This is a genomic window from Mangrovibacterium sp. (genome assembly GCF_041596335.1).
Classification (GTDB): Bacteria; Bacteroidota; Bacteroidia; order Bacteroidales; family Prolixibacteraceae; genus Mangrovibacterium.
In genome coordinates this window covers 1-57,671 of the sequence record NZ_JBFHIT010000010.1, presented here as the reverse complement: position 1 = coordinate 57,671, position 57,671 = coordinate 1, and the positions used below count along the sequence as shown (strand labels likewise).

Sequence of the window (57,671 nt, the reverse complement as noted above, 5' to 3'; positions counted from 1 at the left end):
ACTCTTTAATCTGGCCATTAAGCTGGCTATTTATTTCAAAGCCTTTTTATCTGTCTTCAACAATCTTTCCCGAGTGCTACTCTACCCACTTATTGACGCGCTGCTCATTATGTTGGGATTCTCCGTCCTGATTCCTTTTTGGGAGCACATTCAATTTGAGCCGGGCCATTTCCCGCCTCTATTCACGCAATATATTGTACCCGGATATGTTTTGATTTGGCTTATTTGCATCGGCCTATCCAAAGGGTACACCAATCCTGTCTCTCTTAAAAGGCTCATACGTGGAATTTTGGCTGGCACAATCGTCATTAGCTTAGTTTATTCATTTCTCGACGAAAGCTGGCGTTTTTCACGCGCACTCATTTTCCTCACATTTGGATGGACCCTGCTTACATTGACCATTACCCGAATACTTCTGAGCAAAACCGGGCGTGCCAACTTCCGCCTGCAGGAAACTCAGGCCAAACGAATTATCCTGATGGCAGGCACCGTAGAAGCCGACCGAATCCGGAAACTGCTTCAACTAAGCCAGTCGCACATCGAACTGATCGGATTGATTTCGCCCAATGATCAACTACCCGATGGCCAATATCTGGGGCGAAACAATCAAATTCGTGAAGTCATCGACATTCACAAGCCTGACGAACTGATTTTCAGCGGAAAAGATGTACCCTCTGGTCAAATTATTGATTACATGCTCGATTTAAATGGTCGAAATCTTGCATTTAAGATCGCACCCCAAGAAAGTTTCACCATCATTGGCAGCAACTCTCCGAACTCAAACAGTGAACTTTATCAACTGAAAGCCAGCCCGCTATCGACCAGAATGAACCGGATATTGAAGCGATGGCTCGATGTAAAAGTCGCATGCGTATTGCTTTTTCTTTACCCGCTTCTATTTTCAACGTTTAAAAACAGACGCGGATTGAGGCAAAACTGTGTGGATATAATTCGGGGCCATAAAACATGGGTCGGCTATGGCTGTCCTGCGGAATCAGATCCTCACCTGCCGACCTTAAAACCAGGTGTTCTATCACCGTCGTCCCCTTTTGAACCGAGCTTCGACGAAGCAAAAAAGCTGGAAAATGATCGCCTGTATGCGAAAAATTACCGACTTTTGAACGACCTGGAACTGATAGTTCGCAACTGGAAAAACTTAGGACGATGAACATTGCCGCACTTACCTTTGGAAAAATAAATCTTCGCCCGTTGGAGCCGGAAGATCTGGATTTGCTTTATAAATGGGAAAACGACAGCACCGTTTGGCAAATCAGCAACACGCTGACGCCGTTCTCTCGCTTCATCCTGAAACAATACATTGCCGAATCGCATCGCGACATTTACGAAAGCAAGCAACTGCGATTGATCATTCAAAATGAAAAATCGGAAGCAGTAGGTGCCATCGATTTGTTCGATTTCGACCCTTTTCATCAACGGGCCGGGATTGGCATTTTAATTCATGCCAATGAAAACCGCCAACAAGGATACGCCTCCGATGCAATCATGCTGCTGTGCCGATACGCTAAAGATACGCTGGGACTGCACCAACTATTTGCGAACATTGGCGCCAACAACCCAGCCAGCGTTGGCCTTTTCGAGAAATGCGGCTTTCAGCTTTCCGGCACTAAAAAAGATTGGTTGAAATTGCCTTCAGGAAGAATTGACGAATACCTTTACCAGCGAATTTTATAGATTCTCAACGCTGCAAAGCTCCATGAACGTTGGAATTTCCTGCAAGAAGCGATAATTCCGCTTTTCAAAATCGACCTGGCAACAGTAGTGATTCATTCCATTGGATACAATCAAATACGGAACTTCGAAGGTCAGATTATACCGCGCGATCTGGTCGAACGTTTTCTGCGTAATTTTAATTTCAGGTGCTTTAAACTCAACAATCATCAGCGGGCTCCGGCTTTTGTTGTACACCACCAAATCGGCTCGAAACTGGTTTTGATTTAATTTCAAACCTGCTTCTACAACCATCAACGAAGCCGGAAATCCCTTCTCATCAATCAGATAACGGATGAAATTTTGACGGACCCACTCCTCGGGGGTCAGCACCAAATATTTCTTCCTGATCTGATCAAAGATCTGGATTTTGCCTTCAACTTGCTTGGTACGGAATGAATATGTTGGTAAATTTAGCTGCGTGAACATTTAAGACAGTGCAAAGTTGTATTTTTGTAATTCTGAATACAAAAAAACGATTTATTTAGCTCCCCTACAATAAAGCAAAAAATTGATTGCGCATGAAGACAAAAAGAGAAATTGTTGACAACTGGCTCCCCAGATACACCGGACGAATGCTAGAAGAATTTGGCGAATACATTCTGCTGACTAATTTTCAGCTTTATGTGGATCTGTTTGCCGAACAGTTCGATGTGCCGGTTTTTGGCGAAGACAAAAATATGCCCAGCGCTACTGCTGAGGACATGACGATCATCAACTTTGGGATGGGTAGCCCAAATGCCGCTACAGTGATGGATTTGCTCAGCGCGATTATGCCAAAAGCGGTTTTGTTTTTAGGGAAATGCGGTGGATTGAAGAAGAAAAACAAACTGGGCGATCTGATTCTTCCGATTGCCGCGATACGTAGCGAGGGAACATCAAACGACTATCTTCCGGCAGAGGTTCCTGCGCTTCCGGCCTTTAACCTGCAACGAGCCGTATCAACCGCTGTCCGTGAAAACAAAATGGATTACTGGACTGGTGTTGTTTTCACGACAAACCGCAGGGTTTGGGAATTTGATGAACGTTTTAAAAAATACCTCAAGAAAACAAGAGCAATGGCCATCGACATGGAAACGGCAACAATATTCACGGTTGGTTTTGCCAACAAAATCCCGACCGGTGCACTCCTATTGGTCTCCGATCAACCCATGATTTCAACCGGAATTAAAACCGATGCGAGCGACAAACGAGTTACCACCGATTTTGTAGAAAAACACATTAAAATCGGCATTGAAGCACTCATCGAAATCAAAACAAACGGACGCTCGGTAAAACACCTTAAATTTTAAATATCCTACCACAAATATGACCTTCGACGACATTTTAGTAAACCTTAAAAAAAAGATATACCACCCCATTTATTTCCTGATGGGTGAAGAAAGTTACTTTATCGACCAAATCTCGGACTACATCAGCCAGCACGTGCTAACGGATGCCGAAAAAGGATTCAATCAACATATCCTGTACGGTAAAGACACTGACATCGACACGATTATTACTTATGCCCGGCGATTTCCAATGATGGCCAACCATCAGGTAATTATTGTGCGGGAAGCTCAGAATATTAAGAAAATAGAAGAACTGGAGGCCTATGTCAAGAACCCCCTCAACTCAACCATTCTGGTTTTGAACTATAAATACAAGAGCCTCGATAAACGAAAAACATTCAGCAAACTGGTCGCCCAGAAAGGAGTTTTATTCGAATCGAAAAAGATATACGACAACAAACTTCCGGATTGGATCAAATCGTACTTGGCAACCCGGAATTATTCCATTGTCCCGCAAGCTTCAGCGCTGCTCGCAGAATATCTGGGTACTGACCTGAGCAAGGTTTCAAACGAGCTGGACAAGCTGATCATTAGTTTGCCTGAGAATACAAAAATAACCCCCGACCACATTGAACAAAACATTGGAATTAGCAAGGATTATAATATTTTTGAATTGCAAAACGCTTTGGGAACCAGAAATGTATTAAAGAGCAACCAAATTATTAACTACTTTTCGGCCAACCCAAATGCCAATCCGTTTCCACGAACCATTTCCAGCTTGTTCCAGTTTTTCATGAAAATACTAACCTACCATTTTCTGGAAGACAAATCGCAAAATGCTGTTACATCGGCGTTAGGGGTTCATCCTTTTTTCACTAAAGATTACATTGCTGCAGCTAAGCAATTCCCGATTAAAAAGGTTGTTGAAATCATTTCAACCCTGCGTGAATTCGACATGAAATCGAAAGGACTTGGCAATGTTTCGTCCACCCCCGGAGATCTTCAAAAGGAAATGATTTACCGAATTTTACACTAAAAACAGACTATGACACTAATAATTATTGCCATCACCTGCCTGGTATCGATCATGGCTTTTAGCCGCCCCGATCTGGTTGACAAATTGCAGTTCAACGCCAGCAAAACGGTCCATAAAAACGAATACTACCGTCTGATTTCGCATGGTTTTGTGCATGCCAACTGGGAACATCTGCTCGTGAATATGATTGTACTCTATTCATTTGGCTCGGCCATTGAAATGATTTTTGACGTGCGACATGGACGCATGGCCAATGCCTATTTTCTGATTCTTTATTTTGGGGGCATGCTGTTTTCAAACCTCTACGCATTAATCAAGCAACGAAACAACTACTATTATAATGCCGTAGGGGCATCGGGCGCTGTATCAGCAATCTTGTTTGCCGCGATCTTTTTCGCGCCATGGAGTAAAATTTACTTTTTTGGCATTATCCCCATCCCCGGAATTGTGTTTGCCATTGTGTACCTGATTTACTCGTACTACATGAGCCGTAAGCAAAACGACAATATCGCCCATGACGCCCACTTTCTGGGCGCTTTGTTTGGGTTCATCTACCCAATCCTACTTAGTCAGGATAATTATCAACTGTTCATCGATAAATTATTCCGGATCATATAAACCAAGCAGAACCGCAACCAATACGATTCATGTCCTATATCCTATTCAACGGAACTTTTCACCCGCCGGAGGGAAAATTATTTTCGCCGCAAACATTAAACGAGCTACTGTTTCGCGACAAATTGAAGATGATTAAAAGCAAACTGTTGTTTTGGGACGAACACCTGAACTTGTGGCAACTCCATTTTCAGCTTTTTAGAATCGCTCTACCTGACTTCATAGCGAACAATGGGAAAGAGCTGAGGCGGCAGATCGAACGCTGCCTTGTTAAAAACAAATGCTACAAAAGCGCACAAATTCAGCTGACTTTTTTCAATACGGGAAAAACAATCAGCTACTTAATCGAACTGGAACCGGAAGCTGATTCCGCCTACCCTTTCGATGCTGATGGCTATTCTGTTCAATTATTTCACCAGATTTACAAATCAGACTCTCCGCTTTCCTCCCTTTCCACCGGATCTGAAACACTATGGGAAATAGCTAGAACAGCCATCCCTGGCCGAAAAGAAATCCCCATTATCATGGACAGGAATCAAAATTTGCTTGAAGTTCCGGGAGCCAATCTCTTTTTGGTTCGGGAAAATCAACTGCTGACTCCCAATCGTGATGAAGGAACATACATCAATCCGGCCAAAAGAGTAGTCGGACAGATTGCGCAAAAAATACAAATGGATTTTGATGAAACAAACACAATTCGGGAAGATGATTTACGACAGGCTGATGAAGTTTTCGTTGCCGATGATATCCGGGGAATCCGCTTTATTCGGGCATTCGGAATGAAACGCTATTATAAAAAAACAACCAGCTCAATTGCTGAGGAATTCAACCGTCTGTTAGTTCAATGAGGGATTTTCCGGGAAATTCTCCCAAATAAGGTATTTACCGCCAATTGCACGGACGTTGTCGAGCCAAAATTGTTTCCGCTGCTCGACTCCCATCACATTTTCTTCTTCAATCTCGGATACCAACCAACTGTTTTCCTGAAGTTCTTCTTCCAACTGACCACTATCCCAGCCGGAATACCCCATGAAAAAGCGAACATCACCGGGTTGTACAGTGCCTAGTCTGATTTTACTTTTAAGCTGTTCGAAGTCGCCTCCCCAATAAAGATTTTCTTTGATTGGGATACTACCTGAAATCTCATTCCCGAGTGAGTGGATAAAATAAATGGAATCTGTACTTACCGGTCCACCAATATAAACCTCGGCATCAAACTCCGGAAAGTCCGGCACAATTTCCTGAATCTGATATTCAACTTTCTTATTCAATATAAATCCAATCGCTCCTTTGTCGCTATAGGCAACCAACAAGATGACCGACCGGTTAAAATAGCTACCCGACAGGAAAGGTTCAGCAACCAATATTCGGCCCTTTTGTGGCTTTACGTGATTGGTTTCAATTTTAAATATGTTGATATTCAGCTTCATAATTTGAATCAATTTAAAGAAAAAACTTTGATATATCAAACTAAATAAAGCCTGTTCTGAAACAAATCAGCATTGGTTCACAATTTCATAACTCTCTGGTTATAAATTTTTAGCATTGATGGTCTGATTCGGGAGGGTATTTATTCAACCACTACGAAAACATCTTCGTTTTCTTTTCGCATCAGGAATTGTTCACGGGCGAACTTTTCCAGGTTCTTTTGATTTGTCTGAAGTTCCTGAATTTTCAACTGATCGGCTTCAATTTTCTCATTCAGAATTGCTTTCTGTTCAACCAATTGCTTCAACTTCGCTTTACTACGCATATGTTGAACGAGGTTGTGCTCGTTGATTAGAAGAATGTAAACCAAAAAGATCACCACGGTGATGCCCCATTTTGTCAATAATCTTTCCCGAACCCATTTTGGTGTTTTCAACATCGCTTTTAATTGATTTAGCACAAAAATAGCGACTCTGACGGCAATAAAAAAGGAGATGCTTAAAATCATCTCCTTTCATTATCAACTATTTTTGGTTTTTATTCCCGATCGGGTAAAAAATTTGGATACATATAGTCTTTCGGCGATACAAAAGTTTCTTTCACTGTGCGAATTGAAGTCCACCGAAGCATATTGAAGACTGAACCAGCCTTGTCGTTTGTACCCGATCCCCGGGCTCCGCCAAAAGGTTGCTGGCCAACAACAGCGCCGGTGGGTTTATCGTTGATGTAGAAGTTTCCGGCAGCATTTTCCAACCATTTGGTAATCTTCTCAATATTATACCTATCCTGCGAAAATACCGCTCCGGTGAGCGCATAGATAGATGTCCTGTCCAGAATCGCCAGCGTTTCATCCATCCTTTCATCCTCATAAACAAAGACTGTAAGCACCGGGCCAAAAAGCTCTTCAACCATTGTAATGTAGTCTGGTTTTTTAGCCAAAATCACTGTTGGTTCAATAAAATAACCGACAGATTTATCATAGCCCCCACCGAATATTACTTCCGCATCCGGACTTTTTTTGGCAGCGTCAATATATGAAGCCAGCTTGTCGAACGATTTTTCGTCGATCACTGCATTTACAAAATTCGTAAAATCTTCAACCGGCCCCATTTTTACTGTTGCCAGTTCTTTCCCAAATCGCTCGCGCACCTCGTCCCAAATACTTTCCGGAACATACACCCGTGAAGCTGCCGAACATTTTTGACCTTGATATTCGAATGCCCCGCGCAACATGCCAATTGCCAGGCTTTGCGGATCGGCAGTGGGGTCGGCAAAAATAAAGTCTTTCCCGCCGGTTTCGCCAACAATGCGCGGATAGGATTTGTATTTGAAAATATTCTCGCCAATTGTTTTCCATATATTTTGAAAAACAGCGGTTGATCCGGTAAAGTGTATCCCGGCAAAATCAGAGTGATTGAAAATAACATTTCCGGCTACGGGTCCTGAAACATAGACCAGATTAATAACACCAGCCGGCAACCCAGCTTCCTGCAATACCTCCATAATTACGGCTGCCGAATAAACGGCTGTATTCGATGGTTTCCAAACAACCGTGTTCCCCATCATAGCCGGAGCAGAGGGCAGGTTGCCTGCAATTGCCGTAAAGTTGAATGGTGTCAGCGCAAATACAAAGCCTTCGAGCGGACGGTATTGGTTGTAGTTCCAAATTCCGGCAGCAGACTCTGGTTGCATCTGATAAATATCCATCATACACTTCACGCCGAACCTCAGAAAATCGATAATTTCACAAGCCGAATCAATCTCAGCCTGGAAGACATTTTTTCCTTGCCCCAACATAGTCGCTGCATTTAGCTTATCGCGATATGGACCGGCGATCAGATCTGCAGCCTTGAGGAAAATCGAAGCACGATGCTCCCAACTTAGATCGGCCCACTGTTTTTTGGCCTCCAAAGCTGCATCAATCGCCATTTGCACATGCGACGAATCCCCTTGATAAAAATAAGCCAAAGTATGCTTGTGGTCGTGTGGCGGCGAAACACGCATCCGACGGTCAGTCGTCACTTCCCGACCACCGATAATCATCGGCAGTTCGGCTTCGATCGAACGCATTTCTTCCAATTTTGCCTTTAAACTCTTTCGCTCGGGCGAACCGGGAGCATACGTTTTTACCGGCTCATTTTTTGCAATCGGTAAGTTGAAAATTCCTTTTGCCATAATTTTAAAAATCTGATTATTAAAGTATTCCTATCGATTTAATCCTCTGAATTACAAATCTAATGAATACACTTGCCCTATTCCCTAATAAAAATCAGCTTTCAAAATTTGTCGGGATTAAAAGTGAATCGGAATTTTCCAGAAATTAAAAATCATTATATTTAGGCGCATCTTTTAAGATCACTCATGCGCGCACACATAAATCAGCTGATTTCAAAACTGTATTCTTTAAACTTAAGCGAAAGAAAACGCAAAATAATTGGGTTGTACATTACGTATACAGCCATGTTTATTTATAGTTCTTTCAGCTTATTTCAAAGTCTGACCGGCATTTCAACCGACCCTTGCATTCCTGGGGATGCATCGTTGATGGCTTTGTCGATAATCGGGCTATATAGTTTGCTCAACAACCACCTGAACGTTTCAATCAACTGTATTTATTTCATCGTTTTTCCGGTTTATTTTTACTTCATATCGGAATCCTACGCCGTAATGCCGATCCATTTAACCATTCAATTTACACTTTGGTCGACGATTGCCGGCTTAATGGCTTTGTTGTTTTTCAGCAACAAGCGGCAAAAAATTAGCTTGTTTTTTGCCCTCGCCGTCGCTACACTCGTCCTGCACATCGTTGAATCAGATCGTCTGAATCTGATAAATTCAATCTACTGGGATCCCATCGACTACACACTAAACCCATTACTGGTTCTGACAACTGTCTTTCTAATTTGCTTTATCACAGCATACTTCTTCGAGCAGAACATGAAAGAATTAAAAGACAAGATGGGCGAAAGTGAAGAGCAAATCAACCAAACCCTACGCCAGCTTCAACAGGGTTTTATGATGTTGAAAATGAATCGCGACGAAATGGGGAGCATCGTAAACCTCGAAGTACTGAAAGTTAATCAGGCATTTGAAACACTCTTTAAAATTAATGCCCGCGAAGTCAGGAATGTTGATGTATCTATAATTTTCCCTAAAATTTTTCGCGATTCGTTTGATTGGGCCAACTTTTTCCTCTTTCCCAAAAAGAAGAAAACGGAACTTCATATTGAGCATTTGAACAAATGGGTTGAGCTGACAACGTTTTCGCCCGCTAAAGATCACATTGCATGTCTGTTTCACGATGTGACGGCAAAACAAAACGCAATCGCAAGTCTGAAAGAAAGTCGGAAGCGCTACAAAGTATTGCTGGAAGCCATCCCCGACCTTTTCTTTATTATTGATAAAGATGGAATCTATGTTGATTTTGTCGTCAAAGACTCGGAATTGATTCAGATTAATCCGGACGATATTATTGGGAACTCGATATTTGAAGTTGGTTTTTCGGAGAAGATGTCGCGGAAGATCTTTCAATTCATTCAGGATGCAATTCGTTTTGACTCGATTGAAACGATTGAGTATGCGCTGGAAGTAGAAAAAGGGACCGCGATGTTTGAAATGCGAATCGCAAAACTGGATGACAATTCAGTTATAACAATCGCAAGAGATATTACCAAACGCAAAATGGCCGAAATAAGGCTGGAAGAAGCCAAGATTAAAGCCGAGGAAGCAGACCTGCTTAAATCGGCATTCCTGGCTAATATTTCGCACGAAATAAGGACCCCTATGAACGCGATTATTGGTTTTTCGCGTATGATTGGGTCGCCCGATTTCGACTCAGAGGAAAAAGATCGCTTTATCGAGATTATTGTCAGCAACGGACGTCTGCTGATGGAAATGATCGATGACATGATCAGTATTTCAAAAATAGAAAGCAATCAGGTTGTCGTGCGCAAAGATTTCTGTAAGATTAACGACATCATGATTGATTTGTATCGTGAATACAGCATTGAAGTTCGAAACAAGCCGATCAAACTAAAACTAAACAACGAAAACGCAAACCCAAAATTTGGGGTTGTTACGGATCGTCATCTGCTTAGTGAAATCCTGAAAAAACTGATTGATAACGCCATCAAATTTACCTACGAAGGAGAAGTTGAGTTTGGCTATGAAATGCTTGGTAAAGACCGGTTGAAATTCTTCATTCGTGACACGGGAATCGGCATTAACAAAAACCATGTCGACCGGATTTTTGAGCGTTTCCACCAAATTGACAACAAAACCACCCGAAAACATGAAGGAACGGGTCTTGGTCTGGCCATTGCACAGCATTATTCGGTTGTATTGGGAGGCAAAATCGAAGTTGAGTCAGAAATTGACAAAGGCTCCGTTTTTTCTTTCAGTATTCCGTTTGAAAGTGGCGATGGAATGTTGACGATCGTTCGTTAATACTTGGAGTTTATCTGATGAAATCCAACCAGCTCGTCAAACCGGCCTGAAAATCCACGATAGTAAACAAAAATCTGATAGTCATTTTCTGTTTCAACGTGACTTCCCTCCAACACGGTTTCATCAGCCTGCTTTCCGCCCTGTGGGACATACACATATTGAAAATTGTAATACCCCTGCTTCAGCAATAAAGTCAATTCATATTGCTTTCGTTCGGCAATCCAACTCATCTCGTTTTTCTCGCTGGCACTCCATTCGGTTAAAGCACCGAACACATTCACCGAACCTCCGACCAACGGCACCGGCACGGCTAACGTAAAATGAACAAATCCGTAATCGCATTCTGTATCCGGATCGTTTATCCGATCCTGACTTTCGATGGTGTAATTTCCATTGAGCTCGCGATAGTTGAAATATTTTTTATTTGAACGAATCTCGTCGGTCGACAAAGTAACATGATTGTACCCTTGAAACTGTTCAATCTTAGCCACATTTTCGCCATTATACGTCCACGAGCGAATGTCAAAATAGCGGAACTCGTTACCTCCGGCAAACACATTCTCTTTATCGTAATTATAAACCAGCTGATTTTCACGGACGAACAAGGGCTTCAAATCACGAATTGACGAATCCCAGCGGCGATTTTTCATGACCACCACCTTTATCTCCTGAAAAGGATCAACAATGCGCAAACGCGGGTGAGAAATGGCAAAGTCGACCTCCTGATTGTCTCCGTTGTAGGGATCGAAAGTTGCCCGTTTGACCTCTGCCGCAATCTCCACTTTGGGATTCAGCACATAAAACCGCCGGCTAAGGACGAGCTTTTCCCGATCACCATCTTCATAAACCAACAAAATATAATTTCCCGAGTAATTTATTTGAACCCGATCATTGGGAATGCTTAACTGGTAATTGGTGTAGTTAACAGTCGTATTGAAACTTAGCGCATAATCCTCCAATGGATTTTCAACAAAACCGTTCAGATATTCACTCTGTATAACATATGATTCGTTCCATTCGGCATCGCAATGCAAAATGGTGTAACTATAGTTCCGGCTTTCTCCCGACAGATCGTCAAATTTCAAGAGCAAGCGTTCATCAGTACCTAAAGTCAGAACAGGGATCGACAATACGCTGCCTTCAGAAAATAACTGCACCGACTTAATATCCGGATTAAAAACTGCGTCGCTGTATTCTAAATTACCGGCCGTTTGTGCCAAAGAACTTAATGAAAAGATAACGCATCCGCAGAACTGCAAAAAAGAGACTAAATACTTCATTTTAGATCGAAATCAGTGATTTTTCGGATTGATAAGTGCTTTAATTGCCAATGCCACAACTAACAATTCCCGTTATGGAGAAATCGTGTTAATCAATTGATTAATCACACCCTTGATTCAGAACAAAGATTGTGAAAAGTTTTTAATAATAATTACTTTTGCTACCCATTAAAACTAAAACAACAAGGGATTACAATGTCAAAGCATTTTAAATTAAAACGCGGATTGGATATCCGGTTGAAAGGTGCTGCCGAAGCCATTCTAGAGAATGCTCCTGCCCCTGCAACCGTTGCCCTTAAGCCAATTGATTTTCCAGGCTTAACTCCAAAATTAAGTGTGAAGGCTGATGCCCAGGTAAAAGCTGGCGATGCGCTGTTTTTCGACAAATACAACCCCGAGATTTTATTTACCTCTCCTGTTAGCGGAACTGTGAAAGCAGTCGTTCGCGGAGAGCGTCGTAAAATCCTGGAAGTTGTGGTTGAAGCAGACGCTAAAAACGAATTCGCCACTTTCACCAAAGCTGACCCGCTGAAACTTAGTCGCGAAGAAATTACCGGGCAATTATTAAACAGTGGACTTTGGCCATTCTTCAAACAACGTCCTTACGGGATCCTGGCCAAACCGAGTGATCAACCAAAAAATATCTTCATCTCAGGATTCGACTCAAGTCCGTTGGCTCCCGACTATGAATTTATTTTCAAAAATGACCTTTCATCAATTCAAACCGGAATTAATGCATTGAGCAAGCTAACAGAAGGAAAGGTTCAACTTGGACTTTCTTCGAAAACAGCCAACAGCATTTTCGGCGGTTTGAAAAACGTGGAGGTAAACACCTTTGCCGGCCCGCATCCAGCAGGAAATGTGGGAATCCAAATTCACAAAGTTGCACCCATTAACAAGGGCGATGTGGTTTGGACCATTTCAATGCAAGCTGTGGCGTACATTGGTCGTTTGTTTGAAAACGGCATTGTTGATCTCAGCAAAATCATTGCTTTAACCGGCTCTGAAGTTAAAGCACCTAAATACGTCAAAACCATCCATGGCGCCGAAATAGGCACATTGGTAAAAGGTAAAACCAAAAACGAAAATTCAGAACGCCTTATCAGTGGCAACGCGCTTACAGGAAGGCAAGTTGACACCGATGATTATTTGGGCTATTTCGCACAACAAATCACCGTTATTCCAGAGGGCGACCATTACGAATTTATGGGATGGGCTGCTCCGGGTGTCGGGAAATTCTCTGCATCAAAGACATTCTTTTCCAGCTTATTGCCGAAAAAAGCATACACGCTCGATGCAAACCTGAATGGTTCGGAACGGGCATTTGTTGTTTCCGGTCAATATGAAAAATTCCTTCCGATGGATATTTTACCAGTCTTTCTGCTTAAAGCAATTCTGGCGAACGACATCGACAAGATGGAACAACTAGGTATTTACGAAGTGGTTGAAGAAGACCTTGCGCTATGCGAATATGCTTGTACTTCAAAAATTAAAGTGCAGCAAATATTACGCGAAGGATTGGCAACTATGGTAAAAGAAGTGGGATAAACGATTGCTTTAAAAAAAGAAATTCAATGAAAGCGATAAGAAATTTTTTCGAAACGACACAGCCTCATGTACAAAAGGGCGCCAAATTCCATTGGCTGCACTCCACGCATGACGCTCTATTTACGCTATTCTTTGTACCAAAGAATACATCAAAATCGGGAACACACATTCACGATTTTATCGATCTGAAACGAACCATGGGACTTGTTGTTCTAGCGTTGGTTCCAGCCTTACTTTTTGGCATGTACAATGTTGGCTACCAACACTTCGGTGCTCTTGGCCAATTAAGCACAGCTGGATTCATGGACATGTTCCTGTTTGGTTTGCTGAAAGTTTTACCCATCATTATTGTTTCGTACGGTGTTGGTTTGGGTATTGAATTTATTTTCGCGCAATTCCGCGGCCACGAAGTAAACGAAGGTTTTCTGGTATCGGGACTATTGATTCCGATGGTTATGCCCGTAAACACACCGCTGTGGATGGTTGCCATTGCTGTGGCATTTGCAGTCATTTTCGGTAAAGAAGTGTTTGGCGGAACCGGAATGAATATCTGGAACCCGGCACTAGTGGCACGTGCATTCCTGTTTTTTGCCTATCCCGGACAAATGTCCGGCGACTCAGTTTGGATCTCTGCCTCAGGTGTTGAAAAGATGGTTGATGGTTTTACAGGAGCAACTCCAATGGCATTAGCAGCCGCCGGAAATGCTAACCCTGTTAATACCTGGGATGCCTTTATTGGTTTAATTCCCGGATCAATTGGAGAGACCTCAACTCTCGCGATATTGATTGGCGCGGCAATCCTAATTATTACAGGTATCGGAAACTGGAAAATCATGGTATCAACCATTCTTGGAGGTATCACCATGGGAGTCCTTCTGAATGTTTTCGCGGGCGACAATATCTATATGTCACTTCCTTTCTACGATCACCTTATTATTGGAGGATTCGCATTCGGTGCGATTTTCATGGCTACCGACCCTGTTTCTGCGGCCCAAACCGATAAAGGAAAATGGATCTATGGATTCCTGATCGGAATTCTGGCAATCCTGATCCGAGTGGTGAACCCAGCGTATCCGGAAGGTATGATGTTAGCCATTTTATTAATGAACACCTTTGCTCCATTAATTGACCACTACGTTGTTGAAGGCAACATTAAACGGCGGTTGAAACGGGTAAAAGCAACTATTTAACCTACAAAGACGACAAAAATGGACAGGAATAGTAATGTTTATACATTTATTTATGCCTCGGTAATGGTGATTCTGGTTGCTGCCATCCTTTCGGTTGCTGCATTCAACTTAAAACCATTTCAGGCTAAAAATATTGAAATTGAGAAAAAGCAAAACATTCTTGCGTCGGTAAATATTGCAGCAACAGCTGTTGATGCCGAACAAATTTACAGCGAGAAGATTGTGAACTCATACATTGTTAACTCAAAAGGCGATCTAGTAGACGGTGATGCCTTTACCGTTGACATGAAAAAAGAACGGGCCAAAAAAGTTGAAGACCGCGCATTGCCGGTTTTCGAATGCCAAATAGACGGAAGCGTGAAGTACATTTTGCCGCTATACGGAGCTGGACTTTGGGGACCGATCTGGGGATACATTTCACTGCAGGACGACATGAACACCATTTATGGTGCAACATTCGACCACCAAGGTGAAACGCCCGGACTAGGTGCCGAAATTTCAACAACAATTTTTCAAGACCAGTTCAAAGGCAAATCCATCTTCGATCAGGACGGTACGCTGTATTCAATCATTGTTGCCAAATCAAACGAAACGGCTCCAGCTGAGCATAAAGTTGATGCCATTTCTGGTGGCACCATCACTTCGAAAGGGCTACAAACTATGATTGAAGATGATTTAGCTGCTTATAAAGCGTTTTTCAACCAGAAAAAATAGAAGAAAATGAGCGATAAAGAAAAATTATTTTCGAAAAAAAATCTGGGTCTCTTAAGCAATCCGCTTAATAGCGACAACCCCATTACAGTGCAAGTACTGGGTATTTGTTCTGCCCTTGCGGTTACAGCCCAGTTAAAACCGGCTATTGTTATGGCCATTTCGGTAACTGCAGTACTTGCTTTTGCCAACGTAATTATTTCACTTTTGCGCAACACGATTCCAAACCGGATTCGCATCATCGTTCAGCTGGTTGTTATTGCTGCTTTGGTAATTCTGGTCGACCAGGTGCTCAAAGCATTCGTGTACGATGTAAGCAAGCAATTATCAGTATTCGTTGGGTTAATTATTACCAACTGTATCCTGATGGGTCGCCTGGAAGCATTTGCGCTGGGCAACAAACCGTGGCCATCATTACTCGACGGTATTGGGAACGGTGCCGGCTATGGTGCAATTCTGGTTATCGTTGGTTTCTTCCGCGAATTATTAGGATCAGGAAGTTTGTTTGGTTACAAACTAATTCCTGAAAGCTGGTACATCGCTAACGGAGGATTCTATTCAAACAACGGGATGATGATTTTGCCACCAATGGCTCTGATTACTGTTGGAGTTATTATCTGGGTGCAACGTAGCAAAAACCGGAAACTAATTGAAGACTAATAAAGAAATCAAAGATACGATATGGAAAATCTGATTAATATATTCGTCAAATCGATCTTTATTGATAACATGGTATTTGCATATTTCCTCGGAATGTGCTCCTATCTGGCTGTATCAAAATCAGTAAAGACCGCAACCGGTTTGGGTGCTGCTGTAATTTTCGTTTTGGCAATTACACTCCCGGTTGACTACCTGCTTGAGAACTATGTACTAAAAGAAGGTGCTATGATTTGGCTGGGGCCTCAATTTGCAGACGTAGACCTGAGCTTCTTATCCTTTATCATGTTCATCGCTGTTATCGCGTCAATGGTACAGTTGGTTGAAATGATCGTTGAGAAATTCGCTCCGGTTCTATACACTCAGTTGGGTATCTTCCTTCCATTGATTGCCGTAAACTGTGCGATCCTCGGTGGATCACTCTTCATGCAGCAAAAAGCGTTCAACAATATCGCCGAAGCAACAACCTACGGATTGGGATCCGGAATTGGCTGGTTTCTGGCAATTGTAGGTATCGCTGCTATTCGCGAAAAAATTAAGTATTCTCAAATTCCAGCTCCCTTGCGCGGATTAGGTATCACGTTTATCGTGACCGGTTTGATGGGCTTGGCGTTCATGGGATTCATGGGAATTAAACTATAAACTGACTTAAAATTGAGTACTATGATATTGTTAGCCTCTCAATCAACAGTTGTTTTAACCAGCGTTATCATCTTCCTTTTGGTGATTATCCTGTTGGTGGGCATCCTGTTGTTTGTCAAAAAGAAATTAACTCCATCCGGATCGGTGAAGATTGACATCAACGATGGATATATGGAGATGGAAACAGAACCGGGCAGCACGTTGCTGTCTACTCTGAGCAACAACAAAGTTATTCTTCCATCAGCCTGTGGTGGTGGTGGTACTTGCGGTATGTGCCGTTGCCAGGTTACCGAAGGTGGAGGTTCAATTCTGCCGACAGAAACCGGCTTCTTTACCCGTAAAGAACAAGCCGATAATTGGCGTTTGGGTTGCCAGGTGAAGGTGAAAGAAAACATGAATGTGCATATTCACCAGGAAGTTTTAGGTGTGAAGAAATGGGAATGCGAAGTGGTTTCGAACCGCAACGTGGCTACCTATATTAAAGAGTTCGTAGTGAAACTGCCTGCGGGCGAAACACTCGACTTCAAATCAGGTGGTTATATCCAAATTGATGTGCCTAAAATTGATGTGGATTTCAAAGATATGGACATCGACGAACAGTTCCGTCCGGAATGGGAACAGTTCAACATGTTCGACCTGAAGATGAAAAATCCGGAGCCAACGTTCCGCGCTTATTCTATGGCCAACCACCCTGCCGAAGGAAACATCATCATGTTGAACATCCGTATTGCAACACCTCCGTTCGACCGAGTAAATGGTGGATTCAAGAAACTAAATCCAGGTGTTTGTTCTTCTTTTATCTTCTCGCGCAAGCCAGGTGATAAAGTAACCATCTCAGGTCCTTTCGGTGAATTCTTCCTGAAAAATAACGAAAGTGAAATGATGTTTATTGGTGGTGGAGCCGGTATGGCACCAATGCGTTCTCACTTGTTCCACCTGTTCCACACGGTGAAAGAAACAAAGAAAAATGTTACTTTCTGGTATGGTGCCCGTTCATGGAAAGAAGTGTTCTATTATGAGCAATTTAAAGAAATTGAGAAAAACTTCCCTAATTTCAAATTCCATCTGGCACTTGACCGTGAAGATCCGGAAGCCGACAAATTGGATATTCAATATAAGACAGGTTTTGTCCACAATGTGATTTACGACAACTACCTGAGGCAACATGAAGAACCTGAAGAAATCGACTTCTACATGTGTGGTCCACCAATGATGAACTCGGCGGTGCAAAAAATGCTTTACGATTTAGGCGTTCCCGATGAAAACGTTCTGTTCGACGACTTCGGAAGCTAAATTTCAGTATTGAAACATATATCAAAGAGCCGTTCCATAATAGGGAATGGCTCTTTTTTTTGCGTGCATGGCACCGAACATGCCTTCGAGTACGATTAAAAACTCAGCGGCTGACGTTACGTCTTCAAAACGGCATATAAACTGAAAACATCAGTATGTAGACTCCATCGTTTAACCTTGATATTTGTAAGCAATAACCTGGGAGTGGGCTCACCCTTGGTTGGCTCTTTGGCAGCCATCAATTAACGGGGAGCTAAAATTTCGGGATTCAGGAATGAGATGAGAAACCGAGCCCTAATTTCAATAGAATACTTCAGTGGAAAGTGTGTCAATCCAAAAATCGCAGATGCCAATAAGCTGGCATATTCTCACATCAATCGGAGCATTAGCTTTAGCCCCTTTAAACGAATGCCGGATCCCCTCCGATTTGTAAGTCCGATTCGGTGCAAATAAGTTAAACGCTCGATTATACAGCCCGAACTGAGGCCTTTCGAATGCAAGACGACTCCCCTTACTGCCCGGTTTTCTCGAAATACTTTTGGATCACCATCAACGAGATCAGCTCTTCCTGCTTTTTATTTTGAAACTGCTTGACGTAATTATTCGCGTTTCGGACAATCTGCAAGGCTTCATCAGGATGTTCTATAAAATACTGTAACCGTTCTTCCAAATCACTATAATCAGCCTTAATCTCAACATAGTGAACGTTTGGCTTCAAAGTTCCTTCCATAAACCATGTTTCGTAAACCGGCTTAGGCATTACCGCCAGCGAATTCGACGACATCACCCATTTTAGATTGGTTGCAACATCAAAACCCTCAAGGCATAAAATGAATTTATAGTTCAGATGCTCCCGCAAGGTCATTTTCCCAACTTGCCACTTGTGACTATTCTCATTGGTATTAATCTGCCCAAGATTACAAAGCGGGTGCCCGAAGTACATTTCCAAAAATCGTTTCCGGTGAGGCTGCTTAGCATTTGACCGCCCGACAAGCATATCTTTTTTTCTGACAAACGAAACCGGATCCTTAATGAACAAAAAATGCCTCACTTTATCTAAATTGAGAAGCACCGAATTTCGATTATCTCCCTCTATTGGCCGGCTTTTGGTGAATGCGGGATAATCTGGCACATGGATGATATCCCCAAATAGAAAATCAGCACTTTTCCTAAAGCTGAAAAAACGCATAAACTCATAGCTGTCGAAAAAGTACACCCGTTGTTTTTCGGGCAACCTGAAATCCGCCAACTTCGTTAATTGATCTTTAACGTCCGAAACCTCAGTTAGTTTATTGTAATAACTCACCCGAGTTTCAAGGTAATCCTGATCAAACTTCCGAACCTGACCTAGCCTTCGTTCCAAAATATTTTGCAGTACTGCACGTGGCATCAGAAAGCGGGCAAACGCTTTGAGGTAATAATAGGGCTTCACGTTCCTTTGCATGAGATCCCAATAACCGCAGTAAAGCTTATATAGTTTATCGTCTGGCTGTGCAGGGTCAACTGACATTCCCATGTAATTAAGTGATTTCAGGTTAGTGAAAAACGCTACAAACTCCGCCCCCAAAAAATGGATGCGGAGTTTGCACGGTATTTATTAGGCAATATTGGTAAACACATGCTGAACATCGTCATCCTCTTCGATTTTGTCCAACAGTTTTTCGATATCTTCCAATTGTTCGTCAGAAAACTCAACCGGTGTGGTCGGGATTCGTTTCAACACAGCTTTGCTTAGTTCGATCCCTTTATCTTCCAGTGCTTTCGAGAGACTTCCAAACGCGGTATAATCGCCGGTTACATACACAATCCCTTCTTCTGCCTCTATCTCCTCCAACCCGGCATCAATCAACTCGAATTCGAGCTCTTCAATGTCAATGGAATCGGTTTTTGCGAACTCGAACACCGCTTTACGAGCAAACATAAATTCTAGAGATCCGGTAGGAACAAGCCCTCCTCCCGATTTATTGAAATACGATTTTACGTTTGCAACGGTGCGGGTTGTATTGTCGGTGGCACATTCAACAAATACCAGCACCCCATGCGGGCCTTTTCCCTCATAGTTTACTTCAGTAAAGTCTGATGCATCTTTCCCGGCTGCCCGTTTAATAGCTGAATCAATGTTATCCTTCGGCATATTCTGCGCTTTCGCGTTTTGGATAGCGGTACGCAATTTGGCATTCATATCCGGATCTTGTCCGCCTTCTTTTGCTGCCATTGTAATTGCTCTGGATAACTTCGGAAAAATCCGCGACATGTGGCCCCAACGCTTTTCTTTGGCTGCCCGGCGATATTCAAATGCTCTTCCCACGGGATATCTATTTTAATGAATAAGATTTTTAACGGCACAAAAATAAAAAATACTTCCTTGAATCAGCCATTATTTTAGCGAATTTCCTCCGTTTACGTTTTCCGCTTCGGAATTGAGAAATAAAACTCAGATCCAACCCGATATTGGGATTCAAACCAAATTTTGCCACTCATTTTTTCGACCAGACGTTTTGCCAGGTGAAGCCCAATGCCAACACCACCCTCCAGGGTATTGTCCCGGTTCTGTATCTTAATAAACGGATCGAAAATGGCGGAGTAATTTTCTGTTTTTATCCCACTCCCGCTATCCTTCACGTAGAATATCAAATGCTCATCATTTTCGTAGCATCCCACTAAAATTGTTCCATGCTCGGTAAATCGGTAGGCATTTGAAAGAAGCAAACGAACAACCTGTTTCACGCGAAAAGGGTCGATAAATTGCTGTTTTTTTTCAACCTCAACGCGACACTCAAGCTTGATATTCGATAGAGCGTCGGCATCCAAATACCGGCAAAATTCTTGTCTCTGATCTTCCAAAAGTTTCCGGAGATCCTGCATACTGTAGTGTAGCTCCAGCTCCTCCACTTCGAGTTTCGACAAATCAATAATATCTTCAATCAGGCTTAACAGCTTCATCCCATTTAAATCGATAATCCGGTTAATCGCCTTTAAATCGTCATCCGAGTAGTTCATCTCCGGAATCATCGAGGTAAAACCGGAAATAACATTAAGCGGAGTGCGAACTTCGTGTGATAAATTGGCTAGAAAAGCGGATTTAAGCTGATCTGATTTTTTCGCTCTTTCGTACTGACGGAGATAGTTTCGCTTCACAGAGATCGTCAGCCCCAAAACCAGGATAAGCGCGAAAAGACCGCCACTATATACATCCGCAATTCGTGTCGGCTCATCGGGGTAACGCCCAACAATGTCAGGGGAAAGAAGTTCGAGCAGGAAAAGCGCCAACACATTCACAAAGCAAATTACAACCAATACTATATAATGCTCCTCTTTAGCAATTAAGATGAAAAAAACATAAGCTCCAATAATGAGATACAGGGCAGATCCCTGCGAACCAAAACTGAAATACCACAACAGATTACAAAACACGATCGAAACAAAAAACACGCACGTTATGAGCCACTTACTCAAAAATCCAAAGCGAACCAACGAAAAACAAATCAAGGACAATAAACTGAAGATTGCTGCGACTAATCCGGAGCTAGTCAGGTTTAACGCAAAGTTTGCCATTGAACCCACGAGTGATACAATGGCTACAAAAAGGCTGCCCACCAGCACCAGCTTCTGTTCAAAAGTCCCTCCTTTATATCTCCCTAAAACAGCATCTCCGATTCTGTCAATCAGCAGTTCATGAAGATTGTTTTTCATATCCACACAAATAATTAGGTATAGTATAGCGTTTGAAAATACACAATTTTACTATCTATCAGAATATTTCGCGATGAAATTCATTTTCGATCTCCTGATTCCGCATCAGGAATATTTTCCTCTATCTTTGCGAATCAAAAAAATTACAAGGATGAAGTACCTTTTTATATTGTTGCTTTCAACAGCTCTGTTCTCCTTCAATTCGTGTAAGCCGAACCATAAGTACATCCGAAACGAAGGTCTTATTTTCGGAACGATTTATCATATCAGTTACGAGGAGCCGAACGGAAACGATCTTCACGAAGGAATTAAATCGTTATTGAACGAGTTTAACCAGTCGCTTTCTACCTACGATTCGAGCTCTGTGATCTCAAGAATAAATTCCAATCAGGATTTAAGCGCCGATCAATATTTTCTGACCGTATATAAGAAGGCTGAAAAAGTATCGTCGATTACCGATGGAGCTTTTGATATTACCGTTGCTCCGATGGTTAATGTGTGGGGATTTGGATTTAAGAATAAAGAGCAAGTAACACCTGAGCTAATTGATTCGCTAAAAGAATTGGTGGGCTACAAAAAGGTGAAGCTGATTAATGGCAAAATTGAGAAAGCACACGCTAACACCATGCTCGATTGCAGTGCTATCGCGAAAGGATTTGCAGTGGATGTTGTCGCCGGCTACATCCGGGATCAAGGATGCACCAACTATATGGTTGAAATTGGAGGAGAAGTGGTCGCTCGCGGAGTAAACCCCAAAGGGAAAGCGTGGAACATCGGAATTAGCAAACCCGACGATGACATTCTCGTTCAAGACCAACAGTTGCAAGCCATCGTCGAATTGAGCGACAAAGCGTTGGCGTCATCCGGAAACTATCGGAATTTTTATATTGAAGGAGGTAAAAAATACGCCCACACGATTGATCCCAAAACCGGATACCCTGTACAACACAGTTTGCTCAGTTCAACTGTTTTGGCTGACAGCTGCATGACTGCCGACGCTTTTGCGACAGCTTTTATGGTACTAGGGCTGGAAAAATCGATCGAGATTGCGAATGCTGTTCCCGAAATTGAGGTTTATTTTATTTATACTGACGAAAACGGAGACTATAAAAGCTATTTCTCCGATGGCTTCCGGTCGCTTATTCAAGAAGAGAATATGCAACCCTAAACCAAGGCCGGAAAACTAACAACTTCCGGGTTCATCCTTTATCAACGTCAATTCTTTAAACGTCAATTCCCGACGTGCTTTTGCCTGTTCTATCTTGTCGAATGTTTGGGCACAAGTAACTCCTCTCGCCTTCATGTGCTCATTGGCACCGATATGCAAATTCGGAAACTGACCTTTTTTTTCTACCAATAGTTTAATTGCCAACCCTGCAAACGCAAGGGCAACTAAAACAACTGCGATGGCTAAAACCAATAAAAAATTCATATTTAAACCCTTTCTTTTGAGGATGCGAAATTAATCAAAAAATACTGATTGAACTTCATGATCCTCTCCAATACTAAAACAGCGAAACGCCCGTCTTGTTTTATCGTTTAAAATGATGCACGTAAAATGGCTGCTAATTCAGAACATTCTTAGTATTTTTAAACTTCTTGTTTTCAAAAAACAAAAGTGAATCCCATTCAATATTCGAATCATGCATAAACATGTACAAATCATCGGTATACTTTATCTCATTCTAAGTTGCATCAGTTTGGGGCTGGCATTTTTCATTCATTATTTATTGAATCTGATCGGTGCAATTACCGGTGATCAGGATGCAAACTTTATTTTATCAATCGTAGCCAACGTTCTTTCTACTGTGCTTTTCGCGTCATCGATACCAGGAATCATTGGAGCTATTGGTCTGTTAAAATTTAAAGAATGGGGACGAATTCTAATCATTATCATCTCAGTAATCAACCTCCTTAATTTCCCCATTGGCACAGCCTTGGGTGGCTACTCGATCTGGGCTCTCGTTCAGCCTGAAACCTTAAGTCTTTTCAATAAGCAACAAACAGAAATAAGCTGATCGTGAATTCCAGAAAACAAATCCACCTGGTTGTTATTGGCCGTGTTCAGGGCGTTGGCTTTCGCTACTTTGTGACCCAAAAAGCCAATGAACTCAATCTGGTTGGTTGGGTGAAAAATAAAATGGATGGTAGTGTCGAAATTGAAATCGAGGGAAATTCGGATTCAATCAAAACATTTATCGATTTTCTGAAAATTGGAAACGGGTGCAGCCGTATCGACCGGATTTCAAAATCGGAACTTCCGGAATCGCAGCACTACCAATCGTTTTTTGTGAAATATTAGCCATGCGTTTAAACCAGAACCTAAATGAACTACCATATGACACCCGATCAGTTCCGAGAGGAAGGTAAAAAACTGATCGACTGGATTGCAGATTATTACGAACAAGTGGAAAACTATCCGGTGATGTCGCAAGTTAAACCGGGAGATATCAGCCGGCAATTACCGGATTCCGCACCCGAAAGTGGCGAAGATTTTTCGACCATGATGAAAGATATCGACCAGATAATTATGCCGGGAATTACACATTGGCAATCGCCCAACTTCTTCGCTTACTTTCAATCGAACAATTCGTTTCCATCCATTTTAGGCGATCTGCTTTCTTCCGGACTGGGCGTGCAGGGTATGCTATGGGCAACCAGCCCGGCCTGTACCGAACTGGAAACAAAGGTAATGGATTGGCTTGTTGATTTAATGGGGCTCCCCGCTCATTTTAAAAGCACCGCAAGCGGTGGTGGAGTCATTCAGGATACCGCGTCGAGCGCCGTTCTGGCAGCATTGCTGGCTGCCCGCGAACGAAAAACCAAGTTTAGCTGCAACAAAACCGGTGATAACTCCGGACTAACGGCATACATTTCAACACAAACCCACTCCTCGGTTGAAAAAGGAATTAAAGTAATTGGGCTGGGCACCGACCGACTGCGCCACATTCCGGTGGACGAATTGTTTGCACTGCGCCCCGAGTTGCTGGAACAACAGATCCAGCGCGATTTGACTGCCGGATTCAAGCCCTTTTTCGTTTGTGCAACAATTGGCACAACATCCTCAAATGCGATCGACCCAATTAAAACGATTGGCGAAATCTGCCGGAAATACGACATTTGGTTGCATGTTGATGCTGCCATGTCGGGAACAGCGGCGATTTTACCAAACTTCCGTTCACATTTCGAAGGGCTGGAATTAGCCGACAGTTACGCGTTTAACCCCCACAAATGGATGTTCACCAATTTTGATTGCGACTGCTTTTGGGTTGCCGACAAAGCTGTGCTAATAAAAACCCTCAGCATTTTACCTGAGTATTTAAAAAATGAAGCCACTGAAAAAGGTGCTGTCATCGATTATCGCGACTGGCATGTTCAACTGGGTCGTCGGTTTCGTTCGTTAAAATTGTGGTTCGTTTTACGGCATTACGGAGCGAATGGACTCCGCCATCACATTGCAAAGCATATTGATATGGCTCAGCAATTTGCCCATTGGGTGAAAACGAGTGATGAATTTGAATTATTGAATGAGCCTCCTTTCAATTTGGTTTGTTTTCGACATAAGTCAGGAAATGAATTCAACAAACGGTTGATGGATTCCCTCAACAACGAAGGCAAAATCTACCTGAGTCACGCGGTGCTAAACAAAACTCTATGGTTGCGTATGAGCATTGGCCAAACTCAAACCGAATTAAAACATGTACAGGAAGCCTGGCGCTTGATCCAGGAATCTGCCAATAAATCGGAATGTACACCCGAGTAAAAATCAATGGTTCAATTCGGTTCCGGGCAAGGGAATTTACAGCATTCGATCGACAGGCTTGTATTCTACACTAACACGTTCTCAAATCCGGAATCGGAGCAAAAAACCGCAGAGATTCGACTCTGATTCACAATGGTCACCATATCCGCCACGCTCATCCCAGGATCGATACTAAAAATATTGACGTCGGTGTTTCGTTCTTTGTTGACATTTTCGAGCAAATCGCCTTTCTTCACCGAGATTGAAGTCCTTTTCGGGAATCGGATCATGGTTTTCAAGTCTTCAACATCATCGGCCGAGAATTCCAATTGGGGGTCATTGTTCAATAAATGAACATCAATTGTTCCTTTCCAATTCCGGCAAATAAGCAATGCGAGCAAGGTTGAAAGATCGTTGTTACTAACATTGAACGTTTCTTTCCAGTTGACAGGTAGATTCGTCATCCACAAATTGATACTCTTTTCAATTGCCAGGCTCGCTGTCGAAAACGGAATGTAGATTATTAGCCCAAAGTTATTCTTCTTTGTGTCAAACAACAATTTGTCGTAATACGCCAGATTAGAGGTTGCCGGGTCGATGCTGGCGAAGATATTATTTGGTTTGAAAAAAGCCGCGTTCAACGACTGCATACTCACATTCACGGTCGTGTTAAAGTCGGTATTGTCGATGATGGTATACGAAACTGACAATTCACTTTCTTTGAACTTTTCAACAGCGTTTTTCAGAAAGTTTTCCAGGTTTTTTTGTTCAACTTCATTTTCGTGTCTCAACGCCAATATCTTGATCGATCCTTTGGGATAAATAATTGAGTGGATGAGCTTAAATGAGCTTCGAAGTTCCTTTGGCAAAGTTACCGGCATCAGCAAATCCGGTCTCCACGACCTAACTTCACGCTCCTGTCGTAAACTATTCGTTTTTTTAGTTGCCCATTCTGCAAGAGCGGTAAATAGCCCGCTTCGTGAGTCTCCGGCTGCCGACTTGATATTCATTTTCACTAAATAGAGATAGAAAACGATAATAAAGGACAACGAGAAAAGAGCGACAATTACGTTCATGACAAACATGATGGCGATTGATCCCAAGGTACCAACCGCTGGAATAATTGTCGGAACTTTCAGTGTTGGCCGGTAACTGGGCAGACCCAATGTTTGTTCAACCAGAGCGACAATATTCACCATGGCATAGGTAATCATGAAAAACATGGTGAGTATCGGAGCAATGGTGTTTAAATTGCGCAAAGAAATGCCAAAAAGTACAATTATCGACGTAATTAACATTGCATTTACCGGTTCACCTCTTTTAGACAGTTGAGCGAGCATCGGGCTTTTGGGGAGGATGTTTTTCTCCCCCAGAGCCAGCAAAATGCGGGGAGCGCCTACAAACGAACCAAGCGCCGACGAAAGTGTTGCCCCCAGCAAGCCAGCAAGTACAATTGGCCCGAATAACGACTTATCGATAAACACATTGTAGTTTTTCGCCAATTCGTCCGGACTGGCAATTAAAGCCGCGACGAAAACCAAACTAACATAAATTAGAGTTGTAATGATGACTGAGGAAAGAGTCCCCAACGGAATGCTCTTCCTCGGATTTGTAAGGTCTCCCGACATATTTGCTCCCGCCATTACTCCGGTCACGGCCGGAAAGAAAACAGCAAAGACAGACCAAAAAGAGGAACCACTGAAGTTATTCTCAACTGACCCCGGGAATTTCCCGAACCATTCGAAGTTAAAGTTTAAATCATTCGTGAATAAGGCGCCATAGATAGACCCCAGCGACAACAAAATTATGCCAAGAATAATGTATTGTATTTTAAACGCAAAGCTGGTACTAACAAAAGCAATTCCCATCACTAAAATGAAAATACCGATATCCAGGATAAACGGATCGACCCCCGGCATAATCGTCTGCCACCCTTCCCGAAAACCAAAAATATACATCGAAACGGCAATCGACTGCGCGAAATAAAACGGGATACCAATTGCCCCTCCAATTTCGAGACCAAGTGATTGTGAAATTAAACTGAAGGCTCCCCCACTGCCAATGCGAACGTTCGTTGTGATCGACGATAAGCTAAGTGCTGTTGTAAACGTAATGGCAACCGACAACAATACGATTCCCAAAGCACCCAACACTCCTGCATTTCCGACTACCCATGGTTGCCTGATGTACATTATGACCCCCAATATGGTTAGGGTGGTTGGCGTAAACACACCCGCAAAAGTCCCAAACGTTTTTTTTGTCATTGCTGCTGCGTTTTGTCGGTGGTTAATGTATCCGGCTGTTCTGCCGATTGCTTTTTACGACAATTTAAGAAATTCAATCCACATCAACCTCATCCAACAGTCTGACTTTCAAACGGTGAATAACAAAAACATGTGACGAAAGGTACACGACACAACCAAGGTTAGCCTAAACGAGATAATCATGCCTTTTTGAACATCAACGGTCAATATCGAATCCGCAATTCCGACCTCAAGTAACCACAACTCTCGTTTAAGTTCCATATTTCGCCCAGCCCTCGCGGCAGAAAAAAGGCAAAAAAAAATCCGGGAGACACCCGGATTTTCCAATTCGATCGAATAGTCGATTATTTTTTCACTGAAGCGATTCGTGAATTCATCGCTTGCAACACGTCTTTTGTAATATTATGAGCGTCGTCGCCAATTAAAATACCGCTCGAGTTAAAGATGTAAGCGTATTTCTTATCGGCATTGAAACTTTTCAAGTAGCTCATCAAGCTGTCTACCAATTGCTGATTGTTCGCGTTTTGCATCTCAGCCAACTTAGTCGATAATTCCTGATCCAGTTTCAAAATCTCTTGCTCTTCATTCACCAAACGATCACGTTCCTGAACGGCACGCTGCTCTGTTAAAAATCCTCCTCGTTGCACTTTTTCCTGAAAAGCAGCTGCCTGCTCTTCAAATTTCGAACGGCGTTTTGCATATTCTTTGGTGTAAGCTTCCTGGTTTTTAGTAAACTCATCGTGTAATTGTTGAGCCAAGTCGTAGTTTACAATCAGCGAATCAACTTTCACATAAGCGATTTTCGTATCTGTTAATTGCGATGCACCATTTTCCACCATACTATCGGATGAAGAACCTTTCCCGGAAGAAAAGTGTAAGACGTACAATACAATTACTGCAACCAACAAAACAAGACTTAAGATCAATGAAGAATTTTTCATGCGTATAACTTTGTTTATCACCGGAAAATAAGTTGACTGCGAGTAAATTTCACACCCACCACAATTCTCCTTCTTTTTTAGTATTCAATTAATCGGAGCCAAAAATAAAAATTTAAAATTAGGAAAACGTCCAATGCCTGAATATTTTTCTCACCAAAGTTAAATAACATCATTACGCTTGAAACATGCGAAAAATCATACCATTTGGGTGATAAACATCATTGACAAAAGGCTGATCTGCATACTACTTTTAAACAACTGAAATCGTGTATCCTAACGAATAGCTGACAAAAAAATGATCAATAGACTAATAGCCCAAGTACTTCCATATATGCCCGAAAAGCTAATCTGGCAGTTCTCGAAAAGGTACATTGCCGGAGAAACCATCGATAGCGGAATTGAGGTTTCACGCAAACTGAACGACGATGGCATTGATGTAACGATCGATCTGCTGGGGGAATTCATTACGAACCTCGAGCAGGCTGAAGCTTACAAAAACAGCTACCTGGAAATAATTGAGCGATTCACGTCCGAGAAAATCCGGGGAAACTTCTCCTTAAAACCATCCATGTTTGGACTCTTGATTGACACCGAAGTCTGCTACATGCACATTCGTCAGATTGTACAAAAAGCGCAGGAATGTAACAGCTTTGTGCGTATTGACATGGAAGACTCACAATGTGTTGATGAGGAAATCAAGCTATTCAAAAGATTGAAAAAAGAGTTTTCGGGACATATTGGGCTTGTAGTTCAAGCCTATTTACGGCGCACGATGAACGACCTGACACATTTAAACCATGAGATGAGCAACGGGCATCCGCTGAATTTTCGACTTTGCAAAGGAATTTATGTTGAACCCAAAGAAATTGCCTACAAAGAATACCAATCAGTTCGCGATCATTACCTGGAAGATCTGGACTACATGTTTCGACATAAAATAGCTGTTGGGATTGCCACGCACGACAAATACCTGGTCGACAAAGCCATTGAACTAATCAACAAATACCAGGTTCCAAAAGAAATGTACGAATTTCAGATGCTGCATGGCGTAACACCCGAATTACGACAATCGATTGTTGATCAAGGTCATCGAATGCGGGTTTATGTCCCTTTCGGAAAAGAATGGTTTGGCTATTCAACCCGCCGTTTGAAAGAAAATCCGAAAATTGCCAGCCACATTATAAACGCGTTGTTTTGCAAAGGCTAAACGGAAGTGATCCGGAGTGCTTTTTCGCTGTCTATTCTAACGATATCCACCAAGCCCTCCTGATCGTTTCAGCCCATTTTAGTTGAAGCAAAAAGCGATGGGGACTTTTGCCCCTGTATCTTTCGTTCCTTCACCTCCGTTCACGGGCAGATCGGCACATACCGGCCAAACATTTTTTTTAAATCACGATTACAGCTTCAGAATTAATTCATCCAACGAACGTTTGGGCACATGATGAACTCCTTGCTCATCGCGCCAATACTTGTAACCGCCATCCTTTATATTCTCTATCACAACCTCTTCCACTGGCTTGCCAATGGCCAAAACCATCAATATCTGAAACCGATCCGGAATTTGGAATAGCTCTCTCAACTTTTCCTTTTTTACTGAAGCAATCATGCAACCACCAAACCCTGCCTCAACCGCTCCGAGCAAAATACTTTGTGCCGCAATGCCATCATCGCAAAAATAGTTTGTCGTAATGTCGGTATCATTCAACATGAGAATATAAGCTGAAGGGCGTTCACCGGATTTCGGGCCATTCCAGTCTTTCAAATAACCGGCCCAGCCCAGAAGCGGAAACAACTTGTCGCACCTCTCTTTCTCCCATAGCGGAACAAACTTAAGTGGCTGGGCATTGCGGGCACTGGCCGAAAAACGAGCCAACCCAATCCAATCGATTAATTGTTGTTCCGAAATTCTTACCGACTCGTCAAAGCGACGATAACTCCGGTTGCGATAAATTAAATCGTTGATCAACATGTTTTTTTTCTTTCAATATTACAAAAAAGCATTTGTTTGAAAATAGCTGAATTCTACGAACTTTTGTATGTTTGCATAACAGAACAGAACACCTATGCCCAATGAGTAAATTTAAATTCCAGATTGATCCGCAATCTAACCAACTCAAATACCAGCAATTAGTAGATGCTGTAATCGATGCGATTGGTCGCAATCTGCTTCAGGTAGGCGACATTTTGCCTTCGGTAAACCAGCTTCTCAAGGAATCGTCATTGTCTCGCGACACCGTTTTTAAAGCGTATGCTGAGTTGAAAAACCGAGGAATTGTTGAGTCAGTCCCGAACAAAGGATATTTCATTGCGAAAGCTACAACGAAGGTGTTCCTTTTTCTCGATACCTTTAAAGCATATAAAGAAGTACTGTACGGATCGTTTCTGGATGCTCTTCCGGAAAATTACTCGGTTGATTTGCACTTTCATCACTACAACATCGACATCTTTGAAAAAGTAATCACCGAAAGTGTCGGCAAATACACGAAATATATTGTAATGAATTTCGACCACGAAAGAGTGCCTGAAATCATCCGCCAAATACCAGCCGGTAAATTGCTTTCGATCGACTGGCAAGTGCATGCCAACCAAGAGGCATCGTCGATTTATCAGGACTTTGGCAAAGGCTTGTATGAGTCGCTTCTGAGCGAACTAAGTACAATTCGGAAATACCAATGCTTCACCTACCTGTATCCCGAGTTTACCTACCACCCGGTCGAATCAATCACTTACTTTGAAAAATTCTGCACCGAACACGATATTCAATTTCAGGTACTGAAAAATTCGAAGAAACTAGATGTCAAAGCCGGTGACTTGTATCTTTTGGTCAGTGATCGAACCCTCTCACGCTATTTGGACCAGTGCGCGGAACGAAATCTCATTATTGGCCAGGACACCGGTGTAATCTCCTATAATGAAACTCCGATGAAAAAATATATCAAAGATGGAATCAGCGTTATTTCCACTGATTTTGAATTGATGGGCAAGAAAGCCGCGGAGTTTGTCACGACCGGAATTGCTGTGCACCAGCAAATACCAACTCGACTCACAATTCGAGCATCGCTATAAAAACATGCTTTAGAACACACAAATTAGTCTTTGAAATACTGATGGCGCAATCTAAATTTGCAGAACACATCAGAACAGAACGGATAAGAACACATAACCTATAAATCGCGCACAGAAAATGTATCTACTAGGATTTGATATCGGCAGTTCATCAGTTAAAGCTTCCATCATCAACGGTGATTCGGGCGAGTGTATGGCATCTGCCTTTTACCCAAAACAAGAAATGAAAATGACCGCGATCCAATCAGGATGGGCGGAACAAGATCCCGAACAGTGGTGGGAAAACCTTAAAACGGCGGTTGCTGAAATTATGCAAAAGTCGGCAGTCAATCCAAAGGATATTGACTCCATCGGTATCTCATACCAAATGCACGGATTGGTTGTGGTCGACAAAGATCAGAACGTTCTTCGTCCGTCCATTATTTGGTGCGACAGCCGGGCAACCGGCATTGGTGAAAAGGCGCTGAAAGAAATCGGAGAAGAAAAATGTTTGGCAAACCTGCTGAATTCACCTGGAAATTTCACCGCATCGAAACTAAAATGGGTGAAAGACAACGAACCCGAGTTATACGCCCGCATCCATAAAATCATGCTACCGGGTGATTACATTGCCATGAAACTAAGTGGTGACATCAAGACCACTGCCAGTGGACTTTCCGAAGGTATTTTGTGGAACTTCAAAGAAAATAAGGCCGCAAAATTATTGATCGATCACTATGGATTTGATGAAAGCTTCATTCCGGAAATCGTTCCAACTTTCTCGGTTCAATCCGTGGTAAGCGAAAGCGCCGCAAAAGAAATGGGGCTGGCTCCGGGAACGAAAATTAGTTATCGCGCCGGCGATCAACCAAACAATGCTCTCTCACTGAACGTGTTAAACCCAGGTGAAATTGCAACCACTGCCGGAACTTCGGGTGTGGTGTACGGAGTGAGCGATGAAATTAAATACGACCAAAAATCGCGTGTGAACACCTTTGCGCACGTTAATCATACTGCCGAAGCCAACCGCTTGGGCGTTCTGCTGTGTATCAACGGCACAGGCATTCTGAATTCGTGGCTAAACAAACAAGTTGGCGGCGGTGCAGTCTCATACGAAGGGATGAATGAATTGGCAGCCAACGTTCCGATTGGTTCAAACGGATTGAGCATCCTCCCTTTTGGTAACGGCGCCGAACGCGTGTTGGAAAACAAGAATCCCGGGTCGACAATGGCCGGAATCAACTTCAACATCCATTCGAATGCCCACTTATTCCGCGCAGCGCAGGAAGGAATTGTTTTTTCTTTCAAATATGGAATGGATATCATGAAGACCATTGGCATTGATGCCAAGGTAATTCGTGCCGGAAAAGCGAACATGTTCCTCAGTCCGATCTTCCGCGAAACATTAGCCGGAATCTCCGGAGCTACAATCGAATTGTACAATACCGATGGTTCGGTAGGTGCAGCTCGTGGAGCCGGAATCGGATCGGGATACTACAAATCGCCGGCTGAAGCCTTTGCGAACCTGAAAAAGCTGGAAACAATTGAACCATGCTTAAACAAAAAAGCGGAATACGAAGCAGCTTACGGAAGCTGGAAAAGTATGCTGGAAAAATCCATTTAAACAATCCGAGGGCATCGTAATTCCTTTCAAAACAAATAATCTTAAATAGTTAACAATATGAGTACAACAGTTTATTTCCCATCAGTGGAAAAAATTAAATTTGAAGGTAAAGACAGTAGAAATCCAATGGCATTCCGCTACTACAATCCAGAGAAAGTAGTTTATGGAAAAACAATGGCTGAATGGTTTAAATTCTCAATGGCCTGGTGGCATACGCTATGCGCCGACGGTGGCGACCCATTTGGCGGTGGCACACAAGTTCATCCTTGGGTTGGTGCTGAAGATGCACTTGAAGCAGCAAAAAACAAAATGGATGCAGGTTTCGAGTTCATGCAAAAAATGGGCATCGGCTACTATTGTTTCCACGACCTTGACCTTGTTAGCGAAGGAAACAGCATTGAAGAATACGAAGCGAACATGAAAGCGATTGTTGAGTACGCTAAACAGAAACAAGCTGAAACCGGAATTAAATTAATGTGGGGAACTGCAAACGTATTTTCTCCTGCACGCTACATGAACGGAGCAAGCACAAACCCTGATTTTGACACCGCTGCCCGTGCCATGCTTCAAATTAAAAACTCAATTGACGCCACCATCGCCTTAGGCGGTAAAGCTTACGTTTTCTGGGGAGGACGCGAAGGTTACATGTCGTTGTTGAACACAAACATGAAACGTGAGAAACAACACCTGGGTACCATGCTTCAATTGGCTCGCGACTATGGCCGTTCAAAAGGTTTTACCGGAACGTTCCTGATTGAACCGAAACCGATGGAGCCAATGAAACACCAATATGATGTTGACACAGAGACTGTTATTGGATTCCTGAAGGAATATGGCTTAGAAAAAGATTTCAAAATTAATATTGAAGTAAACCACGCTACGCTGGCAGGTCACACGTTCGAGCACGAATTACAATGTGCTGTTGACAACGGTATGCTTGGAGCAATCGACGCGAACCGCGGTGATGTTCAAAACGGTTGGGATACTGACCAATTCCCAATTGATTTGTTTGAATTAACTCAAGCAATGATGGTGATACTTAAAGGTGGTGGCATTCAAGGTGGCGGTACTAACTTCGATGCTAAAATCCGTCGTAACTCAACTGATTTAGATGATTTATTCATTGCCCACATCGCAGCAATGGACGTGATGGCTCGTGCTCTGGAAACTGCCGCAGCTATTTTGGAAGAGTCGCCTTACGAAAAAATGCTTACTGAACGCTATGCATCATACGACTCAGGAAAAGGTAAAGAATTCGAAGAAGGAAAACTCTCTTTCGAAGATGTTTATGCTTACGCAAAAGCGAATGGTGAGCCAAAACAGATTAGCGGAAAACAAGAATTATATGAAGCAATTGTGAACATGTATATTTAATGCGTGTCTGAATTTGAACTTCATGAAATGAGTTTATTTCTGAAATAAAATACCGCAGATAACCCGATTCCGAGGCATTGCCTACGAATCGGGTTTAACTGTTTTTTTGATATTGTTTAAACCACAACTAAATAGGCTTTACTGCAAACAACCAAATTTGTTTGCTTGAAATCGAAAAATAAAACAACAACGAATGAAACAAAACAAATTTTTCATCATTGCGATCACCATCGTTGCAACGCTTGGTGGTTTGCTTTTTGGGTACGATACAGCGGTTATTTCGGGAACAGTTGGATCGCTCGACGCATTTTTCATCGTTCCGATGGGGTTGAGCGAAACTGCAGCCAATTCACAACTCGGCTTTATTGTTTCCAGCGCGCTCATCGGTTGTATAATCGGTGGTATTTCAGGTGGATTAATCAGCTTGAAACTGGGACGTAAAAACGGACTGATTTTGGCCGCCATCTTATTCTTCATCTCAGCCCTCGGATCGTCTTACCCCGAGATGTTCTTCCGCCCTTTTGGCGAAGGCGATCATACATTTTACTGGCATTTTATCGTTTACCGGATTATTGGCGGAATAGGCGTTGGTCTGGCATCGATGCTCTCTCCAATGTATATTGCTGAAATCTCGCCTGCCAGCAGCCGTGGTAAACTTGTTTCTTTCAACCAATTCGCCATTATCTTTGGTATGTTGGTCGTTTATTTTGTGAACTACGCGATCGCCCGCCAAGGCGACGACAGCTGGTTGAACACGATTGGCTGGCGCTACATGTTTGCATCGGAAATGATCCCGGCCGGTTTGTTCTTAACCCTGTTGATGTTTGTTCCGGAAACCCCACGCTATATGGCACTTAAAGGCCAGGACGAAAAAGCACTGCGTGTGCTGCAACGGATTAACGGACCGGAACTCGGCGCCAAAGTACTGGCAGATATCAAATCAACACTCACAACAACCTCCGGAAAACTATTCTCGTTCGGAATTGCAATTGTTGTAATTGGGGTTTTACTCTCGGCTTTCCAACAATTTGTTGGAATTAACGTGGTTCTTTACTATGCTCCGGAGATTTTCAAAAATATGGGTTCAGGTACCGACACCGCGTTGCTACAAACCATTATTGTTGGTATTATCAACCTGTCGTTCACTGTGGTTGCCATTTTATCGGTTGATAAATTTGGTCGCAAACCATTGATGATTATCGGTGCTGCCGGGATGGCTTTCTTTATGTTCGCCCTTGGCTTTTCTTTTTTCTTCCAACAAGTTGGAATGGCTGCCCTCATTTTCATGCTGGGCTACGTGGCTTGCTTCGCGGTAAGCTGGGGACCTGTTGTTTGGGTGCTATTGGCTGAAATCTTCCCCAACCGAATTCGTGGACGTGCCATGGCGTTAGCTGTTGCAGCGCAATGGATTTCGAATTATCTAGTATCGTGGACCTTCCCGATGATGAACAAAAGTACCTTCCTGGTCGATACGTTCCACAACGGATTTGCCTATTGGATTTATGGCGTGATGGGCATTTTAGCTGCTCTGTTCATGTGGAAATTCGTTCCTGAAACTAAAGGAAAGACATTGGAAGAAATGGAAAATCTTTGGAAAAAATAAAAATCATAGAGTAACAAAAGAAGTCAGTCGATAGAATCAACTGACGAATAAAAAAGGGGCCTCAAGCCCCTTTTTCTTATTTTGCCGGTTCCCAGGCACATCGTACCGGGGAAACAATTTTACCTTCTTTTTTTAGCTGATTCATCGCTTTATCAACTTCCTTGCGATCCAACCCGGTCGCGTCAACCAACTCGCCGGCCTTTACAGGCTTTCCGGCAGCGGCCATAGCTGCCAATACTTTTTCAACACTCATAATGGCTCTGACTTTAATTGTTGTCACGCCGAACTGTTTCGGTGTCTTCCTAAAATTAAGTTCCCGAAACAAGCTCAGAATGACTCTTACAAAACTCTAAAATCGACTTTCAATTACTTTCCAATCCAGAATTTTGAAGAAGTCTTCCACGTACTTCGGACGAAGATTCTGTTTGTCCAGATAATAGGCATGTTCCCAAACATCGCAAGTCATCAGCGGAGTTAATCCATCGCGTAGCGGACAGCCGGCATTTCCGGTTTGTACGATACTTAATTTTCCGGCAGCATCTTTCACCAACCAAGCCCAACCAGAGCCGAACAAAGTTGCAGCCGCTTTGCTAAATGCTTCCTTAAATGCGTCAAACGATCCGAACGATGCATCGATAGATGCTTTTAACGCGCCTGTTGGTAAGGCAGCTGGTGTTGCTGAAAATTGAAAGAAGTAAAACGTGTGGTTCCAAACTTGTGCACCATTGTTGAAAATTCCGCCTTCCGACTTCTTTACAATTGTCTCCAAATCGGCATTCTCGAACTCGGTTCCGGGGACCAGATTATTCAAATTATTCACATAAGCCTGATGGTGCTTCCCGTAGTGAAATTCGATTGTTTTTTCACTGATATAGGGCTCTAATGCGCTTTTTGCGTAGGGTAACGCAGGTAATTCAAATGGCATAATTTTACATTTAAAGGTTAAACGATTCTTGTTGATTTTTGACTTTTAAAACATGAAGTTCGCGTAAAAGTTTGAGAAATTATGCTCGGAAATTTCTATTTAAAGTGATTCCAAATAGTCGATTTATTCAAAAAAAATCCAGTGGAAATTAACATCCACTGGATCAAACCGATATTCTCGATTTCACAATATTCAGAGCTTTCTAACTAATTTTTACAATCACCCGCCCGCGGCTTTTCTTTTGCATCATCAACTCAATGTAGCTGTTCAATCCTTCCAGCCCGGTTTCTGAAATCACCTGATTGCTGAAATCAATTCCCCACTGATCGGCCAACAAGCTCCAGATCTCTCTTCGAATTGCCATCGGACAATTCTGCGAATCAACTCCCAGCAAGCTTACACCTCTCAGAATAAACGGATACACGGTCATGTTTAAATCTCCGGAACCAATGTTTCCGCAAGTTGTAACGTTTCCGAGAGGTTTACATCCTTTCAGCAAGGTCGTCAGTGTATTACCACCAACCACATCAATGGCGCCGGCCCAAGTGGTTTTCAACATTGGACGTCCTGACTGGTCGTCTGTTTCAACTCTAGTCAACTGAGCCGAAGCGCCGAGGTTTCTCATTTCAACATCAGTCATTCCGTTCGAGCTAGCTGCAATAACCTCAAAATTTAATTTCTTCAGAATTTGACAGGCAATGCTTCCAACACCACCCAAAGCTCCGGTTACAACAATCGGCCCCATTTCAGGCTTTTGCCCGTTTTGGAGTAGCCGATAGACTGACTGGGCGGCTGTAAAACCGGCAGTTCCGTAAATCATCGCTTCTTTTGCATTCATTTTTGCGGGCATTGGAACAACCCATGCACCAGGAACCTGAATGTATTCGGCAAAACCACCGGGATGACTCATCCCCAGATCGTAGCTGGTTACAATAACCGATTCGCCAACTTTAAACGCCGGACTTTTGCTTTCGGCGACAACTCCGGCAGCATCAATACCGGGCACATGCGGATAGTTGCGTGTTACCCCTTTGTTTCCATTGGCCGACAAAGCATCTTTGAAGTTCAGTGAGCTATATTCAACTTTAACCCGAACATCGCCGTCTTGCAGTTCGGCAAATTCCAACTGTTCAACTTTTCCTGAATAGTTCCCGTTTGATTCTGAAACAAGAAATCCTTGGTATTTTATTTTAGTTTCCATCATTTATATCATTAAATTTGAAACAAACTTATTGAAAATAAACAAGATGCAAAAGAGCTTACATTTTTTGCCTATACTTACATTTAGTTTAGAATTAGTCATTTTCAACTAGTTATAATTCGATATTAATGAAAAAAAGTTACTGCCCGATTGACACCTTCATTAATGTGATCAAGGGAAAACGGAAAGCCACCATTATCTTGCACCTGTTTCAGGGAGACAAGCGATACAGCGAACTTGTACGCCTTTTGCCCGACATAAGCGAGCGCATGTTGAGCAAACAACTTCGCGAATTGGAAGAAGACCAGCTAGTTGGGAAAACGGTGTACCCTGAAGTCCCTCCAAGGGTTGAGTACTTTTTGACGGAACTGGGAAAAACGATTCATCCGGTTTTAAAAGGAATGATGAAAGCAGGGCATGTTTTTGAAGATTTGATCGAGTCAGAGGAGTTGAAAGAGTCGTAAACCACCCGGAAATTCAGCTGTCTTCTGCCTCGGATAGTCTAATCACTGAATTCCGGCTCCCCATCACGGTAGGAAAGAAATATCTCTTTTCCGCCTTGTTCGATAGTTATATTAACATCGGCAGGCAATGCGGCATGGATGGTAGGAAACCATTTTTTCTGGTTCTGATTGACCAGGATTAACAGCGCTGATTCGTCTCCTGCAGCACAAAAATATTTATCATCGCCGCAATACAATGGCAAACTAAGTCTACCGGACAATTTTTGGTATAGCTTGGCAATGTTGTCACATGGAAGTCCCACTTCGCTGATTCCCAAAATCGAGTTTGCAGTAAAATTTTCATTCGAATTAATTGCCAGATTCTTACGGGCAATTAGTTCAACAACATTCCCATCATAATCGTAAAAGTAAATCGCCTCGGCATTCCAGCTTTCATAAGGAATTATCGAGTCCTCTTTGTCTTTCAATTGAAAAATCTCGGAATTCAACCAGCTTTTAGCCTCGTGAATTTGATTGGAAGGAATATTAAATGCAAAATGGCTACGTCGGAAGTACTCCCGAACCGTGAATTTCAGAAACGACTCACCCACCGCACAGATGAAATACAGGTCGTTTTCAGCAACAATTGGGAGTTGGAGTAATTCGCCGTAAAAGCGCTTCTGCCCCGGAAGATCGGTCGTAAACAGCTCCAATAATTTAAACTGAAATGAACCCAAATTACATAATGTTTAAATTGAAACAAGAAAAACCCCGAAGCCACTGCTTCGGGGAAAAAAACCAAAAATCAACTAACCTTTAAATCGTTTGGCGACTTCATCCCAATTGATCACTTTAAAAAATGATGCAATATAGTCAGGACGTCTGTTCTGGTAATTCAAATAGTATGCATGTTCCCAGACATCGATGCCAAGAATTGGAGTTCCTTTAACATCTGCTACATCCATTAACGGATTGTCCTGATTCGGTGTGGACGAAACCACCAAACTATCACCCTGTTTTACCAGCCAAGCCCAACCCGAACCGAAACGGGTTGCGGCAGCTTTGGTAAAAGCGTCTTTAAAATTATCGAAAGATCCAAATGAATCGTTTATTGCAGTTAATAACTTGCCTTCCGGCCCTTCAGCGATACACGAGCCCATGATGCTCCAAAACAAAGAGTGATTGTAAAATCCTCCTCCGTTATTACGCACTGCGACAGGAAGCTTAGAAATTCCGGCCATCAATTCTTCAATTGATTTGCCCTCCATTTCAGTACCCTGAATCGCATTATTTAGGTTCGTGGTGTAGGCACCGTGGTGCTTTGTGTAATGAATCTCCATTGTACGAGCATCAATGTATGGCTCAAGAGAATCGTAATCGTATGGTAATTTTGGTAATTCGAATGACATATATTTTCTTCTTAAATGGTTATTTTCAACTTTGGTTTTGTATTTCGGAGTTTTATATCCTTTTATGCAAATCTAAAAACTATTCAGAACCATTCCAAATAAAACACAAGCTTTTTCAATTGAAATAATCTATCCCCGATCGTCAATCCCGATTCAAAGCGCTAAATTCAACGTTTTACCTGCTCTCTTTTTTTTACTTACTTTGCGCGAAAAAAATAAGTGAACAGGAAAATTTTACACCTCGCCATACCAAACATCATCAGCAACGTTACCATCCCATTGCTCGGCCTTGTTGATATGGCACTGATGGGCCACCTCGATTCAGAAGTCTTTATCGGTGCGGTTTCGTTGGGGACTGTTATTTTCAACTTCATTTACTGGGGGTTTAGCTTTCTGCGGATGAGCACCAGCGGTTTCACCGCACAAGGATATGGTGAAGGTGACCAGCAGGAAACCACAAACATACTGGCAAGGGCGTTGCTGATCTCCGCCCTGATAAGCGCGATAATTATTCTACTGCAGGTTCCGATTGAATGGATCAGTTTTAAAGCCATCAACGGAAGTCCGGAAGTCGAAAGCCTTGCCCGGCAATATTTCCGGATTCGTGTCTGGGCGGCTCCCGCGACTCTGGGACTGTACGCGCTGAATGGCTGGTTTTTGGGGATGCAAAATGCCCGTTATGTGATGATCACATCCATTTTAGCCAATATTTTCAACCTCGCCTTTAGCTTTTTCTTTGTTTATGTGATGAATCTGAACTCGGCCGGAGTAGCTTTGGGAACTGTTATCGCGCAGTATACCGGGTTGGCAACCGGACTATTTTTACTCCACAAAAAATACAACTACCTGCTCCGGTTTAGGAACCGAAAAGCCATTCTGGATTTGACGGCAATGAAAAATTTCTTCCGTGTAAATTCCGATATCTTCATCCGGACCTTTTGCGTAATTTTTGTGTTCACCTTTTTCACTTCCAAATCGGCCAGTATGAATGATCACATTTTGGCTGTAAACTCCATACTAATCCAGTTTCTCCTGCTTTTTTCCTTTTTTATTGATGGTTTTGCTTTTGCCGGCGAAGCCCTTGCTGGAAAATATATGGGCGAACGTCGGAAAGATTTATTCAACGAACTCGTTCGCAAACTTTTTGTGTGGGGAATAGCTCTGGCTCTGATTTTCAGCGCGTTCTTTTTAGTTGGGAACAAGTTCATCATCGGGTTGCTCACCAATCAGGAAAGTCTGTACGAAACAGCGAGTCAGTTTATGTTTTGGGTGATTCTAACACCGCTCATCACCTTTAGCAGTTTTGTTTGGGATGGTGTTTTTATCGGAGTCACAGCCTCTAAAGAAATGCGGAACAGCATGCTGGCAGCCACACTTTTGGTGTTTGCGCCTGCCTATTTTTTCCTTCAGAATCAAATTGGGAATCACGCGCTTTGGCTGGCTATGATGCTTTTCATGTTGGCACGCGGTGTATTCCAAACCTTGTTGTACCCCAAAGTACTGGCAAAAAGCTTTCGCTAAACTTCTGAGTAGATAAACAGGCCGACTGCAAATCGACCGGTTTACTTATTCTTAGTATTCGAAACTACTTCCACCCAAAAACTCACGAATTAATGATGTTGGCGGAATTTCAACATCATCGATATGATTGAAATAGCTAAAGAATTTTAGCAACCGGTTCGCTTCACAATGCTCAGGACAAATTTCAGCAACGGCTTTTAGCAATGGTTCAACATACTTTTTGAGTACCGCCAGCTCATAAATCAAGGCCGAATTAAACATCACATCAGCGTTTTCCTGATAGGGGAAAATATTTTTCTCTTCGCCACTGCGAACGCTTGGCCAACGTTTGATTGTTTCGTCGGCCGGATAACCTCGATATTTACTGTCGCGAATCATCCGCCGGATTAAGCGGTTGTCGGCCGTTGAAATGTGGTTGTGATCGTCCATCGAGATCTGGGTTAAAGCAGAAAGAAAGATTTTAAAGCTTCGCCCGTTCTTTACATGAGGCATCAATCCCGGGTTCATCCCGTGAATACCTTCAACAATCAGAATATGTCCGGCACCCAATTGCAATTTGTTACCTGATGGTTCCCGCTTGCCAATAATAAAGTTGAAACGTGGCAACTCCACTTCTTTCCCCTCGAACAACTGTAAAAGTTGCTCGTTGAAATACTCGACATCAATCGCCTCCAGTGCTTCAAAATCGTAATTTCCATGCACATCCAGCGGAGTTTTCTCGCGGTCGACAAAATAATCGTCCAGCGAGATCATATGCGGTGTGATGCCGTTTACTGCCAACTGAACAGCAAGCCGTTTACTGAAGGTTGTTTTCCCCGATGCTGATGGTCCGGCAACAAGCACCACTTTAACATGATCCCTTCGTTCATCGATCATGTTGGCGATTTCAGCAACCTTCTTTTCGTGCAATGCTTCCGAAATTTTAATAATGTCACCACTTCGTCCCGATTCAACGTATTCGTTCAACATCCCCAGATTAGGCACATTCATTAATTCTGCCCGTCGTTTGTGTTCCTTGAAGATATCGAAAAGCTTGTCCTGGTATTCAATTTCATTCAGTTCCTGAAAATTATCTGGTTTTGGAACCTGCAGCAGAATACCATCAAAATAAGGAACAATATCAAACGAGGTTAGGTATCCGGTTGACGGCACATGATGACCATAGAAGTAATTGCAATAGCCATTTAGAAAATAGAGGAACGAGAACATCATTCCTTGTTGATTAAAGAGTTTGGCCTTTTCTTCGAGTCCCTGACGAACCAACTCCTCAACCGCATCGGGGGTTAAAATGCCTTTCTTTTCAAAAGGAAGATCCTTTTTTACCCAATTTTCCATTTCGTTCTTTAGCTCGAAAATATCGGAATCGCTAATCTCTCGTTCCAAGCCAACCAGCTCACAGTAATAACCTTGACTAATTCCGTTTAGGACGCGCAGTTTAACCTGCGGAAAAGTCTCACGTACGGCAACATAAAGCAGAAAGATAAGCGAACGAACATAAAGTCGTCGGCCATCAATATGGGTGTAATCAATAAACCGAACCTTTTTCGATTTCACCACTGAAAAGGAAAGTTCCTTCACCTTATGGTTGACAATAGCCCCGCAAATGGGGTTATCCAACTGAATGCCAAGGTCGATACTAATTTCCTCGAGTGTAATTCCCAGCGGGTAGGCCTTTACCGTGTTTGTGTTTTCACAGTATATATCAATTGTTCTTGAGCTCATGTTTCTGAATTCATTCCGTTTTAGCTAAACCTGTTTTGGCTTGGTTCAGCCTGTTTGAGTTTTGCAGTTTATAAAGCTAACTCTTTTTTCAGAAAGGTTGCCGTATACGATTCGTGTTTTGCAACGATTTCCTCAGGTGTACCAGCGCCCAAAATCAGACCTCCGCCACGACCTCCTTCGGGCCCGAGATCGATAATATGATCGGCCACTTTTATAACATCCAGGTTGTGCTCAATGACAATGACTGTATTTCCGCGTTCGACCAGTTTATTGAGTACGCCCAACAGAATACGGATATCCTCAAAATGCAGCCCTGTGGTTGGTTCATCGAGTATATATAACGTTTGCCCCGTATCTTTTTTGGCCAACTCTGTAGCCAGTTTCACCCGCTGTGATTCGCCGCCGGAAAGAGTTGTTGACGATTGACCAAGTGTGATGTAGCCCAAACCAACTTCCTGCAAGGTTTTCAATTTATGGGCGATTGATGGCAGGCTTTCAAAGAATTCCACGCCCTGATTAATGGTCATATCCAAAACATCGCTAATGGATTTCCCTTTGTAGCGAACCTCGAGGGTTTCCCGATTGTAACGTTTCCCATTACAGCTGTCGCAATGCACATATACATCGGGGAGGAAATTCATTTCAATCAACTTCAATCCTCCTCCCTGGCATTCTTCACAACGCCCTCCTTTTACATTAAAGGAGAAACGGCCCGGTTTATAGCCTCTGATTTTCGCTTCGGGCAATTGTGCAAAAAGAGCGCGAATATCGGAGAACACGCCTGTGTAAGTCACCGGATTTGATCGGGGAGTGCGTCCGAGCGGCGATTGATCCACCTGAACCACTTTATCAATATACTTCAGTCCTTCAATTTTATCGTAGGGCAGCGGATCTTTCAGTGAATTGAAAAAATACTGGCTGAGAATAGGCTGCAAGGTTCCGTTTATCAAACTTGATTTTCCGCTACCGGAAACACCGGTTACACAAATCATTTTGCCGAGCGGAAAACTTACATCAACCGATTTCAGGTTATTTCCAGAGCAACCAGTCAGCTTTAAGCTTTTGCCGCTTCCTTTCCGACGGTTTTCCGGCACAACAATTTGATGCTCCCCTTTCAGATAACGCGACGTGAGTGTATCGGCAGCAAGCACTTCCTGTGGTGTTCCGGCAGCCACCACTTCACCACCATGACGCCCTGCAAACGGGCCCATATCAACGAGATAATCGGCACAAAGCATCATATCTTTATCGTGTTCCACCACAATGATTGAGTTGCCGGTATCGCGCAGTTTCTCCAGTGAATTGATCAAGCGAAGGTTGTCGCGCTGGTGCAAACCAATGCTCGGTTCATCCAGGATATACAGCACATTTACCAGTTGCGAACCAATCTGGGTGGCCAGACGAATACGTTGAGACTCTCCTCCGGAAAGCGTTCCTGAGGAACGATCAAGCGACAGGTATTCAAGTCCTACATCGATTAGAAAACTCAATCGGGTACGGATTTCCTTGATGATCTCCTCTCCAATTTTGCGTTGGCGCGACGAAATTCGGTCTTCCAGTCCCTGAAACCAACTACTCAGTTCCGAGATATCCATTTTGGCCAGCTCCGAAATATTTTTTCCGTCGACCTTAAAATAGAGCGACTCTTTTTTCAACCTTAAGCCATTACATTCGGGGCAAGCTTTTTCACGCACAAATTGGTTGGCCCATTTCTGCGCTGTTTTCGACGGGTTATCATCCCGCTGACTATCAATATATTTTACAATACCCTCGTAGCTCATATTATAATGAACTGAGCTTCCAAGCGGCGAATTTTTGAGTGTGATCCGTTCGTTTGTTCCATACAAAATAGCGGTCATCGCTTCTTCCGGAATATCTTTTACGGGCGACTTCAGCGTAAAACCGTATTTCTCGCCCAAGGCTTCTATTTGCCAAAAAATGAGTGTATTTTTTTGCGATCCGAGCGGAGCTATTCCACCTTTGGCGATACTCAATTCCGGATCCGGAATAATTTTTTCCTGATCAATTTCGGCTATTCGGCCAAGCCCGTTACATTTCGGACAAGCACCTTGTGGCGAGTTAAACGAAAAATTGTGCGGAGCAGGTTCGTTGTAGGAGATTCCGGTAGTTGGACACATTAGCTGTCGGCTATAGAATTTCAGGTCGTCCGAATCATTGTCCATAATCAGGCTGACCCCGTTTCCGTGTTTCATCGCCGTTTGAACCGATTCTTTGAGGCGTTTTACGATCCCCTCATCCACCGTGAGCCGATCGATTACAATCTCGATGAAGTGATTCTTATAGCGATCGACCCGCATATTTGGCTTCAGTTCAACCACTTCCCCATCAATCCGGGCATATAGAAATCCCTTTTTCCGGGTTGATTCGAACAGCTCGCGATAGTGCCCTTTCCGACCCCGGACCAAAGGCGCCATGATCACAATTCGTTTCCCGGCAAAGTGCTCCTGAATAAGCTTCAGTATTTGGTCATCGGTGTATTTCACCATTAGCTCTCCGGTCTCGTACGAGAAAGCTTCCGAGCCCCTGGCGTACAACAAACGCAGAAAGTCGTAAATCTCGGTTACCGTTCCAACGGTAGAACGAGGGTTTTTATTTGTTGTTTTCTGCTCAATGGAAATCACCGGACTCAATCCGGATATCTTATCCACATCCGGACGTTCCATATTGCCCAAAAATGAGCGCGCGTAAGCGGAGAAGGTCTCAATATAACGCCGCTGTCCTTCGGCATAAATGGTATCGAAAGCCAGCGAAGACTTTCCGCTGCCACTTAATCCGGTAATTACGGTTAACTTATTACGCGGAATTTCAACATTAATATTTTGCAGGTTGTGCACACGGGCACCCTGTACAATAATTTTTTCATCCTGATCCAGCAACTCGTCCTCCGGCTGCACTTTATCGTTCTCCACCATCTTAGTTATTTACGTTGGTCCGGAATCCTTCAGCCGGCACTTTAATCACATAGGTTTTTCCTTTGGCGTTTGTCAGGTAATTCTCGCGGAGCCAAGGGTTTAACATTTTCAGAATTTTATAATTGGTTCCGTGCTCCTGCGCAAAGGCGGCAAAATCTTTCACCGGTCCTTTTACCGTGATTGTTTTCACATTCCACAGTGGATATTTCTCTTGTTCTTTTACTTTAAAACCATATTCCTCAGGGGTTTCCATAATCAATTTCAGCGCGAGAATCCGGAATACGTAGCGCGATGTTTCCTCCCCCATCAGCAAGTCGTAATAACTGGTTTCTTTCTGTCGTTCCAATTGCCGATCCATAAAACCTCGGCCGGCATTGTATGATGCGGCAACCAGAGTCCAACTACCGTACTTTTTATACGAATCTTTTAAATAGCGGCAAGCGGCATGGGTAGCCTTCTCCAGATGATAGCGTTCGTCGACCTCTGAGCTGACTTCCAATCCATAATCGGCCGCTGTTCCTTTTAGAAACTGCCAAAAACCAGCTGCTCCGGCAGGCGACAAAGCCCGTTGATCGAAACCACTTTCAGCCAGTGCCAAATACGCAAAATCCACCGGAACGGTATCTGCTTTGAGAATGGGAACAATGATATCCATGAAACGAGGAGCCAGTTTCAGGAACCGTAAGGTTTGCGAATGAAAATAGCTGTTCACCAGCAACTCCCGATCGAGGCTTTCGCGGACGTCGATATAATGCAACGGAACCGCTTCATCCATAAAACTCAACTTCTGCGGTAGCGCAACCGACCGATACATTGTTGGTTCTATTTCTTCAATTTTCACTTCTGGCAGAGTTGACGATTCCAGCAGATGAAACCCAACCAACAACCCCACCAACAACAAAACACTAAACAGTATTCTTCCTACAATCTTTTTCATATCCCAACGTGCTAGTTTAAACGGCAAAAGTAATGGTTTTCAGGTTGGCTATCAACGGTGTCGAACTTTTAATTTTCAATTCGGCACAGGAAGTAGAATGGATTTTCACGACTGACATGGGAAACAGGTGATGCAAACAATCTGCCGCATCAATGAAGCTGCCCCGTTACCAGACAATGCGATTTCGTAGGGTTGCAAATACCTGACCGCCGAAACATTCATTTTATTAGCCCCAGGTTAAAAGGAGCACCGGAAAAGCTCATTCAGTTAACCTTTCCCCAAGCTTCTTGTTTGTATTAGTTAGTTTTGTGCCACTTTAATAAAAACAAGCATGGATTTTAAAAGCGTTTCGTTTTACCGGCCAAAAATGGAATACCGCCGATTTGGAAAGACCGAAAAAAAAGTGAGTGTTATTACGCTGGGAGGTATGCGTTTTAAACATGGATGGGAAGAACCCCGTCACGAAATTCCGAAAGACACGCTGGACCAATGCCGGGAAACTGTTGAACGAGCCTTTCAACAAGGCATCAATCTGATTGAAACAGCATATGGTTACGGTAAAAGTGAAACCGTTTACGGAATTGTACTGAACGATGTATTGAAGGTTGAGCGGGAGTCGTACTTGCTGATGACCAAAGGAAATGCCACGACTGCAGTGGCGATGCGCGAAATGGTCATGGAACAGCTGGCGACACTAAAGACCGACTATTTTGATTTTTATGCCTGGCATGGAATCAACACCATGGAATTACTTGAAACGGCCTGTGCTCCGGATGGTCCAATTGCGGAACTTCTAAAGATGAGGAAAGAAGGGCTGATTAAACATATTGGATTCAGCACGCATGGCCCGTTGGATGTAATCCTAAAAGCCATTGAAACCGATCTGTTCGAGTTTGTCAACCTCCATTACTACTACTTCTTCCAACGCAATAAAGCAGCGATCGATTTAGCTCAATCTAAAGATATGGGGGTGTTTATTATCTCGCCAAACGACAAGGGAGGCCGATTGTACACACCGCCTCAAAAACTGATTGACCTAACTGCACCGCTACATCCGGTACAATGGAATGCCCGTTTCTGTTTGAGTCATTCTGCTGTTCACACACTCACCTTTGGGCTACCGGCAACAGCTAGCTTCGACCTGCTCGATGGTATTTTTCCTGCCCCGGCACCTTTTGCTCCAAACGACGAAGAAATAAAACGAAGAATGGATGATCAACGTGCGCTCGACCCCTATGCCGACTATGAAGGTTACGATATGCTGAATGATCCGTCGGGACTCAACATACCGGAAATCCTGCGTTTTCGGATGCTACTGAAATGTTACGATATGCGCGACTTTGGAATCTACCGATACAACATGTTTCAGGAAAAAGGCCATTGGTTCCCCGGACACATTCCAACAGCCGAAAACCTGCAGAAAGTAGACATCAGCCGTTGCCCAAAAAACGTTCCGATTATCGAATTGATTGAAGAAACCCATCGTGAACTCTATAAACCGAAAGAGAAAAAGTAGACCGTTGCAAAGAGCTTATTTTTTCCGACTGTTCGAATTCATACACATCAAGCTGTATACCTGCCTGTTAGGCTTAATAACGAAGCAAATATTGCAGAAAGAATCCAACAAATTCCTGTTCTTCCGGGGTGTTATTGCAACCGTCGGATCGTGTAATGGTCGGCACGGGTAACATAAGCAATTTCCTGACTATTTTTATTGAGAAGAATTACCCGACCACCGATATAACAAAGAAGCTCATCGTCGCTTAATATTGCTACTTCCCGAAATGCCCAAAACATCCAGGGAACTTCAAATGCATAGTTCATTGCCACTTCATTTCCCTGATCTATAGTCAACCCCTGAACAGCCCATCCTCCACCGGAAACTTTCCAATGCCTGATTGCGGGATCCCGAAAATCGACATCAACCAAGGAATACGAATCAGTCAGAACCGGGTAATACACTTTGTCATCGGCAGCAATAAACGATTCAACAATTACCTGATTGCTGTTTAAATATTTCTTTCCACAAAGTAAATCTACATTGCCGCTTTTTTCATTTTCTTTCAGGAAAATACGATCATCCGGATGATCCTTAGGAATTTGGTAAACCCGCTGCCCTAAAAAAGGATCTGCGACGGTTCCACTTATGATTTCCCCATCTCGTTCCAGGTACAACTCAAACGGATAGTTCTTTTTCAACAATGACTGATTGACCTCCAATTCGGTGAATAAACTATACTTACTGACACTGAGGTAAAGGAGAATCATTGCGGAATAGGAAAACACATTAATAATACCGGCCACCTTCAAGGATCGATTCCGGTTCCTTTTTTCCTTTGCAAAGATCAAATTGACAAAAGGCCATTCTACAACGACAGTCATCAGATAGAGTCCCACTAAACTGAAGATCCAAGCTACGAAAACACCTTTCAAACGAAACAGTGAATCAACCAATAGCTCCTGCCCCCAGAAAACAAGTGTGTTTCCCAAAATCCACGAAGCATAATTGGCTCCAATCATGATCAGCACTGAACGCACCCATTTTAGCTTAAAAAGCAAGGCAACTGCCAAACCTTCGACCACCCCAATAAGAATATTACCGAAAAGCATTTGCAGAACGGGCATCCACATAAGCGCTGTACCGGCGTTGGCCCAACTCACTTGAGGAATTAAAAGAACTCCCGGTAAAATAATCAGCCATTTAATTTTATTCATCCGATCAGGTTTTAATGAATTTGAGTGCATTTATCGGCGCCCATCAACCGACATGTACAATATTCGCTCTAAGTCCGGTTCCGACAAACCGGAAGCTCCATCTAATTTAGTGATTTCCGCAATTGGAATTGTGAATTATCCAGACACAAATCCGTCATGTTATGGAAATCGACTTACTCCATACGCATAAAAAACTGAAAAAGAAAAAGGCTTTACTTTTCTTGGCAAAACAGCAATCAGCTTGTAATAAACATCGGCTATGCTGTAAATTCATTTCCATGCTGTTCACAGAGAATTCTCTACCTTTGTCCGAAAATTAGCAACAATAAAAAATGGACTATATTTTTGAATTACCTTTCAAGGTGCGTGATTACGAGTGCGATTTGCAGGGAATTGTGAACAACTCGGTCTACCAAAATTATCTGGAACATACCCGCCATGAATTTCTGGAACATATTGGGCTTAATTTCGCAAAAATGCATAATGAAGGAATTGACGCAGTTGTGTTTCGGGTTGAAATCGACTATAAACTTCCGCTAAAAAGCGGTGACCAATTTGTTTGCAAATTAAACGTCGTTCGTGAAGGCAAACTGAAATTCATCTTTCTTCAGGATATCTACCGTCTGTCGGACATGCGACTTATATTGAAAGGAAAAGTGATTACAACCACAATTAGTTCGCAAACCGGCCGACCAGTATTTGCGCAGTCATTAGCAGATGCTTTTGATCTGTATAGCCGAAAAAACGGCCAACTCGCCTATTCCTAAAAGTTAGTTCTACTGTTTCATAGCTGAACATGAAACACATTCGGCACAGATCTTGTGTGACACCAAACATAAATAATACAAACCAAAACCATAAGCACATGAAAACATTTACTCTTTTTTTACTAATCATTGCAACTGCCTTATTCACATCCTGCGAAGGCGACCAGGGCCCACAAGGGATTCCCGGAGAAGATGGCTATGACATTTTGGGAACCACTTTCGAAATCGAAGGAACTTTTAGCGCATCGAATGACTACCTGCTCTACTACGAATTCCCAAGCAGTTTTACCGTTTACGACGGCGATGTTGTTATGATATACATCCTTTGGGAAGTTACAGAAGGACTGGATGTTTGGCGAGCCCTTCCACAGTCTGTATTCTTCAACGAAGGCGTGCTCCATTATAACTTCGATTACACATTGGGCGATTTACAAATATTTATTGACGGAACAATTGAGCCGGCACTACTGTCTTCAGATTATCTTCAAGATCAAATTTTCCGGATTGCAGTCATTCCGTCCGAATTAGCACAAAACAAATCCGTTGATATCAGCGACTACAATTCGGTGATGAAAGCCATGAAAACGTCAGATACTGCGATCCAAAAGATTCAAATTGACACAACAACAGGTCTCAACTAGTTTGAAAGAAGATCAACACGTAGAAACGTTCACCCTATTTAAGGAAACCTGACGCTGAATGCAGTTTCGGAAAGTCAGTTGACAAAAAAGGCAAATCCTCATATGTGGATTTGCCTTTTTCACGATATTATTTTTCTAATTATATAAACTATAAAGCGAATGCATATCGGAGTTTCAACCCGAGACCAATTGTTTTCATGTGTCCGGCATACGTGCTGCCTTCACCTCCGGGAGATGATTCCAGAACAGTATTGTAGGTCAATTTCGTTGGTTGAGCCGCATTGTATGAGATCAACGAACCGGTAGTTTCAGCAGTTTTCACAACGCTATTAAATGGTATATTCGCGAATATACCCACATACAGATTTCGTTTTTCTTTCAGGTTCTTTTTCACCCCTGCCTCCAACAAAAACGCATAGCTACTTCTAACATCCAGATCTTGCTTCCCGCTTTTCTGAAATCCCCAACTTCCAAAACCCATAAACTTAGGGCTGGTCAGTAAGGCATCCCACTGAGGGAAATACGCCGATGTATTTAAATCGAAGGCCGTCGTTTTAAAAATCCCTCTTATCGGTAATCCCATCGCCAATCCTCCTGAAGCATAAAACTTTAGATCATCAGATCCGCGTTCGTATTGTATCCGAACAGGTACATTCAATAGGGTAACACTTTGTCTCTCCCTGTACGTAGCTGCCGAATAGCGAAACTCAAAACTTTCGCCTTCAATATCGGTTGTTTGGTAACTGCCGGTAAAATCGTCGAACACCACCTGCGAACGATATTGCTGAACTTCAAGCCCTGCCGATACGCTCCAATGACTATTTAAATAATAGGCATACTGAAGCCCAAAACCAACGCCCCCTCGACCACTTCGATCTCCTTCATCATGATTCAGTTGATAGTTTAAGTATGAAAAAGCCCCATTGACGTAAAAGGAGAATTCACGGCTACCAAGGTTTTCTGACTGAGCACTGAGCCCCATGCTTGCAATTAACAGGACTCCACTCAATATAATATGTTTGTAACGGTTAAGTCGGTTCATATTCATCATTTTTGTTTTTTGTTTTTAAATACACTGAAATTGAGCCATTGATTATTTGATAATAATTTTTGAGCTCAACTCAACCCCTTCGGCATTGGTTGTCACTACATAGGTACCCGGGCTAAGCGATGAAGGCAAACTGAGATGATTTTCATTGGTTTTCACCTCTTCGAGCAACACTACGGATCCATATAGGTTGGTAACCTTTATCTTCATATTCTCTAACATTTCTGTCGTATATGTAGTAATCACATCAATCGTCTTTCCTGCTTCTGCCGGATTTGGTGAAACCATAATACTAAAACCGGCGTCTAACGTAACACTAAAATCACAGGTTCGATATACATCGCCGTTCTCTGCCGTCAGGATGGCGTAGTATTCCGCGTTTGCATTCAACGTATTGCTTGCATTCTCACCGGCAGAATAATACTGATTTGTGCCGACTAGCTTTCCGTTGATATACCACGCGAAACTCTTAAACCTATATCCACCGTTGTTGTCCGAGTTGTTATTGACCAGTAAAACGTTATTATACTTCTGAATAATGATACCATCAGGATCCAGGAAGTTATAAGGCTTTTGAACGGTTAACACGTAGGTTTCTGTTTGTGTACCATCTTCTGAGGTTACTACAATAGTCTTCTTGTACGTTCCTGTATTAGTTACATCAATCACAAATTCGTGAGCGATATTAACTGTTGCGTTCGTCTCTGTTGTGAAGGAAACTTCTACTTCCTCCATGTTGTCTCCACAATCCATCACGTATGAAATCGCGTTCCCTGGCTCAATCGTTGTATTCCCGTTGATGGTGATTTCATGGATCGATGCATCTGAACTTTGAATCGTCAACACACGAACAACTGATTCTGCCGGCAGATAATTATCATTTCCTGCTTGTGAAGCAGTGATTTCAACTACTCCGGAAGTCAATACAGTTACATTTCCGTCGGCATCGATCTCGACAGGAGCTGTGGATGCGGTGTAAGTATAGGTAAAAGTAACAGGCAAGCCCGAGCTGGCTGTTGCCGATAGGCTAAAATCAGGATCAGTTTCCAGATGTTGGACTGGAATCTCATCAAAAGTAATCGTCTGTTCAGCCTTGTCGATCGTCAGGTTAGCTTTCAATTCCACCTGAGAACAGCTGGACGCTTCAGCGTTTAAGGTCGCTACAACTTCATAGGTGCCGGCCTCTGTTTGGTCGTTGTTCAGATAAGTGACCGTAACTCCTTCCGGCAAGCCATCGACAGCCAAACTGTGCGAACTACCGTCGTAGGTATAGTTTCCATCGGCCATGGTTACTCCGACAATCGGTGAGTCTTCAATTTGAATATTCTGTGTTTGAGTGGCTTTATTGCCGGCAGCATCTTCGTATGTCCATGTAATAACTGTTGTTCCTGAAGTATTAATTGGGAAAACGCCATCGTTTGTTACCGTAACTGGTCCTAAACAATTATCGGTTGCTGTTGGCGCCACCAAATCTGCAGCTGAAACCTCACATTGCGCTACAACATCAGGCAAACTTGCCAAATCCGCAACGGGCACGGTAACATCCTCGATTACTACATTTTGCATTTGTGTTGATGTGTTCCCACTTGCATCTTCAAACGTCCAGGTAATTACAGTCGTTCCCTGAGCTGTGATCGGAAAGACACCATCATGCGTCACAGTCACTGTTTCGTCGCAATTATCGGTAGCTGTCGGTACAACCAAATCCAATTCGGTTACCTCACATTCATCAGTAACATCTGCCAAACTTTCCGCATCGGCAACCGGCGCAGAGCTATCTTCAATGACTGCATTTTGTGTTTGTGTTGAGCTGTTACCGTCTTCATCAGTGTAAGTCCAGGTAATAACTGTTGTGCCTTTTGCTGTAATTGGAAAAATCGCATCATTCGTTACAACTACTGTTCCGCCGCAATTATCAGTTGCAGTTGGAGCAATAACATCCGAAGCAACTATTTCGCACTGAGCAGTAACATCTGCCAACACCTCTGCATCAGGCACAGGCGCAGTAGTATCCTCAATTACAATGTTTTGCATCTGAGTTGAGCTATTACCAACGGCATCACTATAAGTCCAGGTAATTACCGTTGTCCCTTTCGTCGAAATCGGGAAGGTTACATCTGGCATTCCGATTACTGAACCGGAGCAATTATCCGTAGCCGTTGGTGCCATTACATCGGAAGCTTCCACTTCACATTGAGCTGAAATATCGGTTAAACTTTCCGCGTCGGCAACAGGAGGGGTCGTATCCTCTATCACTACGCTTTGTGTTTGTGTTGTACTATTGCCTGCTTCATCGCTGTAGGTCCAGGTAATTATGGTAGTCCCCTGATCTGTAATTGGGAATGCAACATCAGACACTCCCGTAACAGTTCCGGCACAATTATCAGTCGCTGTTGGCACTGTAACATCGGAAGCCATCACTTCACATTCAGCAGCAATATCCGGCAGGCTAACTGCATCGGCTACAGGAGCCGTAACATCTTCAATAACCACATTTTGTGTTTGCGTTGCACTGTTCCCCGACGCATCGCTGTAGGTCCAGGTAATGACAGTAGTGCCTGAAGTTGTAATCGGGAATGCAACATCAGGCACTCCAGTTACAGTTCCGATACAATTGTCAGTCGCCGTTGGAGCGACAACATCAGACGCGGAGACTTCACATTCAGCGGTGACATCCGATAAACTTCCCGCATCAGCCACTGGTGCTGACACATCTTCAATCACAACGTTTTGTGTTTGCATTGCTTTGTTGCCACTTGCATCTTCAAACGTCCAGTTAATTAGCGTTGTTCCGGCCGTTGTGATTGGAAAAACACCATCATTGGTTACAGTCACTGTTCCGGCACAATTATCAGTCGCTGTTGGTTCAACCAAATCAGCTCCGGTTACTTCACATTCGGCATTAACATCAGCCAAACTTTCGGCATCCGGAACAGGTGGCGTTGTATCTTCAATAATGACATTCTGTGTCTGTGTAGTGCTGTTTCCCGCAACATCAGTGTACGTCCAGGTAATAACCGTTGTTCCGCTAGTTGCAATTGGGAACGAAGCATCGTTAGTTACCGCTATGGGGCCTGCACAATTATCCGTTGCTGATGGAACAGCGAGATCATCAGCTGTGATTTCGCATTCACCGGTAACATCAGCCAAGTCAGCCACATCAGGCACCGGAGGAGTAACATCCTCAATAACTACATTTTGTGTTTGCGTTGTGCTATTACCTGCATCATCGGTGAAGGTCCAGGTAATTAATGTTGTCCCCTGTGTTGTGATTGGGAAGGTAATATCTGGTGTTGCGTCAACAGACCCCGAGCAGTTATCAGTTGCCGTAGGTACTGCTACATCAGAAGCTGCTACTTCGCATACAGCAGTGATATCTTCTAAGCCAGCAGCATCAGGAACAGGAGCTGTAGTATCTTCGATAACAATATTTTGTGTTTGAATTGCGCTATTTCCAGCCAAGTCGCTAAAAGTCCAGGTGATTACTGTTGTACCTTTTGTTGTAATCGGGAATGCAACATCAGGCACTCCCGTAACAAGTCCGGTACAATTATCAGTCGCGGTTGGTTCTGAAATATCAGAAGCCGTCACTTCACATTCAGTAGTAATATCTGTCAAACTAGCCGCATCGGGGACAGGCACCGTAATGTCTTCAATTACGACATTTTGTGTTTGTGTTGATGTGTTGCCACTCCCGTCGGTATAACTCCAGGTAATGATCGTCGTTCCACCAGTGGTAATCGGGAAAGAAGCATCATTTGTTACAGTTACTATTCCTGCACAATTATCAGTCGCTGTTGGCTCTGTTAAGTCACTTTCCAGCACCTGGCACTGGTCAGTAATATCGGCTAAAGTTGCCACATCGGGCGTTGGCGGCGTCGTATCTTCAATAATCACATTCTGCGTTTGTATTGACTGATTGCCATTTCCATCATCATAAGTCCAGGTTAGCACAGTAGTACCCTTGGCTGTAATGGGAAAAACACCATCATGAGTTACAGTTACCATTCCGGAACAATTATCCGTAGCAGAGGGTATTGACAAATCTGCTTCCAGCACTTCACATTCACCGATAATGTCTACCAGACTCTCCATATCAGGAACCGGCGGAGTGACATCCTGAATAACCACATTCTGTGTTTGAGTAGCCGTATTGCCAACCTTATCTTCAAACGTCCAAGTGATCACAGTTGTTCCCTGACTTGTAATTGGAAAAACCCCATCATGAGTAACGCTTACATCACCAGCACACACGTCGGTTGCCGTTGGTATTGTCAAATCGGCCTCGGTTACTTCACATTCAGCTGTGATATCCGGCAAACTTGTTGCATCAGGTACCGGTGCGTCAGATTCCATCACCCGAACCGTGGCAAAACAAAGCCCGAGTCCGTCGTCATTTTCATCTGCTGCTGCCACAATTAGTCGTACGGTATTATCACCGGCATCGTCACAATCAAAGCTATCGATGTCGACAAACAGGATGACTGGTCCGCCCTCATCATACGATCCGTCATCAATATCTTCCGGAGTAATGCTTGCCTTTCCACTGGCATCCAGATAGATCGTAATATTTTTACATATAGCAACCGGAGGAGGATTATCAATTGTCTCTTCCAACCCAGTTCGGGTTGATGCAGCATTTGCACTAAACTGAAAAAATAGAAAGATGATGAATATACCCCAAATTCCACCTAGGGAAGGGTACTTTTTCTTAGTAAAGAAAAAATCAGGTAAAAGTTTAGTCATTTTTCTCCTTTTTAAATTACACGAATCTTTTTGCACACAAGTTCTAAATTTATGAACATCACAGCTATTATCCTAACATTTCAAAAGAAAAAAACGGACTGTTGCACATCAGTCATATATAGTTGACATTAACTAAATATTTTCATATATAAAGTTCACAGGACAAGTTTTATATTACTTCGATTATTCGAACTGAAAATAAAACTACTATTTTCCACCCCTCAGCGACGATTGATTTTAAATTTGCCTTTTCAAAAAATTGAATCCAAAACGCTCAACCATTCCTACAAGCGATTCCAAACCAGCCGTTTAATGACAATTTCACACAACTACGTTGTGCCGAACACCCGTGATTTAATGACAAAAAAAAAGCACATCAATAATTTGAAGTGCTTTTAACTTAATGAGCGAGAGACGGGATTCGAACCCGCGACCCCGACCTTGGCAAGGTCGTGCTCTACCAACTGAGCTACTCTCGCAAACAATATTTTAATAAAAAAAGTACCCGGAGCGGGACTTGAACCCGCACGAT

50 protein-coding genes and 1 tRNA gene (1 of these 51 running past the window's edge) are annotated in these 57,671 nt (G+C 43.0%); 27 read left to right on the top strand and 24 right to left on the bottom strand.

Features of this window, described 5'->3' with window-relative positions; translation table 11 throughout:
• Both ABZD21_RS05745 and ABZD21_RS05740 read left to right on the top strand, forming a co-directional pair.
• Positions 1–1,168, top strand: partial view of a glycosyltransferase family 2 protein gene (locus tag ABZD21_RS05745; protein WP_372773580.1) — the 3' portion only. The gene continues 782 nt to the left of window position 1, outside the view; the window shows 1,168 of its 1,950 coding nt (coding positions 783–1,950); the start codon falls outside the window, past its left edge; its stop codon occupies positions 1,166–1,168.
• On the top strand, positions 1,165–1,692 hold the full coding sequence (locus tag ABZD21_RS05740) for a GNAT family N-acetyltransferase (protein ID WP_372773578.1): 528 nt from the start codon (positions 1,165–1,167) through the stop codon (positions 1,690–1,692). The genes ABZD21_RS05745 and ABZD21_RS05740 overlap by 4 nt, the downstream gene beginning before the upstream one ends.
• On the opposite strand, the gene ABZD21_RS05735 is transcribed toward ABZD21_RS05740, so the two are convergent.
• Entirely contained in the window at positions 1,687–2,157 is a 471-nt protein-coding gene (locus ABZD21_RS05735; RefSeq protein WP_372773576.1) for a type I restriction enzyme HsdR N-terminal domain-containing protein, read from the bottom strand. The genes ABZD21_RS05740 and ABZD21_RS05735 overlap by 6 nt on opposite strands.
• 92 nt (positions 2,158–2,249) lie before the next feature.
• On the opposite strand from ABZD21_RS05735, the gene ABZD21_RS05730 reads away from it, so the two are divergent.
• The 4 genes from ABZD21_RS05730 to ABZD21_RS05715 are packed head-to-tail and all read left to right on the top strand — an operon-like array spanning position 2,250 to position 5,498.
• Positions 2,250–3,020, top strand: coding sequence for an AMP nucleosidase (locus ABZD21_RS05730; RefSeq protein WP_372773574.1), 771 nt, complete (start codon positions 2,250–2,252; stop codon positions 3,018–3,020).
• A 16-nt stretch (positions 3,021–3,036) separates the two neighbouring features.
• Positions 3,037–4,035, top strand: coding sequence for a DNA polymerase III subunit delta (holA, locus tag ABZD21_RS05725; RefSeq protein WP_372773572.1), 999 nt, complete (start codon positions 3,037–3,039; stop codon positions 4,033–4,035).
• A 9-nt stretch (positions 4,036–4,044) separates the two neighbouring features.
• Positions 4,045–4,653, top strand: a complete 609-nt coding sequence (locus ABZD21_RS05720; protein WP_372773570.1) for a rhomboid family intramembrane serine protease — start codon at positions 4,045–4,047, stop codon at positions 4,651–4,653.
• A 29-nt stretch (positions 4,654–4,682) separates the two neighbouring features.
• Complete coding sequence (locus ABZD21_RS05715) at positions 4,683–5,498, top strand: aminotransferase class IV (RefSeq protein WP_372773568.1); 816 nt, start codon at positions 4,683–4,685, stop codon at positions 5,496–5,498.
• On the opposite strand, the gene ABZD21_RS05710 is transcribed toward ABZD21_RS05715, so the two are convergent.
• From ABZD21_RS05710 to pruA, 3 genes are all read right to left on the bottom strand, one after another.
• The gene (locus ABZD21_RS05710) at positions 5,487–6,080 is read right to left on the bottom strand and encodes a YqgE/AlgH family protein (RefSeq protein ID WP_372773566.1); all 594 of its coding nucleotides are present in this window, start codon (positions 6,078–6,080) and stop codon (positions 5,487–5,489) included. The genes ABZD21_RS05715 and ABZD21_RS05710 overlap by 12 nt on opposite strands.
• Before the next feature lie 140 nt (positions 6,081–6,220).
• The gene (locus tag ABZD21_RS05705; protein ID WP_372773564.1) at positions 6,221–6,586 is read right to left on the bottom strand and encodes a septum formation initiator family protein; all 366 of its coding nucleotides are present in this window, start codon (positions 6,584–6,586) and stop codon (positions 6,221–6,223) included.
• A 29-nt stretch (positions 6,587–6,615) separates the two neighbouring features.
• Entirely contained in the window at positions 6,616–8,253 is a 1,638-nt protein-coding gene (gene pruA, locus ABZD21_RS05700) for an L-glutamate gamma-semialdehyde dehydrogenase (protein ID WP_372773562.1), read from the bottom strand.
• A gap of 264 nt (positions 8,254–8,517) precedes the next feature.
• Between pruA and ABZD21_RS05695 the strand changes: the two genes are divergently transcribed.
• Positions 8,518–10,524 (top strand): ATP-binding protein, encoded by a 2,007-nt coding sequence (locus ABZD21_RS05695; protein WP_372773560.1) that lies wholly within the window; start codon positions 8,518–8,520, stop codon positions 10,522–10,524.
• On the opposite strand, the gene ABZD21_RS05690 is transcribed toward ABZD21_RS05695, so the two are convergent.
• Positions 10,521–11,804 (bottom strand): DUF5103 domain-containing protein, encoded by a 1,284-nt coding sequence (locus tag ABZD21_RS05690; RefSeq protein ID WP_372773558.1) that lies wholly within the window; start codon positions 11,802–11,804, stop codon positions 10,521–10,523. The genes ABZD21_RS05695 and ABZD21_RS05690 overlap by 4 nt on opposite strands.
• Before the next feature lie 195 nt (positions 11,805–11,999).
• Here ABZD21_RS05690 and ABZD21_RS05685 point away from each other — a divergent pair, with 195 nt between their 5' ends.
• From ABZD21_RS05685 to nqrF, 6 genes are read left to right on the top strand one after another with little or no spacing between them, the layout of a single operon-like run.
• A complete protein-coding gene (locus ABZD21_RS05685) occupies positions 12,000–13,352 on the top strand; it encodes a Na(+)-translocating NADH-quinone reductase subunit A (protein ID WP_372773556.1) in 1,353 nt (450 codons plus the stop codon).
• Positions 13,353–13,378: 26 nt separating this feature from the next.
• Complete coding sequence (locus ABZD21_RS05680; protein ID WP_372773554.1) at positions 13,379–14,542, top strand: NADH:ubiquinone reductase (Na(+)-transporting) subunit B; 1,164 nt, start codon at positions 13,379–13,381, stop codon at positions 14,540–14,542.
• Between the two features lie 18 nt (positions 14,543–14,560).
• Positions 14,561–15,256 (top strand): NADH:ubiquinone reductase (Na(+)-transporting) subunit C, encoded by a 696-nt coding sequence (gene nqrC, locus ABZD21_RS05675; protein ID WP_372773552.1) that lies wholly within the window; start codon positions 14,561–14,563, stop codon positions 15,254–15,256.
• 6 nt (positions 15,257–15,262) lie between these two features.
• On the top strand, positions 15,263–15,913 hold the full coding sequence (locus ABZD21_RS05670; RefSeq protein ID WP_372773550.1) for an NADH:ubiquinone reductase (Na(+)-transporting) subunit D: 651 nt from the start codon (positions 15,263–15,265) through the stop codon (positions 15,911–15,913).
• A 21-nt stretch (positions 15,914–15,934) separates the two neighbouring features.
• Entirely contained in the window at positions 15,935–16,552 is a 618-nt protein-coding gene (nqrE, locus tag ABZD21_RS05665) for an NADH:ubiquinone reductase (Na(+)-transporting) subunit E (RefSeq protein WP_372773549.1), read from the top strand.
• Between the two features lie 21 nt (positions 16,553–16,573).
• Positions 16,574–17,845 (top strand): NADH:ubiquinone reductase (Na(+)-transporting) subunit F, encoded by a 1,272-nt coding sequence (gene nqrF / locus ABZD21_RS05660; RefSeq protein ID WP_372773547.1) that lies wholly within the window; start codon positions 16,574–16,576, stop codon positions 17,843–17,845.
• 511 nt (positions 17,846–18,356) lie between these two features.
• Here the strand turns inward: nqrF and ABZD21_RS05655 are convergent.
• The 3 genes from ABZD21_RS05655 to ABZD21_RS05645 form a co-directional block, all read right to left on the bottom strand.
• A complete protein-coding gene (locus ABZD21_RS05655) occupies positions 18,357–19,355 on the bottom strand; it encodes a glycosyl transferase family 90 (protein ID WP_372773545.1) in 999 nt (332 codons plus the stop codon).
• A gap of 87 nt (positions 19,356–19,442) precedes the next feature.
• Positions 19,443–20,153 carry a YebC/PmpR family DNA-binding transcriptional regulator gene (locus ABZD21_RS05650; protein WP_372773543.1) on the bottom strand — a complete coding sequence of 237 codons (711 nt, stop codon included), beginning with the start codon at positions 20,151–20,153 and terminating at the stop codon, positions 19,443–19,445.
• A 92-nt stretch (positions 20,154–20,245) separates the two neighbouring features.
• Positions 20,246–21,538, bottom strand: coding sequence for a sensor histidine kinase (locus tag ABZD21_RS05645; RefSeq protein ID WP_372773541.1), 1,293 nt, complete (start codon positions 21,536–21,538; stop codon positions 20,246–20,248).
• 151 nt (positions 21,539–21,689) lie between these two features.
• Between ABZD21_RS05645 and ABZD21_RS05640 the strand changes: the two genes are divergently transcribed.
• A complete protein-coding gene (locus tag ABZD21_RS05640; RefSeq protein ID WP_372773539.1) occupies positions 21,690–22,706 on the top strand; it encodes an FAD:protein FMN transferase in 1,017 nt (338 codons plus the stop codon).
• A 15-nt stretch (positions 22,707–22,721) separates the two neighbouring features.
• On the opposite strand, the gene ABZD21_RS05635 is transcribed toward ABZD21_RS05640, so the two are convergent.
• A complete protein-coding gene (locus ABZD21_RS05635; RefSeq protein ID WP_372773538.1) occupies positions 22,722–22,970 on the bottom strand; it encodes a hypothetical protein in 249 nt (82 codons plus the stop codon).
• Between the two features lie 211 nt (positions 22,971–23,181).
• On the opposite strand from ABZD21_RS05635, the gene ABZD21_RS05630 reads away from it, so the two are divergent.
• The 3 genes from ABZD21_RS05630 to ABZD21_RS05620 are packed head-to-tail and all read left to right on the top strand — an operon-like array spanning position 23,182 to position 25,301.
• Positions 23,182–23,556, top strand: a complete 375-nt coding sequence (locus ABZD21_RS05630) for a hypothetical protein (protein WP_372773536.1) — start codon at positions 23,182–23,184, stop codon at positions 23,554–23,556.
• Between the two features lie 2 nt (positions 23,557–23,558).
• A complete protein-coding gene (locus tag ABZD21_RS05625) occupies positions 23,559–23,840 on the top strand; it encodes an acylphosphatase (RefSeq protein ID WP_372773535.1) in 282 nt (93 codons plus the stop codon).
• Between the two features lie 24 nt (positions 23,841–23,864).
• A complete protein-coding gene (locus ABZD21_RS05620; RefSeq protein ID WP_372773533.1) occupies positions 23,865–25,301 on the top strand; it encodes a pyridoxal-dependent decarboxylase in 1,437 nt (478 codons plus the stop codon).
• 65 nt (positions 25,302–25,366) lie between these two features.
• On the opposite strand, the gene ABZD21_RS05615 is transcribed toward ABZD21_RS05620, so the two are convergent.
• Both ABZD21_RS05615 and ABZD21_RS05610 read right to left on the bottom strand, forming a co-directional pair.
• A complete protein-coding gene (locus tag ABZD21_RS05615) occupies positions 25,367–27,544 on the bottom strand; it encodes an amino acid permease (RefSeq protein WP_372773531.1) in 2,178 nt (725 codons plus the stop codon).
• Positions 27,545–27,888: 344 nt separating this feature from the next.
• Positions 27,889–28,485, bottom strand: a complete 597-nt coding sequence (locus ABZD21_RS05610) for an OmpH family outer membrane protein (protein WP_372773529.1) — start codon at positions 28,483–28,485, stop codon at positions 27,889–27,891.
• Positions 28,486–28,780: 295 nt separating this feature from the next.
• Here ABZD21_RS05610 and ABZD21_RS05605 point away from each other — a divergent pair, with 295 nt between their 5' ends.
• The gene (locus ABZD21_RS05605) at positions 28,781–29,692 is read left to right on the top strand and encodes a proline dehydrogenase family protein (RefSeq protein ID WP_372773527.1); all 912 of its coding nucleotides are present in this window, start codon (positions 28,781–28,783) and stop codon (positions 29,690–29,692) included.
• Between the two features lie 189 nt (positions 29,693–29,881).
• On the opposite strand, the gene ABZD21_RS05600 is transcribed toward ABZD21_RS05605, so the two are convergent.
• Positions 29,882–30,454 carry a nitroreductase family protein gene (locus ABZD21_RS05600; RefSeq protein WP_372773525.1) on the bottom strand — a complete coding sequence of 191 codons (573 nt, stop codon included), beginning with the start codon at positions 30,452–30,454 and terminating at the stop codon, positions 29,882–29,884.
• Between the two features lie 101 nt (positions 30,455–30,555).
• On the opposite strand from ABZD21_RS05600, the gene ABZD21_RS05595 reads away from it, so the two are divergent.
• The 4 genes from ABZD21_RS05595 to xylE all read left to right on the top strand — a co-directional run bounded on the left by ABZD21_RS05595 (position 30,556) and on the right by xylE (position 36,131).
• Complete coding sequence (locus ABZD21_RS05595) at positions 30,556–31,551, top strand: GntR family transcriptional regulator (protein ID WP_372773523.1); 996 nt, start codon at positions 30,556–30,558, stop codon at positions 31,549–31,551.
• 118 nt (positions 31,552–31,669) lie between these two features.
• On the top strand, positions 31,670–33,154 hold the full coding sequence (locus ABZD21_RS05590) for a xylulokinase (protein WP_372773522.1): 1,485 nt from the start codon (positions 31,670–31,672) through the stop codon (positions 33,152–33,154).
• Between the two features lie 57 nt (positions 33,155–33,211).
• Positions 33,212–34,528, top strand: coding sequence for a xylose isomerase (gene xylA / locus ABZD21_RS05585; protein WP_372773521.1), 1,317 nt, complete (start codon positions 33,212–33,214; stop codon positions 34,526–34,528).
• Positions 34,529–34,721: 193 nt separating this feature from the next.
• Positions 34,722–36,131, top strand: coding sequence for a D-xylose transporter XylE (xylE, locus tag ABZD21_RS05580; RefSeq protein ID WP_372773520.1), 1,410 nt, complete (start codon positions 34,722–34,724; stop codon positions 36,129–36,131).
• 76 nt (positions 36,132–36,207) lie between these two features.
• On the opposite strand, the gene ABZD21_RS05575 is transcribed toward xylE, so the two are convergent.
• From ABZD21_RS05575 to ABZD21_RS05565, 3 genes are all read right to left on the bottom strand, one after another.
• Positions 36,208–36,411 (bottom strand): hypothetical protein, encoded by a 204-nt coding sequence (locus tag ABZD21_RS05575; protein ID WP_372773518.1) that lies wholly within the window; start codon positions 36,409–36,411, stop codon positions 36,208–36,210.
• Positions 36,412–36,480: 69 nt separating this feature from the next.
• A complete protein-coding gene (locus ABZD21_RS05570) occupies positions 36,481–37,056 on the bottom strand; it encodes a superoxide dismutase (RefSeq protein ID WP_372773517.1) in 576 nt (191 codons plus the stop codon).
• A 202-nt stretch (positions 37,057–37,258) separates the two neighbouring features.
• The gene (locus ABZD21_RS05565; RefSeq protein ID WP_372773516.1) at positions 37,259–38,260 is read right to left on the bottom strand and encodes a YhdH/YhfP family quinone oxidoreductase; all 1,002 of its coding nucleotides are present in this window, start codon (positions 38,258–38,260) and stop codon (positions 37,259–37,261) included.
• A 125-nt stretch (positions 38,261–38,385) separates the two neighbouring features.
• Between ABZD21_RS05565 and ABZD21_RS05560 the strand changes: the two genes are divergently transcribed.
• Positions 38,386–38,721: a winged helix-turn-helix transcriptional regulator gene (locus ABZD21_RS05560; protein WP_372773514.1), complete on the top strand. Its 336-nt coding sequence runs from the start codon at positions 38,386–38,388 to the stop codon at positions 38,719–38,721.
• A gap of 38 nt (positions 38,722–38,759) precedes the next feature.
• Here the strand turns inward: ABZD21_RS05560 and ABZD21_RS05555 are convergent, their stop codons facing one another.
• Together ABZD21_RS05555 and ABZD21_RS05550 are read right to left on the bottom strand one after the other, a co-directional pair.
• A complete protein-coding gene (locus ABZD21_RS05555; RefSeq protein ID WP_372773512.1) occupies positions 38,760–39,437 on the bottom strand; it encodes a VOC family protein in 678 nt (225 codons plus the stop codon).
• 72 nt (positions 39,438–39,509) lie between these two features.
• Entirely contained in the window at positions 39,510–40,109 is a 600-nt protein-coding gene (locus ABZD21_RS05550) for a superoxide dismutase (protein WP_372773511.1), read from the bottom strand.
• Positions 40,110–40,328: 219 nt separating this feature from the next.
• On the opposite strand from ABZD21_RS05550, the gene ABZD21_RS05545 reads away from it, so the two are divergent.
• Positions 40,329–41,630 (top strand): MATE family efflux transporter, encoded by a 1,302-nt coding sequence (locus tag ABZD21_RS05545; RefSeq protein WP_372773510.1) that lies wholly within the window; start codon positions 40,329–40,331, stop codon positions 41,628–41,630.
• Positions 41,631–41,681: 51 nt separating this feature from the next.
• Here ABZD21_RS05545 and ABZD21_RS05540 read toward each other — a convergent pair whose 3' ends face one another.
• From ABZD21_RS05540 to ABZD21_RS05530, 3 genes are all read right to left on the bottom strand, one after another.
• On the bottom strand, positions 41,682–43,352 hold the full coding sequence (locus tag ABZD21_RS05540) for a nucleoside kinase (protein ID WP_372773509.1): 1,671 nt from the start codon (positions 43,350–43,352) through the stop codon (positions 41,682–41,684).
• Between the two features lie 68 nt (positions 43,353–43,420).
• Positions 43,421–46,285 carry an excinuclease ABC subunit UvrA gene (gene uvrA, locus ABZD21_RS05535; protein ID WP_372773507.1) on the bottom strand — a complete coding sequence of 955 codons (2,865 nt, stop codon included), beginning with the start codon at positions 46,283–46,285 and terminating at the stop codon, positions 43,421–43,423.
• 1 nt (position 46,286) lies between these two features.
• The gene (locus tag ABZD21_RS05530; protein ID WP_372773505.1) at positions 46,287–47,222 is read right to left on the bottom strand and encodes a lytic transglycosylase domain-containing protein; all 936 of its coding nucleotides are present in this window, start codon (positions 47,220–47,222) and stop codon (positions 46,287–46,289) included.
• A 331-nt stretch (positions 47,223–47,553) separates the two neighbouring features.
• Between ABZD21_RS05530 and ABZD21_RS05525 the strand changes: the two genes are divergently transcribed.
• Positions 47,554–48,738, top strand: a complete 1,185-nt coding sequence (locus tag ABZD21_RS05525) for an aldo/keto reductase (RefSeq protein WP_372773504.1) — start codon at positions 47,554–47,556, stop codon at positions 48,736–48,738.
• A gap of 131 nt (positions 48,739–48,869) precedes the next feature.
• Here ABZD21_RS05525 and ABZD21_RS05520 read toward each other — a convergent pair whose 3' ends face one another.
• Complete coding sequence (locus ABZD21_RS05520; protein ID WP_372773502.1) at positions 48,870–49,937, bottom strand: hypothetical protein; 1,068 nt, start codon at positions 49,935–49,937, stop codon at positions 48,870–48,872.
• A gap of 332 nt (positions 49,938–50,269) precedes the next feature.
• Here ABZD21_RS05520 and ABZD21_RS05515 point away from each other — a divergent pair, with 332 nt between their 5' ends.
• Both ABZD21_RS05515 and ABZD21_RS05510 read left to right on the top strand, forming a co-directional pair.
• A complete protein-coding gene (locus ABZD21_RS05515) occupies positions 50,270–50,704 on the top strand; it encodes an acyl-CoA thioesterase (protein ID WP_372773501.1) in 435 nt (144 codons plus the stop codon).
• Between the two features lie 98 nt (positions 50,705–50,802).
• Positions 50,803–51,345, top strand: coding sequence for a hypothetical protein (locus tag ABZD21_RS05510; protein ID WP_372773500.1), 543 nt, complete (start codon positions 50,803–50,805; stop codon positions 51,343–51,345).
• A gap of 148 nt (positions 51,346–51,493) precedes the next feature.
• Here ABZD21_RS05510 and ABZD21_RS05505 read toward each other — a convergent pair whose 3' ends face one another.
• The 3 genes from ABZD21_RS05505 to ABZD21_RS05495 form a co-directional block, all read right to left on the bottom strand.
• Positions 51,494–52,387: an outer membrane beta-barrel protein gene (locus tag ABZD21_RS05505; protein WP_372773499.1), complete on the bottom strand. Its 894-nt coding sequence runs from the start codon at positions 52,385–52,387 to the stop codon at positions 51,494–51,496.
• A gap of 51 nt (positions 52,388–52,438) precedes the next feature.
• On the bottom strand, positions 52,439–57,139 hold the full coding sequence (locus ABZD21_RS05500) for a T9SS type A sorting domain-containing protein (protein WP_372773497.1): 4,701 nt from the start codon (positions 57,137–57,139) through the stop codon (positions 52,439–52,441).
• Between the two features lie 406 nt (positions 57,140–57,545).
• Positions 57,546–57,618, bottom strand: a tRNA-Gly gene (locus tag ABZD21_RS05495).
• Positions 57,619–57,671: the final 53 nt, after the last annotated feature.

What these genes read in the sequence shown, in the direction of transcription:
- ABZD21_RS05520 (WP_372773502.1), bottom strand. Translation starts at nt 49,937, where the DNA reads ATGAATAAAATTAAATGGCTGATTATTTTACCGGGAGTTCTTTTAATT.
- ABZD21_RS05740 (WP_372773578.1), top strand. Translation starts at nt 1,165, where the DNA reads ATGAACATTGCCGCACTTACCTTTGGAAAAATAAATCTTCGCCCGTTG.
- ABZD21_RS05560 (WP_372773514.1), top strand. Translation starts at nt 38,386, where the DNA reads ATGAAAAAAAGTTACTGCCCGATTGACACCTTCATTAATGTGATCAAG.
- ABZD21_RS05510 (WP_372773500.1), top strand. Translation starts at nt 50,803, where the DNA reads ATGAAAACATTTACTCTTTTTTTACTAATCATTGCAACTGCCTTATTC.
- ABZD21_RS05605 (WP_372773527.1), top strand. Translation starts at nt 28,781, where the DNA reads ATGATCAATAGACTAATAGCCCAAGTACTTCCATATATGCCCGAAAAG.
- ABZD21_RS05610 (WP_372773529.1), bottom strand. Translation starts at nt 28,485, where the DNA reads ATGAAAAATTCTTCATTGATCTTAAGTCTTGTTTTGTTGGTTGCAGTA.
- ABZD21_RS05620 (WP_372773533.1), top strand. Translation starts at nt 23,865, where the DNA reads ATGAACTACCATATGACACCCGATCAGTTCCGAGAGGAAGGTAAAAAA.
- ABZD21_RS05730 (WP_372773574.1), top strand. Translation starts at nt 2,250, where the DNA reads ATGAAGACAAAAAGAGAAATTGTTGACAACTGGCTCCCCAGATACACC.
- ABZD21_RS05500 (WP_372773497.1), bottom strand. Translation starts at nt 57,139, where the DNA reads ATGACTAAACTTTTACCTGATTTTTTCTTTACTAAGAAAAAGTACCCT.
- ABZD21_RS05715 (WP_372773568.1), top strand. Translation starts at nt 4,683, where the DNA reads ATGTCCTATATCCTATTCAACGGAACTTTTCACCCGCCGGAGGGAAAA.
- ABZD21_RS05690 (WP_372773558.1), bottom strand. Translation starts at nt 11,804, where the DNA reads ATGAAGTATTTAGTCTCTTTTTTGCAGTTCTGCGGATGCGTTATCTTT.
- ABZD21_RS05600 (WP_372773525.1), bottom strand. Translation starts at nt 30,454, where the DNA reads ATGTTGATCAACGATTTAATTTATCGCAACCGGAGTTATCGTCGCTTT.
- ABZD21_RS05710 (WP_372773566.1), bottom strand. Translation starts at nt 6,080, where the DNA reads ATGAAGCTGAATATCAACATATTTAAAATTGAAACCAATCACGTAAAG.
- ABZD21_RS05720 (WP_372773570.1), top strand. Translation starts at nt 4,045, where the DNA reads ATGACACTAATAATTATTGCCATCACCTGCCTGGTATCGATCATGGCT.
- xylE (WP_372773520.1), top strand. Translation starts at nt 34,722, where the DNA reads ATGAAACAAAACAAATTTTTCATCATTGCGATCACCATCGTTGCAACG.
- ABZD21_RS05540 (WP_372773509.1), bottom strand. Translation starts at nt 43,352, where the DNA reads ATGAGCTCAAGAACAATTGATATATACTGTGAAAACACAAACACGGTA.
- ABZD21_RS05570 (WP_372773517.1), bottom strand. Translation starts at nt 37,056, where the DNA reads ATGCCATTTGAATTACCTGCGTTACCCTACGCAAAAAGCGCATTAGAG.
- nqrC (WP_372773552.1), top strand. Translation starts at nt 14,561, where the DNA reads ATGGACAGGAATAGTAATGTTTATACATTTATTTATGCCTCGGTAATG.
- ABZD21_RS05505 (WP_372773499.1), bottom strand. Translation starts at nt 52,387, where the DNA reads ATGAACCGACTTAACCGTTACAAACATATTATATTGAGTGGAGTCCTG.
- ABZD21_RS05595 (WP_372773523.1), top strand. Translation starts at nt 30,556, where the DNA reads ATGAGTAAATTTAAATTCCAGATTGATCCGCAATCTAACCAACTCAAA.
- ABZD21_RS05645 (WP_372773541.1), bottom strand. Translation starts at nt 21,538, where the DNA reads ATGAAAAACAATCTTCATGAACTGCTGATTGACAGAATCGGAGATGCT.
- ABZD21_RS05525 (WP_372773504.1), top strand. Translation starts at nt 47,554, where the DNA reads ATGGATTTTAAAAGCGTTTCGTTTTACCGGCCAAAAATGGAATACCGC.
- ABZD21_RS05680 (WP_372773554.1), top strand. Translation starts at nt 13,379, where the DNA reads ATGAAAGCGATAAGAAATTTTTTCGAAACGACACAGCCTCATGTACAA.
- xylA (WP_372773521.1), top strand. Translation starts at nt 33,212, where the DNA reads ATGAGTACAACAGTTTATTTCCCATCAGTGGAAAAAATTAAATTTGAA.
- ABZD21_RS05705 (WP_372773564.1), bottom strand. Translation starts at nt 6,586, where the DNA reads ATGATTTTAAGCATCTCCTTTTTTATTGCCGTCAGAGTCGCTATTTTT.
- ABZD21_RS05515 (WP_372773501.1), top strand. Translation starts at nt 50,270, where the DNA reads ATGGACTATATTTTTGAATTACCTTTCAAGGTGCGTGATTACGAGTGC.
- ABZD21_RS05630 (WP_372773536.1), top strand. Translation starts at nt 23,182, where the DNA reads ATGCATAAACATGTACAAATCATCGGTATACTTTATCTCATTCTAAGT.
- ABZD21_RS05735 (WP_372773576.1), bottom strand. Translation starts at nt 2,157, where the DNA reads ATGTTCACGCAGCTAAATTTACCAACATATTCATTCCGTACCAAGCAA.
- ABZD21_RS05530 (WP_372773505.1), bottom strand. Translation starts at nt 47,222, where the DNA reads ATGAAAAAGATTGTAGGAAGAATACTGTTTAGTGTTTTGTTGTTGGTG.
- ABZD21_RS05565 (WP_372773516.1), bottom strand. Translation starts at nt 38,260, where the DNA reads ATGATGGAAACTAAAATAAAATACCAAGGATTTCTTGTTTCAGAATCA.
- ABZD21_RS05655 (WP_372773545.1), bottom strand. Translation starts at nt 19,355, where the DNA reads ATGTCAGTTGACCCTGCACAGCCAGACGATAAACTATATAAGCTTTAC.
- ABZD21_RS05550 (WP_372773511.1), bottom strand. Translation starts at nt 40,109, where the DNA reads ATGTCATTCGAATTACCAAAATTACCATACGATTACGATTCTCTTGAG.
- uvrA (WP_372773507.1), bottom strand. Translation starts at nt 46,285, where the DNA reads ATGGTGGAGAACGATAAAGTGCAGCCGGAGGACGAGTTGCTGGATCAG.
- nqrE (WP_372773549.1), top strand. Translation starts at nt 15,935, where the DNA reads ATGGAAAATCTGATTAATATATTCGTCAAATCGATCTTTATTGATAAC.
- nqrF (WP_372773547.1), top strand. Translation starts at nt 16,574, where the DNA reads ATGATATTGTTAGCCTCTCAATCAACAGTTGTTTTAACCAGCGTTATC.
- ABZD21_RS05670 (WP_372773550.1), top strand. Translation starts at nt 15,263, where the DNA reads ATGAGCGATAAAGAAAAATTATTTTCGAAAAAAAATCTGGGTCTCTTA.
- ABZD21_RS05685 (WP_372773556.1), top strand. Translation starts at nt 12,000, where the DNA reads ATGTCAAAGCATTTTAAATTAAAACGCGGATTGGATATCCGGTTGAAA.
- holA (WP_372773572.1), top strand. Translation starts at nt 3,037, where the DNA reads ATGACCTTCGACGACATTTTAGTAAACCTTAAAAAAAAGATATACCAC.
- ABZD21_RS05615 (WP_372773531.1), bottom strand. Translation starts at nt 27,544, where the DNA reads ATGACAAAAAAAACGTTTGGGACTTTTGCGGGTGTGTTTACGCCAACC.
- ABZD21_RS05635 (WP_372773538.1), bottom strand. Translation starts at nt 22,970, where the DNA reads ATGAATTTTTTATTGGTTTTAGCCATCGCAGTTGTTTTAGTTGCCCTT.
- ABZD21_RS05590 (WP_372773522.1), top strand. Translation starts at nt 31,670, where the DNA reads ATGTATCTACTAGGATTTGATATCGGCAGTTCATCAGTTAAAGCTTCC.
- pruA (WP_372773562.1), bottom strand. Translation starts at nt 8,253, where the DNA reads ATGGCAAAAGGAATTTTCAACTTACCGATTGCAAAAAATGAGCCGGTA.
- ABZD21_RS05640 (WP_372773539.1), top strand. Translation starts at nt 21,690, where the DNA reads ATGAAGTACCTTTTTATATTGTTGCTTTCAACAGCTCTGTTCTCCTTC.